The following is a 56856-nucleotide window of genomic DNA, read 5'->3' on the forward strand; positions in this document are numbered from 1 at the left end:
GGTGAGCGAGCGTCAGCCGGAAACACCCCAAAGGTGAGCGAGCGTCAGCCGGAAACACCCCAAAGGTGAGCGAGCGTCAGCCGGAAACACCCCAAAGGTGAGCGAGCGTTCTGGGTGGGAACGGCGCAAAAGTGGGACGGCGGCGCAACGGGACTGCCGCCGTCGGGCGCCAACTAACTTGCGCGGCACATCAACAGGGACGCTCGCTCACATATATGGCCAAACACCGGAACGCTCGCTCACATCTATCGCCAAACAAAGGGACGCTCGCTCACATATATGGCCAAACACCGGAACGCTCGCTCACATCATGTGAGCGAGCGTCCGCCCAAAACCCCACATAGGTGAGCGAGCGTCCGGAAGGGCTAGTTTTGGTTCAACTCGGCCGAGATCGCGAGGGCGGCTTCGCGCAGCAAGGGCACGGCGCGGTCGGCAAAGTGCTGGTCCACGCGGGACACCGGTCCGGAAACGGAAATAGCGGTCGGGGTGGGAGCGTTGGGGACGGCCATCGCGAAGCAACGGACGCCAATCTCCTGCTCTTCCTCGTCGATCGAGTAGCCGCGTTCACGGATCCGGTTCAAATCGGCGAGGAGGGATTCGATGTCCCCGATGCTCTTCGCCGTGGGTGTGGGCATGCCCGTGCGGGCCACGATGCCGCGGACCACCTCATCATCCAGCTGTGCCAGGATGGCCTTCCCGACGCCGGTGTCATGCGTATGGGCGCGGCGGCCCACCTCGGTGAACATGCGCATGGAGTGCAGGGACGGAACCTGGGCAACGTAGATGACCATGTCGGAATCCAGCACGGCCATGTTGGACGTTTCGCCAAGCCGGTCCACGAGGGACTTCAGCTGGGGACGGGCCAGTGCTCCGAGTTGCTTGTTGGCGCCTTCGCCAAGCCGGATGAGCCGGGGGCCCAGAGCGTAGCGACGATTGGGCAGTTGCCGGATGTAGCCGAGGGACACCAAGGTGCGCAGCAGGCGGTGGATGGTAGGGAGCGGCAGGTCCGTCGACGACGACAGTTCGCTCAACGTGACGTCTCCGCCGGCGTCAGTGATGAGTTCCAGCAGTTCGAAGACGCGCTCGACGGACTGCACGCCTCCCGAGGGCTTTTCAGCCATTCCGTTGTCTCCTATGGCTCGGAATCCGACAACTCTTATCCGCATCGTGAAAAGAATTGCTTAGAACACTCAAGATACAGCACGCGACGCCGGAAAGCTCGCCCAGCAACTAGGGCTTGTGTTTCCACTTTGTAGATAATAATATCCATAATACGAAAACATTCGGTTTGAGCGGAGGCCCACTACGGGCCTGTACGAGGAGGAAATTCAATGGCGAACCCGAGCCCCGGAAATTCGATCACCCTGCGCGTCGCCGCGCCGTCGAGCTTCACTGCCACGAGCGAGCTGGCCGCAGCCGTCGCCGCTGCCGGTGCGGCCATCACCGCACTGGATGTGACCGAGTCGCACCACGAGACCCTGGTTGTTGACGTCACCTGCAACACCACGGACGAAGATCACGCCAACCGCGTCAAGGACGCCCTCAACGCGCTCGACGGCGTCACGGTCCAGCACGTCTCGGACCGCACCTTCCTCATGCACCTGGGCGGCAAGCTCGAGGTCGTCCCCAAGGTGGCCCTGCGCAACCGCGACGACCTTTCGCGCGCCTACACTCCCGGCGTCGCACGCGTCTGCCTCGCGATCGCCGAGGACCCTGCCGCGGCCCGCAACCTGACGGTCAAGCGGAACACGATCGCCGTCCTCACCGACGGTTCGGCCGTCCTTGGCCTGGGCAACATCGGCCCGGCCGCAGCCCTGCCTGTCATGGAAGGCAAGGCCGCGCTGTTCAAGCAGTTCGCCAACGTCGACGCCTGGCCGGTCTGCCTGGACACCCAGGACACTGAAGAAATCATCATGATCGCCAAGGCCATGGCTCCGGTCTACGGCGGCATCAACCTTGAAGACATCGCAGCCCCGCGCTGCTTCGAAATCGAGAAGCGGCTCCGCGACGAGCTGGACATCCCCGTCTTCCACGACGACCAGCACGGAACGGCAATTGTCACCCTCGCGGCCCTCGTCAACGCATTGCGCGTGGTGGACAAAAAGCTCAGCGAGGTCAAGATCGTGGTTTCCGGCGTCGGCGCTGCCGGCTCTGCGATCATCCAGCTCCTCAAGGCCCAGGGCGCGCAGCACATCGTAGCCGCAGGCCGCTCCGGCGCCATTCACTCGGGCGAAAAGTACGACGACGAGCACCGTTCCTGGATTGCCGCGAACACCAACGAGGCCGGCTTCTCGGGCACGCTGCACGAAGCCCTCAAGGGTGCCGACGTGTTCATCGGCGTCAGCGCTCCGCACGTGATCGGCGAAGAGCAGGTCGCCTCAATGGCCGAGGACGCGATCGTGTTCGCCATGGCCAATCCCACCCCGGAAATCGACCCGGTAATTGCGTCCAAGCACGCCGCTGTGGTCGCCACCGGTCGGAGCGACTTCCCCAACCAGATCAACAACGTGCTGGCCTTCCCGGGCTTCTTCCGTGGACTGCTCGACGCCGGAGCATCGGACATCATCCCGGAAATGCTCGTGGCCGCCGCAGAGGCTATCGCCAACCGGGTTGCAGATGATGAACTGAATGCGAGCTACATTATCCCCAGCGTCTTCGACCCCCACGTTGCCGCCGACGTCGCCGCAGCCGTAGCAAACGCAGCAAACGCAGCAAACGCAGGCCGCTAACGCTCTCTAGGAAAGGACCATCCCATGGCTCTCCAAGTCACAGACCCCCGGCCGATCGAACGAGCCGAGGAGATCCTGACTCCCAAGGCGTTGGCCTTCGTGGAGGAACTGCACCGCCGTTTCGCGGGCACCCGCACCGAGCTCCTGGCGGCCCGTGTCGCCAAGCGTGAAGACGTGGCCCGCACCGGCCGCCTCGACTTCCTGCCCGAAACGCAGGATATCCGCGACGGCGACTGGAAGGTTGCCGAAGCACCCAAGGCCCTGCAGGACCGCCGGGTCGAGATGACCGGCCCGGCCTCCCCGGCCAAGATGGCCATCAACGCCCTGAACTCCGGCGCCAAGGTATGGCTCGCCGACCTCGAGGACGCCAGCACCCCGACATGGGCGAACGTCATCGACGCCATCCTCAACCTCCGCGACGCCGCCCAGGGCACCCTGAGCTACACCTCCCCGGAGGGCAAGGAATACCGGCTCCGCACGGACGCGCCGCTCGCCGTCGTCGTCGCCCGCCCCCGCGGCTGGCACATGGACGAACGGCACTTACTGCTCGACGGCGAACCCACCGTGGGCGCGCTGGTGGACTTCGGCCTGCACTTCTTCCACGTGGCCAAGCAGCTCCTGCTCAACGGCCACGGCCCGTACTACTACCTGCCCAAGATGGAAAGCCACCTCGAGGCTCGCCTCTGGAACGATATCTTCGTCTTCGCCCAGGACTTCCTCGGCATCCCGCAGGGCAGCATCCGCGCCACCATGCTGATCGAAACCATCCCGGCCGCATTCGAAATGGACGAGTTCCTCTACGAACTGCGGGACCACGCCTCCGGCCTTAACGCGGGCCGTTGGGACTACCTGTTCAGCATCGTGAAGTACTTCCGCGACGCTGGCGAGTCCTTCATCCTGCCGGACCGCGCGTCCGTGGTCATGACGGCCCCGTTCATGCGCGCCTACACGGAACTGCTGGTCAAGACTTGCCACAAGCGCGGTGCCTTCGCCATGGGCGGTATGGCAGCAGTCATCCCGAACCGCCGCGAGCCGGAGGTCACGGCCCAAGCCTTCGAGAAGGTCCGTGCTGACAAGACCCGCGAGGCCAACGACGGTTTCGATGGTTCCTGGGTGGCCCACCCGGACCTCGTCTCCACCTGCCGCGAAGTATTCGACTCGGTCCTGGGCGACAAGCCGAACCAGCTGGACAAGCAGCGCCCGGAGGTCTCCGTGACCGCCGATCAGCTGCTGGACATCTCCTCCGCCGGTGGCCACGTGACCGAGGCCGGGCTTCGCTTGAACCTCTATGTCGCGGTCGCGTACACCGCCGTGTGGCTCTCCGGCAGCGGCGCCGTCGCCATCCACAACCTCATGGAAGACGCCGCCACCGCGGAAATCTCCCGTTCCCAGGTGTGGCAGCAGATCCGCAACAAGTCCGTCCTGGCCGACACCGGCAACACGGTCACCCGCGAACTGGTCACCCGGATCCTGGGCGAAGAGACCGATCGCCTGCGCAGCGAGGTTGACGCCGAGTCCTTCGAGAAGTTCTACGAGCCGGCCAGCCGCCTGATCGCCGACATCTGTCTCTCCGAGGACTACACGGACTTCCTCACCACTCCCGCCTACGAGCTGGTGTAGGGATGGCCGCTTCCTCTTTCTCTGCGGCAGATCTCGCCGCGATCGACTCCCAGCTGGCCGCCACCGACCAGCTCCTGGAGCGCAATTACCCGGGCGACGACGGCACCCGCCAGCCCGTGCACACGGTGTACGTCCCGGCGGACCGTTTCACGCCGTCGCTCTCCGCTGAATGGGGCGCCCAGGCGATCACGACGGCGGAGGCCCACGGCGGTCTCGAAAGGCTCGGCACGTTGCTGGGCCAGGAGCCCGAACTGGCTGCCGCCGTCGCCGCCCGTGTGGCTGCCAAGTTGCGCAGCGAACCGATCGAGGACTTGCGCCTCGACTTCGAGGACGGCTACGGCGATCGCGGCGACGAAGCAGAAGACGTCGCAGCGGTAGCGGCGGCCCAGGCCGTCAGCGAGGCCGTTGCCGCGGGTTCTGCCCCGCCGTTCATCGGCATCCGGTTCAAATGCTTCGAAGCCCCCACCCGGGCACGTGGCCTGAAGACCCTGGACCTGTTCGTCTCCACGTTGGCCTCCGCCGGAGAGCTGCCCGAGGGCCTCATCCTGACCCTGCCGAAGGTCACCACAGTGGCCCAGGTGCAGGCAATGGACTTCGCGGTCTCCCGTTTGGAAGAGATCCACTCCCTTCCGGCGGGCCGGCTCCGCTTCGAAGTCCAAGTGGAAACACCGCAACTGATTCTCGGCCCGGAGGGGACCTCCCCCGTGGCCCAGCTTCCGCACGCAGTTCCGGGCCGCATCAGCGCCCTGCATTACGGCACCTACGACTACTCCGCTTCGCTACAGATCTCCGCGGAGTACCAGTCGATGGAGCACCCGGTGGCGGATTTCGCCAAGGAAGTCATGCAGTTGGCCGTTGCTGGAACGGGCATCCGGCTCTCCGACGGCTCCACCAACATCATCCCGGTGGGCGACAACGTGGAAAACGCGTGGAAGCTGCACGGCCGCTTGGTCCGCCGCTCCCTTGAACGCGGCTACTACCAGGGCTGGGACCTGCACGCCGCCCAGTTGCCCAGCCGGTTTGCGGCAACGTATGCCTTCTACCGCGAAGGCCTGCCTGCAGCCGCGGCCCGCCTCCGCAACTACGTGGAGCGCACCGAAGGCGGCGTCATGGACGAACCCGCCACCGCCCGGGCCCTGGCCGCCTTCGTCCTGCGCGGCGTCCAGTGCGGAGCCGTAGGTTCCGAAGAAGTGCTGGCGCTTGCCGGCGTCGAACTCCCCCGGCTGATCGCACTGGCTCATCCGCGGCTCGCACACACCACCTCCAAGTAAGGATCCAATGATGGGCAAGTACTACTATCCCCAAGGCGGCCTGCCGCCGCAGACCCACCTCACCACCGAACGCGCAATCGTCACGGAGGCCTACACGGTCATCCCCAAGGGTGTGCTGACCGATATCGTGACCAGCAACCTGCCTGGCTTCTCCAACACGCGTTCTTGGATCATCGCCCGCCCGATCTCCGGATTCGCCACCACGTTCTCCCAGTTGATCGTTGAGATCGGCCCGGGTGGCGGCGCTCCCAAGGCCGAGTTCGAGGCAGGCGTTGAAGGCGTCGTCTTCGTCACCAAGGGCAAGGTCAACCTGACCCTCGACGGCGAACTGCACCAGCTCGAGGAGGGTGGCTACGCCTACCTGGCTGCCGGTTCCACCTGGGGCTTGGAGAACGTCTCGGATGACATCGTCTCCTTCCACTGGATCCGCAAGGCCTACGAGCGCCTTGAAGGCTACGAAGCCAAGTCCTTTGTCACGAGTGACGACGAGGTTGAAGCGGGCGAAATGCCGGACGTCAACGGCGTCTGGGCAACCACGCGCTTCGCGGACCCCAATGACCTGGCCCACGACATGCACGTGAACATCGTGACGTTCCAGCCCGGCGGCGTCATCCCGTTCCCGGAAACCCACGTCATGGAACACGGCCTATACGTCCTGGAGGGCAAGGGCATGTACCTGCTCAACAATGACTGGGTCGAAGTGGAAGCAGGCGACTTCATGTGGCTGCGCGCCTTCTGCCCGCAGGCCTGCTACGCCGGCGGCCCGGGTCCGTTCCGGTACCTGCTGTACAAGGACGTCAACCGTCAGGTCAAGCTGACCTAAGCTCCCCCTTCCGGCTATCCCAACTGACTCGCAGTAGTTGTCGTTATGAGCGCTCATAACGACAACTACTGCGAGTCAGTTGGGTTTGGGCCACACCCGCGTTCTCAGCGTTGACCCCCTCGCTTCCGAAGAGGACGATCGAAACTACGGGGGCAACAGCGCCCAGCCGTTGCCCTGCAGCGTAGCTTCAGGAGGCAGCCATGGAGGCTGCGCGGGCTTCTCAGACTTCCCGCGTATCCCAGACTTCCCGGCGAGCGCGGGTTTCCCGGGCACGGACCACCGCACCGATGGCGGGATTCCGGGTGGCCGTAGTCCTGGCTTTGATCCTGGCTTCCGGCGCTTGCACCTACCCCCTGACAAGTGAACCCCCAGCAGGTTCCTCGCCGTCCGATTCGCAAACGGCACTTCCGCAATCCCCGATTGCGGATTTCTTCGCGCATGAAATGCTCAACCGGGGCGCGCCGGCCGTCGTCGTCCAGATCAAAGTCCGGGGACAGGAATGGTCCCAGGCCTACGGCAGCCAAGACGTTGAGACCGGCGAGCCGGTAGCCGTGACGGACCGGATCCAGGCCGGCGGCATCACGCAGTCTATGGTGGCGGTCTCGGTGCTCAAGCTGGTCCAGGAAGGAAAGCTGGGCCTTGAGGACCCCGTCACGGAATACTTCCCGGAATTCCAGCAGCTCGTCAACCCGCCTGGCCCCATCACGGTCCGGTCCCTGTTGAACCACAGCTCCGGCCTGCCCGATGCACCGGAAGCCATCTTGAAGGCCATGCCGCCTAAGCAAGCCATCGACACGAGGTTCACCATCGAGGATTATCTCCGGATGGCCGGGACCGTGCCGTGGGCGCACGCAAACTTCCAGCTCTTCCGCTACTCGGATGCCAACTACTTCGCCTTGGCCGCGATCGTCCAGAAGCTCCGCGGCCGGCCGATCGGCGATGTCCTGAATTCAGATATCTTCGTGCCGCTGGGAATGAGCCACACCTCGCTGGCAGCCGAGCCGGACCGGGATGCGCGCGACATGATCCAGAGCTATGAATTCATCGACGGCGAACGCATCAACGCCTCGCAGCCGGAGTATCTCGTCGGTTCTCCCGCAGAGGGAGTCATCTCCACCGTCGGCGATATCAACACGTTCTATGCAGCGCTCATGCAGGGCCGGCTACTCACGGCGAACACCCTCCACGAAATGCAAACCCTGTGGCAGGAGAACTACGGACTCGGGCTGCAGCGCTGGAATGACGAATGCACCAACGGTTTCTACTACGGCTACGGCGGCAGCACCTGGTTCGCGAGCATTTCGTTGTCCACGAGCGACGGGAGCCGCCAGATAACCCTGAGCTTCGCCTATCCATCCGACACGAACAAGCACATTGAATCAACGGACGGCAGCGGCCAGCCGGAGTTCGAGCAACTCCGGGAGGTGGCCATCGCGACGATGAACGGGCTCTGCTGAGTCGCGACGCCCAGCCGGGTTTCGCGGCGCTTAGCCCGCCGTTCCACCGCCCGCAAGCCGGTACGACTCTTGCAACAGCTCAGCCAGCTCCTCGACGTCGATCCGCTCCAAGCGGGCCAGCACAAGCTTCGGGGACCGTTCGTGGTGCGGCGTCCAGAAGTACGTGCCGGGATCGGTTCCGGCCAGCGCTTCCCGTTCCTCTGTTTTGACGGTGAGGACGCCGTCTTCCCAGATCCGAGCCATCAAGGTCTTGCCGAACCAAGCTGGCCGGCCCCAACTGGGCCGCTCGCTTACGCCTGGCAATCCACGGCAGATCTGCCGGACATCTTCCTCTGTGGCCATGGTTCACTGTGGCATCCGAGCCCTGACCAAGCAATGGCTCTCCTGCTAGGGTCTGACCATGGATGAAAAATTGGGGAAATTCATCGAAGACTTCGCAATACTGACTCGGCTGGCCCAGTCCGGATTGGACCATGCCGACGACGGCGAGCAGCTTCTACAGGCGTTGACCGGACACCTTGGCGTGCCCGCACACGAACTATCCGTGGTGGCGGAGGAGATCCCGGCGCACCGCCTGGTGGATGTGGACATCGTCATGGAAGGGCTTGCCGGCCGGGATCCGGACTACCGGCTGGTGGGCATCGGAGGCGGTGACCAACGCCACCGCATGTCCTTCAGCGACATGCTCCAGCAGTCCCGCAGCTACCCGCGCTTTCCCCTCGCCCAGCCGGACTACACCAACCTAGCCACGGGCCCGGAGCAGCAGCGCCAGGCCGTGGCACTGGGACTCTGGCTTTTCAACTATTACGGCTCGCCCGTGGCAGTCCTCCAGCGCGGAGCCAAGATCGACCGTGGCCGGCAGACTGCCTCGCTCGAAGTTCTGGCCACCCGCCCTGCCGTCGCTTCCGGGCTCCTGGCCGACGTGCGGCGCGACATTGAGCACCAGAGCGTTTTCAAGGGCCAGATCATTGCCCTCGCTGTCAGCGATTACGGGCCGAGCATCAGTGGGGTGACCTTCATCAGGCGCCCGGAACTCGCGAGCAGCGATGTGGTCCTTCCGGATGGGCTCCTCGACAAAGTGGAGGGCCACACCCTGGGCATTGCCCGGCAAGCGGACGTCCTGGCGGCGCACGGACAGCATCTCAAGCGCGGCCTGCTTCTCTATGGGCCGCCGGGCACCGGCAAGACACACACGGTCCGGTACCTGCTGAGCCAAAGCGAGGGTACGACGGCGGTACTCCTCTCCGGCGGTTCGCTCGCCAGGATTGCCGAGGCAGCCAAGATTGCCCGGGCTTTGGCGCCGTCCATCGTGGTCCTGGAGGATTGCGATCTGATCGCCGAGGACCGCAGCTTCGGCCATGGGCCCAAACCGTTGCTTTTCGAGGTGCTCGACGCAATGGATGGGCTGGACAACGACGCCGACGTCGCGTTCGTGCTGACGACCAACCGCGTGGACCTTTTGGAGCGGGCACTCTCCCAGCGGCCGGGAAGAGTGGACCTGGCGGTGGAGGTCCCCCTTCCGTCCAAACACGAACGGGTAGAACTCTTGAGGCTATATTCGAACGGACTCCCGTTCTCCTCTTCGGCGATCGAAGGCGCGGCGGCCCACACAGCCGGCACCACGGCGTCGTTCGCTAAAGAACTGATCCGACGCTCAGTGGTCGCAGCCGCGCTGGCGGGCGAGACCCCCGGCGATTCGCACTTGAGCGACGCGGTGGGAACACTCATGGCCGACGGTGAAGCCCTGACGCGGAGCCTTCTCGGAAGCAACGGCCGGGAGCCCATCGCGAAGGATTAGCCGCGACTCCAGCTCAAGCTCGGCACGCCAAGGACGCACTCAGTCTGCAGTTCCGTCCTGTTCGGACTCTTGGTCCGCGGGCGTCCACGTGAGCTTGACCGTGGCCCCGCCGTTGTTCTCGTCGATCCTCATGCGCAGTTCCTCGCCATAGAGGAACTCGTGTTCAAAATGCCGTCCGTCAATGCGAGCCGCATCCAGGAGCTTCGTCATCGCCGTTGCCATCGCCCGGCCCCAGTCATGCGGATTCTTGCTGGACGCTTCTTCAAGGGCTGAATAGCTGACCATAGATCAATTGTTCTCCGGCGCGCTAAGTTCTGCCAGACCCCCGCCTATTGCGGGAAGCAGCGCCCGACGGCGGCCGACCGCGCCGTCGTCGGGCTCCTGGAGTAGCCATCCGTCGGCGATCAGCAGCTCCCGGAGCATTGGCCTGTTGAGTGGTTCCGGCCCGGTCCTGGCCTTACGGCGCACCGAGTTCAGAAGCTTCTTCACCCCATCGACCCCGATACCCATACTGACAGCCACATCCGCCATCGTCCCGCCCGAACTTCCCAGATACAACGAGACCGCCTCGTGTTCGCGCTGGGTGAGGCGGATTTGCGGCCCCGGGGCCGCGAGGACGTGGGCGAGCTCGGGCAAGACGAACCTCTCACCGCGCGCTGCCGCACGCACAGCCATCGTCAACCCATCTGCCCCGACCGTCTTGGGCATGAACGCCAGGGCGCCCGCGTCGAACGCCTGGCGGATAACCATCGGCGTTGAAACGGAGCTGAACACGACCACCTGCGAACCGGTGGAGAGAATGGCTTGGACCTTGGACCGCAACGGAATCCGGTCGCCAAGCAGGACGTCCAGCAGGACAACATCAGACAGCTCGCCCAGTGAAGCCGCCACCTCCGCCCAGGAACCATACCTGCCCACCACGTCCAACCCGGCGGCGTTGGCATCCAGCCATGAAGCCAGTCCCTCGCGGAGCACCGCGTGGTCTTCAACGATGTCCACCTGAATCCGCGGCATCGCGGCCTTGAAATGTCGCCGAACCCACATTGGCCCAGCACTCCTCTCGATAAACGGATGCCCTCGCGGTCCCCCGGCGACAAGAACAGCGGCGGTGTTTGCGGTTCCTATCCCTTGCGCAGCGTCACGTACGGTTCGTGGTGGGGAAAGGCATCCCCGCCGTTCACGGCGTTCACGGCGCTCAGCGCAAGAATCCGTGCGCCATCAAGGGAGCCTCCCTCGGGAGTGCGGAGTTCCGCATCGGGACGGAGTCTCTTGAACTCTTGCCGGAACGGCTCCAGCAAGAGTTCCCCCGCGTCGAAAAGACCGCCGGTGTAGGTGCCGATAGGCGGGAGCCCTGGCCGAAGGGCAGTTGAGAGCGTATTCGCAAGGTGGATGCCGGCGAGCTGCCAGATCAGAAGCGATGCCGGGTCACCTTCGTGGGCGGCAGCAGCGACTTCTTTGCTGAAGGTTGCCAAAATGCCTGCCCGGTCCGATCGGGTGTAGATCTGTCGGGGCAGTTCCTCCGGTTCTCCGATCCAATGGCGAAGCCGGTCCAGCAGGACGTGGGAGCCGTGGGGCCGGCCATCGAGCGCTGCAAGGGCCGCCTGGAGTGCCTGAATGCCGATCCAACTGCCGCTGCCTAGATCGCCAAGCACGTGGCCCCAGCCATCGACCCGTTTCCACCGGGAGGAAAAGTCAGTTCCCAGACCCACCACCCCGGTGCCCGCCGCCACGACCGCGCCTCCCCGCAAGCCCAAGCCTCCGACCAACGAGGTCACGGAGTCGGAAGCCAGGACCCGGGTGATCGGGCCGAAGTGGGATCGGAGCAGGCGGTCGATGTCCTCTCTCCCGTTTGCGAGTCCGAGGAGGCCGCTCATCCCGACAGCCACGGCGACAATCGTGCCGCCGCCACCAGCATCGACTGCACGCTTCGCTTCGGGGACCAGCGACTCCAGAATGGGGTGCAGGTCGATTCCGGATGGTGTGACGGATATCCTGCTGCCGCGAATCGGGACTGGGGTGCCACCCGTACCGGATGAAACTTCGTTGAGGACTGCCCTGCTGCCGCTGCCGCCGACGTCAACGGCGAGGGTCCATTCTTTCAAGTCAACTTCCAATCTGTTGTCCTGACATGAAGGTAGGCCCTTGGAACATTCATGTCAAGAACTTACCTAGATCTATCGAAGTAGGTAATATACATACATCAGCCTTTCGGTGTTTGTATGTACCGCATCAATGGTGGAAGCTGGGAGGACCCCGAACCAAGGAGCCGCAGTGGACAAGGCAGGAAACGGCGAGTCGTCAAGGACCGTTCTTCTCAGGATCCGTTCGGCACTGCCGACGCTCCGGCCATCGGAGCGCACGGTAGCCGAAGCAGTCCTTGCAGATCCGGCCCACGTCGCCGAGATGCCCATCGGCGAGCTCGCCGAAAAGTGCGGAACGTCCACCACGTCGGTGGTGCGCTTCTACAAAAAGATCGGCTACAACGGATACTCCGACCTTCGCCTCGACCTGGCACGTGAAAGCACACGCGAAAGCCTTGTCAACAACATCCCTGCGGAACTCTACGAGGACATCGACAGGGCCGACTCCATCCAGGACGTCGTAGCCAAAATCGCCATCAACGAGACGGCCTCCATCGCCGACACAGCTCAAGCGCTCGACATTGAAAAGCTGATGGAGGCCATCACGGCCATTTCAGCGGCCAAGAGAATTGATGTCTTCGGTATTGGCGCCGCGGCCCTGGTTGCCCGCGACTTTCAACAGAAACTGCACCGCATTGGCAAGATCGCCTTCAGTTGGTCAGATGCCGACGCGGCCTGGACATCAGCGGCCCTCACGGATTCCAACAACGTGTCAGTGGCAATCTCCCATTCCGGTACGACATTCGACACCGTCGAATTCGTCAAGATCGCAAAGGAGAACGGGGCAACCACCGTCGCCGTCACGAATCATCCCGATTCCCCGCTGGGACGAGCGGCCGACATTGTGCTGAGCACCGCAGCACGGGAGTCGCCCTTCCGCCCCGGGGCGATGGGCAGCCGCATCGCCCAGATGATGTTGATCGATTGCCTGTTTGTTGGCATCGCGCAACGTTCATACGAGGGGTCAATCACGGCTTTGCGCAAAACACGCGCGGCCGTCCAAGTTCGGCGGATGCATCCGGACTCCCCCTAAAGACCACGCAAAACCCGGCGCTCCACGACGGTCGATTGCAGGGATGTAGGCAGGATCGGGGTCGACGGGTCAGCTGGCAGGGTCCGGGGGCAGGCGAAGTCCCGCCGCGGCCATGTCCGCCGCCAGCACGCCACCGAGCTTGGCATGTCCGGCAGCGTTCAGGTGCACGCCGTCCACCAAGTCTCCCGCGACCTGGTACTTGCTGATCCAGTCGCCAACGCTGAAGAACGGAGCCCCGGCCTTGGCCGCGATATTGCCCAGCAGTGTGTCAACCTGCGTACGGCGGCCCCCACCGGCGTTGGCACCCCTGGCAAGGGTTCCAATCATCGCGATCTTCGACAGTGGATACCTCTTTTTGAGAGTTGCGAGGAGCCTGTTGGCGTTTGCCGTGATCTCCGCATCGCTGGCGTTGCGGGAGGCGTCGTTGCCTCCACCCTCGAGCACGATCAGCGGCGGCGTCTCATACGGCAGGACCCAGTCTCCCCGTTGCAGCGCATCGATGTAGTTGCCGCTGGCTTTCGTTGCGGCCGCGTATCCTGTACCGCCCCGGGCCACGGAATACACCTTGTAACCAAGCGAGCCCAAAGCCACCCGCGGCCAGGAGCCCATTGGCACAGACTGCGAGTCGCCAATGAGGACGGCGGTGTGCCGGATATCCTCGAGGATGATTTCGTTCCGGTTGTTGCCGGGGTTCTTGTACAAGGACCCCACGGGAAGCTTTGACGGAACCGGCCCGGAATCAGCTTTCTTGGGACCTTGGCCCGCTGCCGCTGGACTCCCGGAGGGCGCAACAGGCGCCGCTGTCTGCTTCCCGCTGACTGACTGGGTCGGCTCTGTCGGCGCCTGGGCACAGCCAGCCAGGACCACGCCAGCGACGACAACGGAGACGGCGAAGCGGAATATGCGAGGTTTGTCCATCGTCCTGTCCCGAGCGTGCTTTCTCTTCGTTAAAGCGTCGTAGAAGCAACTTTCCATTGCCCTGTTGACCGGTGTCGGAACGAACCGACAGCCTGCCTACGTCGGAGTCTATTGGATCCGGACGGGGAAGGTTACCGCGACGTGGGAACTACCCTCGTTGGACGGCCTGTGTGGAAGAATTTCATTTCGCACCCCCATCCTTCCGACGCACAGATAGGAACCCAGTGCACACACCGGCGCCCGAGCCGGGAACCCCGCCTGTCCCCGACGTCCGCTTGCGACGATCATGGACGGGAAGACTGCGCTCAGCGCAGCTCACGTTGGGTTTTGTCATCGTTTTCTGGGCGTTGGGAGCACTGACCTCAAGTCTCGCCACGGGACCGGACGCGCAATTGCGGCTCAACGTCGCACTGACGCCTCGCTCCATACCTGATCACTGGTGGGCCGCTGTGGCTTCCGCCGTCTGGGCCAGGGACCTGCCGGACTACGTGCTGGGAACTGCGTTGGTGCTGCTGCTCGGCGTGCCCCTGGAACGGCGAATGGGACGGCGGGCGTACGCAATCGCTGCCGTCTCCAGCCAGGTTCTGGGCGTTGGCATTGCCCTTGGATTCCTGGCCTTGGCCCAAGGCTTGCTGGGTAGCTGGACGGAGGAGATAGGCAGCCACCTGTTCCTGGGTCCGAGTGCGTTCATCATAGGTACCGCCATGGCCGGAACTGCGTCCATGGCAACCCTGTGGAGGCGCCGGATCCGGCTGGTCGTCTTCGCCTTGTTGCTCCTCCTGGCCCTGTACAGCGGAGGGTTTGCGGATCTGGTCAGGCTCGGAGCCGCAGGGGCAGGCACGGTTCTCGGGCCACTGCTGATGGGCCGTCGGCCGCGGTTTGGGCGCCCGGTCAGTTCCCGGCACGAGGGCCGCGTGCTACTTTCGCTGCTCATTGCTGCATCGGCGATCGGTCCGGTAGTCGCCGGCCTTATCCCGCACGCGGTGGGGCCGTTGTCCATCCTGCGCTTCCTGTTTACCAACATCCAGCCCGTCGATCCCCAAACACTCCAGGGCCTCTGCTCGGATCCGGCGCAAGCGAAGGACTGTGCCGTCGCACAGCTGCAGTTGCGCGCCGGCGCCGGCGGGATCTTCATGGCCATACTTCCGTCCTTCCTCCTGTTGTTGCTTGCGGAGGGCCTCCGCCGAGGACGGCGCTTTGCCTGGGTGGGGACCCTTTTGATCCAGGTGGGTCTTTCCGTCCTCGCCGGAATTGCCCTTGCCGGAGTCTTGCAGCCGACTACTTCGGATACCGGTGCGAGCGAGGGGATTGTCGCAATCGAAGGATCGGCTTCCTCGCAGCCGTTCACCCTTGCCCTGCCGCTGCTTCTGCCCCTTGCGCTGACCATCATTCTGCTCGCGACCCGGCGGCTGTTTCATGTCCAGGCGCCGAAAGGGACCTACCGGCGCCTAGCTGTCCGGGTACTTGCGATGGCGGCTGTGCTTAGTGTCGTCTATGTCGGCGCCGGGTTCTTCCTCGCCCGGGAGTTCTCCCCTGTTCCGGGGCTGCCGGATCTACTGGCGGATGTCCCTGACCGCTTCCTTCCGCTGGGCTTCGTCCTGGACGTGCCCCCGGCCATCTTCCCCCAAGGCACGGCCGCTGTTCTCGTGTACGAAGGCGTCGGCGTCGTCTTTTGGGCCGTTGCGGGTGTCCTGATCTTCAGGACTTTCCTCCACCAAACCCACACCCGGCACGACGCCAGTACGGAGCGTGCCCGGAAAGTCATCAAGACGTGGGAGGGAAGCTCGCTGTCCTGGATGACCACTTGGCCGGGAAACATGTACTGGTTCTCCGCTTCCGGGCAGTCCTTTGTCGCGTACCGGGTCAGCACGGGGGTTGCCCTCACGCTCGGCGGCCCGGTGGGACCCAAATCCGAGATGAACGCCGCCTTCACGGAATTTGCCCGCTATTGCAGGGGCAATGGGTGGACACCGTGTTTCTACTCCGTACCCCAGGAATTGCGCGACCACGCTGATTCCTCCGGATGGAGCTCGGCACAAGTAGCCCAGGAAACGGTCCTGCCATTGCATTCGGTCTCCTTCAAGGGAAAAAAATTCCAGGACATCCGCACGGCGTTGAACAATGCCGCGAAGGCGGGCATCCGCTACGAATGGACGAGTTACGCCTCGGCTCCTTTCTCCGTCCAGGTCCAGATCGAGGAAATCTCCGAAGAATGGGTAGCAGACAGGAACATGCCCGAAATGGGCTTCACCTTGGGCAGCCTTGACGAGCTCGACGACCCCGAGGTGCGCTGCCTGCTTGCGATCGACCAGCGCCACACAGTTCACGCAGTCACGTCTTGGTTGCCCGTATACCGCAACGGGCACATCGTGGGCTGGACCCTGGATTTCATGCGGCGCCGTAGCGGTGGCTTCCGTGCCAGCATCGAATTCCTCATCGCTTCCGCTGCCCTCAGCCTCAAGGATGAAGGATGCGAATTCGTGAGCCTTTCCGGAGCACCCCTGGCGCGGGCCGAAGAGGATCCTTCCGAGATGCCACGCCCAAGGCCACGATCCCGGCCTCCCGGTAACCTCGACCGCTTGCTCGACTGGTTGGGGGCGACTTTGGAACCGGTGTACGGGTTCAGGTCCCTCTTGGCGTTCAAAGCAAAATTCCGGCCCCGGTACGAGCCCCTCTACATGCTCTACCCCGATGCCGCTTCCTTGCCTGCCGTGGGAACCGCGGTGGCACGTGCCTACCTGCCAATGCTCAACTTCGGAGCCGGGCTGGCCTTGGCAGGCCGGATCTTCCGCTGGCCCAAGCGCTCCGGAACGTCAGGTCAAAGCCGTCCCTGAGGCCGCCGACGACGCATGTGACGACTCTGTCGAGGAGCCCGACGGCGGGATCCCGCCGATCAGGACATTGCTGTGGTGCGCTTTGCCGTGGTGAAGTTGCAAGGCACTGAGCACCAAGCCGAAATGGCTGAAGGCCTGGGGCATATTGCCAAGTTGGCGGCCCGCATGTGCGTCCCATTCTTCGCTCAGCAGGCCCACGTCATTGCGCAAGGCCAGAAGCCTCTCGAAGAGGGCTGTCGCCTCCGCGCGGCGCCCGGCGCCCAATAGTGCGTCCACCATCCAGAAGGAACACGCAAGGAAGACGCCCTCCCCACCCGGCAGTCCGTCGTCGCTGTCTTGCGGACGGTAGCGCAGCACAAAGCCGTCTTCCGTCAGCTCACGCTGGATGGCGTCAATGGTGCCGATCACACGCGGATCGTCGTGCGGCAGGAAGCCCACTTTGGGGATCAGGAGGAGGCTCGCGTCCAACTCCTTGCTCCCGTAGGACTGGACGAAAGTGTTGCGGTCGGCGTCGAATCCGTGGGTCATGACTTCGTCGTGGATGGTGTCCCGCAAAGCCTCCCAGCGATCTACCGGGCCGGGCATCCCGGATTCACGGATTCCCCGGACCATCCGGTCAACTGCAACCCATGCCATCACTTTCGAGTGCACGAAGTGGCGCCGCGGGCCCCGTACTTCCCAAAGTCCGTTGTCGGGCTGGTCCCAGGTGCCCTCAAGGTGGCGCATCAGGGCGGTCTGGATAGCCCAGGACTCATCGCCCACGGTCATCAGCGATGCGCGGGTCAGGGACAAGCAGTCCAGGACTTCTCCCCAGACGTCCAGCTGAAGCTGCTCCGCTGCCGCATTCCCGATTCGCACCGGCGTCGAACCCTGGTATCCCGAAAGCCACGTCAGCTCCGTCTCGGGCAATCTCCGGTGACCGTGCAAGCTGTACATGATCTGGAGGTCGGCCGGGTCGCCGGCTACTGCGCGGAGCAGCCAATCCCGCCATGCGGTGGCCTCCTCGGTATAGCCGGCGGCGAGGAAGGCTTGAAGGGTCAACGTGGCATCACGCAGCCAGCAATAGCGGTAGTCCCAATTCCGCGGCCCGCCGATCTGTTCGGGGAGCGAGGTGGTGGCGGCGGCAACAATGCCCCCGGTAGGCGCATAGGTGAGGGCCTTCAGCGTGATCAAGGAACGCTGAACGGCTTTCCGGTAAGGCCCCCGGACGGTGCAACGCTTGGACCAATCGGTCCAGAATGCTGCCGTGTCGTCGAGGGCGATATCTGCCTCGACGGTGCGCGGCCGCCGTTCGTGGCTGGGCGCCCAGGTCAGGACGAAGGGGACGTGGTCGCCGGCGTTCACCGTGAACTCGCTGACCGTGGTGAAGTCCTTGCCTTTCAACGGCGCCGGGGTCTTGAGGTAGACGGAGTCCGGGCCGGCAACCGCGCGGAGGCCGTGCCTGTCGCGGCGCACCCAGGGCACTACGTGTCCATAGTCGAACCTCAGGATCAGCTCACCGCGCATCTTGACCGTCCCGCGGATCCCTTCAACCACCCGCACGATGTCCGCGACGCCGTCGCGCGGCGGCATGAAGTCGATGACCCGGACGTGCCCTTCTTCGGTTTCCCAGTCCGTTTCCAGGATGAGGGTGCCGTCCCGGTACTGGCGGCGCGTGCAAATGCCCCCGGATTCGGGTGCCAAGAGCCAGCGCCCGGCTTGGGGGGAATCCAGGAGGGCGGCGAAGCACGCGGGCGAATCGAAACGCGGGAGGCACAGCCAGTCTATGGAGCCTGCCGTGCTGACCAGGGCCGCGGTGTGCAGGTCCCCGATCATTGCATAGTCTTCGATTCTTTGGCCGGTAGGCGCTTGACCGTTCACAGTCCCATTCCTAGTGCTGATTCAATGGCCGCTATGGCCTTGGCCGTGATTTCTTCCCGCTGGCCGGAACCATCCACGGCGAGCACGATTCCGCGCTCGGAGTATCGCTCAACCACGGCCTGTGTCTCGGTGCGGTAGAGCTCCAGGCGACGCCGGATCACCGGCGCCGTGTCATCGCTGCGGCCCTGCTCCTGCGCCCTGCGGAGCATTCGTGCCACGAGCTCGTCGTCGTCGACCGTCAGTTCGACGACGGCATCGAGCTCCTGCCGCTTGCCGGCGAGAATGCCGTCCAATGCCTCGATCTGTGCCGTCGTGCGGGGATATCCGTCCAGGAGGAATCCTGCCAGGACATCGGCATTGCCAAGCCGCTGCCGGATCATGGCATTGGTGACGTGATCCGGCACGAACTCGCCGCTGTCCATGTACTTGCCGGCTTCGGCTCCGAGTTCCGTCTTTCCTCCGACGTGCGCGCGGAAGATGTCTCCGGTGGAAATGGCAGGTATGCCGAAATGCCCGGCGATGTGCTCAGCCTGGGTACCCTTGCCCGAGCCAGGAGGGCCCATGATGATCAATCGCAAATGTCACCCTCCGTTCGTGAAGCGGTTTTGCGTGCCCCGGCATTGTGGCTAGAGCTTAGCAACTGCGGAGCGCTCGCGGCAGGGCCACGGCAGGCTGCTTCAGACCGTGGCGGGGTCGGTGTTGGCACCGCAGAGGATCACGGCCACGCGTTCCCCTTCTGCCGGAACATACGCTCCGGAGTTCACGGCCGCGAAAGCGGCGGCTGCGCCATGTTCCACGACTATCCGGTACTGCTCCCAGAGCAGCGTGCGTGCCGCGGCGATGTCGTCGTCGGACACCAGGACGGTCCGGACGCCCGTGCGGACGGCCACCTCGAAACCGATCCGGCCGATCTGCCGGGCACCCAGGGAATCTGCGGCGATCCCGGAGACGGCTACGTCAACGGGTGCCCCCGCAGCGAGGGCGGAATACAGGGTGGGAGCATTGTCCGGCTCGACGCCAACAACCCGGGCATGACCTTCGACGGCGGCCGCGATTCCCGCCATGAGCCCGCCGCCTCCAACAGCCACCACGACGGTGTCTATCCCGCCCAGCTGTTCCAGGAGCTCCGAGCCTACGGTGCCGGCGCCGGCGGCAATTTCGGCCTGGTCGTAGGCGTGGCAGTAGACTGCGCCGGTTTCCGCGGCGTAGTCGAGGGCGGCCTCAAACGCTTCGGCGTACTCGGTTCCGCGCTGGACCACCGTGGCTCCGCTGGCCTTGAGCTTCTTGACCTTCACGGCTGGCGCGGTCTCGGGGACAAAAACGGTTGCAGGCACACCGAGTTGCGCCGCGGCATAGGCATTCGCCAGCCCCGCGTTGCCTCCCGAAGCGACCACGATTCCGACATCGTCCTTCAGCTCGCCGCGTTCCCGGGCGGCCAGCACGCGGTTGAAGGCACCCCTCGCCTTGAACGTCCCCGTGTGCTGCATGAACTCGCATTTGAACCACAACTGCCCCGGCACCGTCCCGGCGTCCGCCTCGAAAACGGGTGTGCGGCGGATCTTCCCCGCAATCCGGGCGGCAGCTTCATCGACGTCGACGCGTGTGATCATGGGAAGTCCTCGTTCCGTGCGGTCCGATCATGGGCAGGCGCTAAGCCTCAGGCTATCGCGTGCCGCGTTTAGAAGGACTCGACGTCGGCCGTTCCGAGCTGCTGCCGGCGAGCCTGGCGGTTCCGCCACCAACGGCGGGCGAGGTCCACTGCGGCCCAGATTCCGGCGAGGGGAGACAGCACAACCACGCCGTAGATGAAGATCATCCACGTCAGGATGGCCAAGGGCGGCTGCCCTCCGCTCAACCAGGACAACCCGCCGAGCAAGCCGATTGTCCAGAACAAAACCACGCCCACGAGTACGGCTCCCGCCGGAAAATACTCGCTCCTCACAACAGCCATCAGTGTCTCCACCGGCTGCCACCTGCCTTCCATCACCGCACCCGAATAACTTCAGTATGCATCCGAAAAAACGCCGGACACGGTCAGCGCGCGGGCGAAGTGACGAACATAACCGCGGAGGGCGTGTCGCCACGGATTTTGGGGCCTATGTGACGGGTGGAACGGCGGCGTAGTCTGTAAACACGCACGGTTGATAGCTGGAAAAATGGCTCCGAAGAACAACCCGAAAAGTGGTTTGGCCAGGGTCCTGCGAAGGGTCTTCGGATTCTTCGTGGTGAGTGCGGTTTGTGGCGTATTGGCCGCCGGGCTAGTAGTCCCCGGTGTGGCGTCGGCCGGGATGGCCGTGAGCGGTTCGATCGAGTACTTCGACAACCTGCCGGGTGATCTGGTGGTCAACGCGCCGTCACAGTCCACCAAAGTGCTCAGTGCGGACGGAAAGACAATCGCCACCTTCTATGCGGAGAACCGGGTGAGGGTCAGCCTGGACCAGATGTCGCCCTACATCAAGGATGCGATCGTCGCCGTCGAGGACAACCGCTTCTATGCGCACGGCGGCATCGACCCCCAAGGCATTCTCAGGGCGTTAGCGTCCAACTTCACCAGGGGCACCAACGAGGGTGCGTCGACCCTGACCCAGCAGTACGTGACCAACGTACTCAACGAGTCCCGTTTGGCGGCGGGCCAGACCGGACAGGTGGTGCTGAGCGGTCAGAAAACCCTGGGTGACAAGGTGCGCGAAATGAAACTCGCCGTCGAACTCGAGAAGAAATTCACGAAGGGCCAGATCCTGGAGGGCTACCTCAATATCGTGTTCTTCAACCGGGACGCGTACGGCATCGAAGCCGCGGCGCGGCACTTCTTCAGCGTGTCCGCGAAGGACCTGAGCCTGCCACAGGCGGCCCTGCTCGCCGGCCTGGTCAACAGTCCCAGCTACTACGACCCATCCGTCCATCCGGACAACTCCATCAAACGGCGCAACCTGGTATTGGCCGACATGCTCGCCCAGCACAAGATCCAGCAGGCAGCCTACGCGGCCGCCGTCGCTACTCCCCTCAAGCTCAACATCACACCGGGGAAGCAGGGCTGCGCCGCCGCGGACATGGCCGTGTACTTCTGCGACTACATCTCGCACCTCGTCCTCAACGATCCCGCGTACGGTGCCAGCGTCACGGACCGGGAACAGCTTCTGTACCGCGGCGGCTTGACGATCACCACCACCTTGGACAGCCGCTTGCAGTCAGTGGCACAGCCGCAGGTCGATGCCACGGCAGGGGCGAATCCGGACAAATGGGGCGCCTCCTTGGTCTCAGTGCAGCCCGGCACTGGCAAGATCCTGGCCATGGCACAGAACACGGTGTTTCTTGCCGAGCCCGGCAAATTCGATACCCAACTCAACTTCAACGTTGATGCCGTGGACGCCAACGGCAATGACCTCAACGGAGCCGGAGGCTTCCAGCCAGGTTCCGCCATGAAGCCGTTCACTTTCACGGAGTGGCTCAACGAGGGCAAGTCCATGACCACAGTGGTGGACGCGTCGCGGAGAGTCTATCCACTCGGATTCCCTTGGAGGGACAGCTGCGGGAGGGTACTGGGCGGATACAGCACAGCCCAGGAAATCGCGGGCCTTGGCACAGCTGACGATCTCCGAAACAACGACGAGGGATACTACCGCCCGATGCCCGTCAACTACGGGCTCTACAACTCCATCAACACCGCAACCTTTGCGGAGGCGACCCAACTGGACTTCTGCGGCATCCAGAAAGTGGTGGATGCGGTGGGTCTCCACAGCGGAGTGGACAACGCACCCGTGAACATGCACCAATTGGGCAACCTCCTCGGCGGCACCGAAATATCGCCGCTGGTGATGGCCGACGCCTTTGCCACATTCGCCAACGACGGCACGTACTGCGCGCCGATCGCGATTGTGGGCATCACGGATCCATCCGGCGGGAAGCTGCCCGCCCAAGCCAGTTCATGCCACCCGGCCATCAAGCCCGATGTTGCCCGCGGCGTCAGCTCCGTGCTCCAGGACGTCCTGAAACGGGGATCCGGCATCTACATCCAACCGAAGGTTCAGGACCTGTTCCCCACCGCTGCGAAAACGGGAACAAACAACAGCAACGGCTCCACCTGGGTGGTCGGATACACCACCGGGCTCGCCACGGCGTCCTTCTTCGGCGACACCATGGCAGGACAGAGCCGGGCCGGACAGAACGTCACCATCAACGGCAAGTTCTACACCGCCGTCGACGGTTACATGCTGGCCGGGCCGCAGTGGGCCAACTACATGACGCAAGTGGCCGGACTCTACCCGACGGCCGCCTTCCCGGCGCCGCCCGCGTCGATGGAGGGGACGCCGACGCCGCGTCCTTCCCGGTGAGCTTCAGAACTCCTGTCCGGTAGCACGGATCATTACTTCGGAGACGTCGACGCCGGGTGGCTGGGCGAGTGCCCAGAGCATGGTTCCTGCCACAGACTCAGGCGCGATGGCGGCGTCGGGAGCGTCCTTCCACAAGGGAGTGTCCACATGGCCGGGGGCGATGTGCAGCACCCGGACACCTGTTCCCACGAGCTGCTGACGGAGTGATTCGGCGTAGCCGGTCACTGCCCATTTGGTGGCCGTGTAGAGGTTTCCGGGGTACACCTTGCGCCCGGCCGTGCTGCCCATGAGCACCATGTGCCCCGGTTGGCCTTGAGCTGCGGCAGGGCGGCCTTGGCCAGTATCGCGGGGCCATAGACATTGGTCAGCACCATGTCCCGCCATCGTTCGGGGTCGCCGTCGGCAAGGTCCCCAGGGGCGGAGAAACCGGCGTTGGCCACCGCGACGTCAATTCCGCCCAGGAAGTCCACTGCCGCAGCGACCGCGCCACGGGTCCGTTCCCAGTCCCCGGCGTCCGCCACCATCCCGCCCACGTGCCCCAGCCCGGAGCACGACTCAAGGAACGCTGCCAGCCGCCCTGCGTCGCGCCCGGTGGTGAAAACGGAGTGGCCGGCGCGGAGAGATTCCCGGACCAGGGCGGCACCGATCCCGCTGGTGCCGCCCGTCACGATGATGCGCACTATGCTCGCGTTCCCATCAGGAAGGATCCGCGATCCCGATGTAGCGGGTTTCCAAGTATTCCTCGATGCCTTCGGTGCCACCTTCGCGGCCCAGGCCGGACTGCTTGACGCCTCCGAACGGGGCCGCGGGGTTGGACACGATGCCGGTATTCAACCCGAACATGCCCACGTCGACCTTCTCGGAGAGCCGGATGCCGCGGTTAAGGTCCCGCGTGTAGGCGTAGGCCACCAGCCCGAATTCGGTGTCGTTTGCCAGGGCGATCGCCTCGGCCTCTGTGCTGAAGCTGACCACGGGCGCCACCGGTCCGAAGACTTCTTCCTGCAGGATCCGCGCGGTGGACGGCACGTTCTTCAGCACCGTGGGCGGGTAGAAGTAGCCCTCACCATCCGACGGCGCGCCCCCGGTAAGTGCCGTGGCTCCCCCGGCGACGGCGTCCTGCACCAGTTCATCCACCTTGGCACGGCTCTTGGCGTCGATGAGAGGCCCAATGTTGGTGCCCTCGGCCGAGCCGCGGCCGAGCCTGAGGGAACCCATACGGTCCGCGAGGCCCTGGCTGAATTGAAGGGCCAGCGACTCGTGGACAATAAAGCGGTTGGCCGCCGTGCAGGCCTCGCCCATATTCCGCAGCTTGGCCAGCATGGCTCCGTCCAACGCCGCATCCAGGTCCGCGTCCTCGAACACCAGGAAGGGTGCGTTGCCGCCCAGTTCCATGGAGGTCCGTAGCACCTGGTGGGCGGAGTCGGCGATGAGCTGCCGGCCCACTCCGGTGGAGCCCGTAAAGGACAATTTCCGCAGCCGGCTATCCCGGATCAACGGTCCGGTCACATCGCCGGGGCGCGTGGTGGGGATGACATTCAGGACCCCGGCAGGCAGGCCGGCTTCCTGGAACACCTCGGTGAGCAGCAGGGCCGTCAGCGGCGTCAGGTTGGCCGGTTTAAGCACCATGGTGCAGCCTGCGGCCACGGCCGGCGCGATCTTGCGGGTGGCCATGGCCAGTGGGAAGTTCCACGGCGTGATGAACAGGCACGGACCCACCGGTCGCTTGGTCACCAGAAGCCGGGACTTACCATCCGGCGCCGTGGAATAGCGGCCCGAGATACGCACGGCTTCCTCGGAAAACCATCGTAGGAACTCGGCGCCATAGGCCACTTCACCCCGCGATTCTGCCAGTGGTTTGCCCATTTCCAGGGTCATGGCCAGGGCAAAATCGTCGGCACGCTCGGTGACCAGCTCGAAGGCGCGACGCAGGATCTCGCCGCGTTCGCGCGGCGGCGTCGCAGCCCAGCTGTCCTGGACCCGGGCTGCGGCGGCCAGTGCGCGCTCGCCGTCGGACGGTGAAGCGTCCGCGATCCAAGCCAGCGTGGCGCCCGTGGAGGGGTCCTCGACGGCGGAGGTGGCGCCGTCGGACGCGTCGATCCATTCGCCGTCGATGAACAGCTGCTTCGGCAGTGTTGCGATGAACGCGACTTCCGAGTCCGTCACGGTCGGGTAGCTCGCGGTAGGGGCAAGGGTGTTTTCCACTTACAGTGCTTTCTCGAGGATCGTGCGGATTTCGACGGCGGTGGGCGGCACCGGCGTGTTGTTGATAACGGCATCGGCCAGGGTGTCTTCCACGAGCGAATCCAGATCCGCCGGGGTGACGCCGAAGTCAGTCAATCGAGCCGTCATCCCGACTTCCCGGGCCAGGGCAGCGACCGCGGAGACGGCAGACTCGGCGTTGGCCTCGACGGTGGCGGCCGTGTCCCCTACGCCCAGCGCGAAGGCCAGGCGGGCAGTCCGGTCCAGGCGGTTGCGGAGGTTCAGCCGGAGCACGTCCTCGATCACCAGGCACAGCGCCAGGCCGTGCGGGATGTTGAAGCGGCCGCCCAGCGGGTGCGCAATGGCGTGGACCAAGCCGAGGCCCGTGTGCGAGAAGCCGACCCCTGCGATGTGCGAAGCCAGGAGCAGCTGCGATCGGGCCTCAAGGTCCGATCCGTCAGCCACTGCGCGGGGCAGGAACTCGGCCACCATGGACACCACTTGGAGGGCGATACCGTCCGAATAAGGGTTCCGGCGGATGGAGGAGTACGACTCGATCGCGTGGGTGAGCGCATCCATTCCGGTGGCGGCGGTCGCCTTTGGCGGCAGTCCGAGCGTCAGCTCGGGGTCGAGGACGGCGGCCTTGGGCAACGCGGATTCGTGGCCCACGTAGAACTTCCGGTGGGCCTCGACGTCGGTGACCACACCGAAGGCGTTGACCTCGGCGCCGGTGCCGGCCGTGGTCGGAACAGCCACGATGGGCAGCGCCGGGTTGGCGAAGTGGTTGCTGTAGTCCAGGCCTGCACCGCGGGCCGGGTTCACGGCTCCCAGGGAGATCCCCTTGGCCGCGTCCATGGACGAGCCGCCGCCCACGGCGACGAGGACGTCCACTCCGGAGGACGCTGCCAGGTCCGAGCCCGCATCGACGCAGGTGGTGGTCGGGTTGGGGGTGACGCCGTCGAATACGGTGACGCCCAGTCCGGCCGCCTCAAGCGAGGCGCGGACGGCAGCCACGACGTCGGTGGTGGCGAGGAACGGGTCCGTGACGATCAGCGCCGACTTGGCACCGATCGCGGCCACGATCCTGCCCACCTCGGTGACCTTGCCCCGGCCGAAGTAGGCCGTCGGTTTCGGGTCCAGGGTCAGTTCCGTGGAGGCCAGCTCCGCGTGGACCTGCATCCGGGTATGCATCTCAGGCTCCTTCTGCTGCGGCACCGGAGCCGGTCCGCAGCTGCACGCCGATGGCGTCTTCGTAGAGTTTTACGGGGGTCATTTCTCCGGCTTTGTCGCCGTAGAGGGCCTTGGCCCGGCGGTAAAGCTGCTCCACGAGGGAAGACAGTTCCACGGGGACCCCCACGGAACGGGCGAGGTCCACGGAGAGGCCGAGATCCTTGCAGGCCAGGGCGATCGCGAAGCCTTCGTCGTAGTCGCCGTGGTTCAGTATGGACAGGACATCGTTCTGGACGAAGTTCGAATTGGCCGGGCTTGCAATGAGGGCCTGCCGTAGGACTTCCAGGTCCACGCCTGCTTTCACTCCGGTGCTCAGGACCTCTGCGGTGGCTACGAGGTGGGAGAACCACAGCTGATTGATCATGAGCTTCACGGCGTAGCCTGCTCCGTGGCCGCCCACGTGCAGGATCCGCTCGGGATCGCCCATTGCCTCGAACACCGGGCGGAGGCGCTCGACGTCGGCGGCCTCGCCGCCGACGAAGATCTGCAGCATGCCGTTCGCTGCGCCCACGGACATCCCGCTCACGGGCGCGTCCAGGACGCGGAGGCCGCGGGCCTCGCCTGCTTCGCGGACCCGGTTCGCCACCTCCGGAACAGAAGTGGACATGTCCACCCATGTCCCGCCGTCGGGCAGTCCTTCAAGGATGCCTCCCAGGCCCATGGCGACGGATTCAACGTGCTTTGGTGTCGGGAGCATAGTGATCACGACGTCGGAGCCGGCGGCGACTGCCGCTGCGGTGTCCGCCCACTCGGCGCCATTGGCGAGGAGTTCGGCGGCGGATTCCTTGCGGACGTCGTTGACAACCAGATGGAAGCCGGCGGCCTGGAGGTTTCGGGTCATGCCGGAGCCCATGTTGCCGAGCCCGATGAAACCGATGCGGGCGGTTCCAGGGGTGAAGGGCGATTCGGGTGAAGCCGCCCCTGCGGCAGGGGCGTGGGTTGTTGCTGTCATCTCAAGTCTCGATTCCGGAAGTCAGGCGTCATCCAGGGCTGCGTCGCCCAGGTTGATCCACGTGGTTTTCAGGGCGGAGTAGGCGTCCAGGGCGTGCAGGGAACGGTCCCTGCCGAAGCCGGACTCCTTGAAGCCGCCGAAGGGCGTGATGATGTCTGCGACGTCGAAGGTATTCACCCAAACTGTGCCGGCGCGCAATTCGCGGGCCACGGTGTGTGCCTTCGTGATGTCCTGCGTCCAGACGCTTGCGGCGAGCCCATACTTGCTGTCGTTGGCCATCCGGACGCCCTCCGCGGCGCCGCGGAAAGTGCTGACAGCCAGGACCGGCCCGAAGATTTCCTCTTGCCCGATGCGTCCGGAGTTGTTGACCCTGTCCAGGACCGTGGGCTCCAGGTAGTAGCCGTTTTCGACGTCGGGCGGACGGATCCGGGTACCTCCGCTGGCAACGGTGATGCCCTCGGATTCAGCGATGCGGTAGTAGCCCAGGATGCTCTCCAGCTGCCGGTCGTCGACGATTGCGCCGATCTGCGTTGCAGGGTCCAGCGGGTCGCCGAGTTGCAGGGAACGGCCCACCTTGATGACTTCTTCGAGGAGTTCGTCGTGCACACGCTCGTCCACGAGGAGGCGGGAGCCGCCGTGGCAGGTCTGGCCGGCGTTGTAGAAAATGCCCCATGCGACGGCGGACGCGCACGCTGCGATGTCGCCGACGTCGTGCAGCACCACTTGAGGCGACTTTCCGCCCAGTTCCAACGCCACCTGCTTACCGTTGGATTCGGAAGCGTAACGCTGGAAATACTTGCCCACCTCCGGGGAACCGGTGAAGGTGATTTTGTCCACCAACGGATGGCGGCCAAGGGCGGCTCCGGCCACATGTCCCAGTCCGGGAACCACATTGAAGACACCGTCCGGGACACCGGCCTCGGTGGCCAGCTCGGCCAAGCGCAGGGCGCTGAGGCTCGTCTGTTCGGAAGGCTTAAGGACCACGGAGTTGCCGGCCGCCAATGCCGGGGCCACTTTCCAGGCGGAGATGATCAGCGGGTAGTTCCACGGAACGACGGCGCCTATCACGCCGAGCGGTTCTCGCGAGATGATGGCGAGCGCGTTGCGTGGGGTGGGCGCGACGTCGTCGTACACCTTGTCGAGGGCTTCCGCGTACCAACGGAAGGTCCGGGCACAGCTTGGGACGTCGACGGCGAGCGCATCGCTGATCGGGTGGCCGCTGTCCGTGGACTCCAGGAGGGCGAGTTCCTCGAGGTTCTCCAGGATGAGTTCGGAGAGCCGGGTGAGGACCTGTTGGCGGTGGCGCCGGTCGGTCTTGGACCACACGCCGGACTCGAAGGAGCGGTGGGCGCCGACGACGGCGTCGTCAACGTCCTGCTCCCCCGCTGCCGCTACGCGGGCGGTGACCGAGCCGTCGCGGGGCGAGACCGTGGGGAACGTTTCGCCGCTACGGGCGTCGCGGAAGCCGCCGTCGATGTACAAACCGGTTGATGGGCGCTGGGCGCCCGCCCGCTGGATCCAATCATTCTTTGTTGCTGTCATTGCAGGTTCCTTAGACCGAATACTTCTTGACGGCGTCGTAGTCGATGACGGCGCCCAGGCCCGGAAGGTCGGGCACGCGGAGCGCACCGTCGGCGTCGATGTCCAGCGGCTCCATGAAGAAGTCGCGGCGTTCGGGAGTCCAGCCCGGCGGGTCGTAGGGGAATTCCAAGTATGGCCCCGCGTCCACACCGGCGGCTACGTGCAGATTGGCCAGCAGGCCCAGGCCATTGCTCCACGTGTGCGGGGTGAAGAAGCGGTGCTTGAGGTTGGCTGTCTCAGCTACTTGCCGGGCCCGGTACATGCCCACGGCCAGGGCAACGTCCGGCTGGTAGATGTCGTAGGCATCGGCCTCAATGAGGGCCATCATCTCGGGCATGCTGCGGACCATTTCGCCGCCCGAAACCTGGATGCCGGTCTGCTCGCGGACGCGCTGGGCACCCTTGATGTCAGCCTGCGGGAGCGGCTCCTCGAGCCAGCGGACACCCAGTTCGGCCAATTGCGTTGCCAGCTTGTGGACCTTTGCCAGCTCCAGCGCCGGTTCGATGTCCCCGCTCATACGCCACATCTGGTTGAGGTCCACCATGAGGTCGAAATCGCTGCCCACGGCTTCACGGGCCGCACGGACGGATTCCACGCCTTCCTCAAGGTGGTCCCGGGCGATCCTGATTTTCATCGCTTTGAAGCCCCGGTCCTTGGCGGCGAGCGCGGATTCGGCCCGGGCTGCGGGTGCCTTCAGTTCGCCGGAAGAGGCGTAGGCCAGCAGTTTGTTGCGCGCTCCCCCGAAGAGTATGGCCACGGGCAGCTCGGCTACCTTGCCGATGATGTCCCAGAGCGCCGCCTCCAAAGGCCAGTAGCGGCCGCCATGGAAGTTGATGGTTTCGATGCGGCGGACCTGGTTGAGGATAGCCAGCGGATCCGTGCCGATGAACAGGTGCTCGTAGGCCTCGAAGCCGTCCATGGTGTCGCCCGAGCCGACGCCGGTGATTCCTTCGTCTGTTTCCACTTCCACCAGCGTGGCCGGGAACGTGGTGCGCGGTACGGGGTCCCACGCGGCGTTGAAGGGCGGGTCGAGGGGCAGAACCATGCGGGTCAGCCGGATGGCGGTGATCTTCATTGTTGTCAGCCTCGCGGAGTGAAGAAGGGATTGGACGGGACGTTGCGTGCCTCGATGACGGCCGCCGTTGAGGGCAACTGTTGCGCCCCGTTTTCCAGGGCGGTGCGGGCGGACTCGCGGTTGTTTCGGTAGACGGCGTCTTCGTCGTCCGCGCCGGGGTTGACCCAGACGGCGGCGATCACCACGTGGGAATCGGCCTGCTCTGCCGTGACGGTACCGTTCGCCAAGGCATCCGCGACGCCGGCCGCGATGCCTGCCTGTGCGGCGCCCCAAATGAGATTGCCGTGCCGCTCATTGGCGGGAGCCGCTTTGGTGACGAACAAGGTCAACGGCTTGACCGGAAGGGAAGGCCGGAGAACGGCGACGAAGGGGACATGTCCGGCGCTGGGCGTTGCCAAGGCCGTGGCCCAGGCCGTGCCCGCCGGGCCGTCCCTGTGGCCGAGGACCGTGTTCACATGGGCAGCGTTGGGGCCGTCGCCGATGAACGATTCGCCGATCTGCAGGTTCCGTGCTTCTGCCATTACTAGATCAGTCCTTCCGACTTCAGCCAGTCGCTGGCGATCTTGTCAGGATCGTCGCCATCGACGTCGGCCTTGGCATTGAGCTTCTGCATGACCTCGGTGGTGAGTTTCGGGGAAACCTTTGCCATGATGTCCGCGATGGCCGGGTACTTGGCGAGCATGTCCGCCTTGATGGTGAGGGCGCCCTGGTAGATCGGGAAGAACTGCTTGTCGTCCTGCATGACCTGGAGCTTCAGCGCCGAGATGCGGCCGTCCGTTTCGAAGACTTCACCGAAATTGCAGTCCTGGCCCTTCTGGGTGGCGGTGTAGATGACGCCAGTGTCCAGCATGGAGACCCTCGCGTCGGGGCTGAGGCCGTATGCCTTCTTCAGCCCGGGCCAGCCGTCGTCGCGGGTGGAAAATTCACTTTCCATGCAGAAGGTCTGCTCCTTGGCCGGGAGTTTCGCGATGTCGGAAAGGGACTTGATGTTCAGCTCTTTGGCCTTGTCCTCGCGGATGGCGAAAGCATACGTGTTGTTCAGGGGCGCCGGGTCCAACCACGCGATGCCCTTCTTGGCATCGGCGGCCTTTACGGCGTCGAACATTGCCTTCTTGTCCTTGATCGGCGTGGTCTGCTTGTTGTAGGTGATCCAGGATGTGCCCGTGTATTCCCAGTAGCCCGCGAACTGGCCGGTTTCAAAGGCCGTACGGACGTTGGCAGAGCCGACCACCTTGGTGTTGGTGGTGGTCTTGGCGCCGTGGGCGTTGAGTACCTGGCTGGTGATGTTTGAAAGGATGAACTGCTCGGAGAAGTCCTTGGCGCCAATGACGCCGGTCAGCCCGTCAAGCTCGTTGCCTTTGGCCGCGTCTGCGGACGAGCTAGCGGAGCCGCCACATCCGGTGAGGCTCAGGGCGGCGACGACGCCGGTGGCCAGGAGTGCGAGAACTGGTTTCTTCATGTTGGGTCCTTTGCTGGAGTGGGCATGCGCCACTGAGGGAAGTCTTGGAAGGTTCGATGCTTGGGGTTTTGGTTCAGGAGGGTTCTTGATCCCTGGTGTTCAGAGACGGGGAGACTCAGAGGCCCTTGGGTTTGAGCAGGTCTTCGGCCAGCCCCGCGATCCAGTCGATCGTCAGGGCGATGCAGGAGACCACCACGGCACCGGTGATGAGCACGGGCCAACGCTGAAGTTTGAGGCCGTTGACGATCATGTCGCCGAGGCCCCCGGCGTTGATGAAGGTGGCCACCGTGGCCACGCCGACGCAGAACACCAGGGCGGTGCGTAGGCCGGCCACGATCACCGGGATTGCAAGAGGAAGTTCGATCCGGGTGAGGACTTGGAGGGGGTGCATGCCCATTCCCCGGGCTGCTTCTGTGAGGCTCGAGTCCACTTGTTCCAGGCCCACCAGGGTGTTCCGCAGGACCGGCAGGACGGAGTAGGCCACCAATCCGACGAGGGCCACTTCGAATCCGAGTTTCCAGACAATGGCCAACAGGATCACCAGGCCGATTGCCGGAGTGGACTGGCCAACGTTGGCGATGCCGAACACCACCGCGTGGACGGTCCTTGAGCGGATACGACTCAGCGCGATGCCGGCCGGGATGGCAATGACGGCAACGATCGCTGACGCGACAACCGTCAACCGCAGGTGTTCGAAGGTGCGGTCCTGAAGGTATTGCCAGTTCAGGGTCCGTTGTTCGATTGAGTCCAAGGAAAGCGACCCGAGCCACAAGAACAGTGCGAGCAACGCGAGGACGATGACAAGCGGTGTGCCCCAGCGCTTGACGGAGAAGTACTTCCCGCGCCGGTTGGATGCTGTTCCGAAGGCAGTTGCAAGATCCAAGGTGGCTTGGGCTGTCACGGCCGGGCTCCGCTCAACGTTCCGCCGGCCAACGCGTCCGGAAGGACTTCGGCCCCCAGGACGGCGGAGATCTTCTGGATGTCGATGGAGCCGACGGCCCGGCCTTCCCCGTTGACTACGGCCACCGGGGTCCCGCCGGAGAGGACCAGAGCATCCAGCGCGTCACGGAGCGAGTCGGTGAGGCTGACCTCGATGGCACCGCGGATGGCGACAGTGGGGCCGAGCGTGGCTTGGTTCACCGGGATCAGTCCCAGCCGTTTGAGGGCTGCGCCGTGTCCGACAAACTGCGAGACATAGTCGTTGGCGGGATTTGCCAGGATGTTTGCCGGGGTGTCGAATTGCTCAATCTGCGAGCGCTCGGAAAGGACGGCGATGCGATCGCCGAGCCGGACCGCTTCATCGAAGTCGTGGGTGACGAAGACAATTGTCTTGCTCAGCTTTTCCTGCAGGCGGAGGAATTCGCTCTGCAGCTTTTCGCGGGTGATGGGGTCCGTTGCACCAAAAGGCTCGTCCATGAGCATGACGGGTGGATCCGCAGCCAGGGCCCGCGCCACGCCTACCCGCTGTTGCTGGCCTCCGGATAGCTGGCGCGGGTAACGGGAGGCGAACACCTTGGGGTCAAGTTCGACGACGGAGAGCAGCTCTTCGACGCGGGCTTGGGTTTTGTTCTTGTCCCAACCGAGCAGCTTGGGGACCACGGAGATGTTCTCGGCGATGGTCATGTGCGGGAAGAGGCCGATTTGCTGGATCACGTAGCCGATCCGTCGGCGGAGCTCGTTGGGGTTCAGGGAAAGGATGTCTTCGCCGTCGATAGTGATCGATCCCGACGTCGGCTCAATGATTCGGTTGATCATCTTCATGGTGGTGGTCTTGCCGCAGCCCGAGGGGCCGACGAACATGATCAGCTCGCCGGGGGCGATGTCCATGGAGAAGGAATCGACGGCAGGTCCGGCCTGGCCGGGGTAGGTCTTGGTGACGTCTTTGAGGACGATCCGGGCGCCGGCAGCCGGACGCGAGATTGTTTCAGACACGAAGTCCCCTTGAGGTAGTGAGGCGGCGGATGGCGACGAACGCTGCATCCAGCAACAGGGCGAGAACAATGACGCCGACGGTTCCAACGACGGCGAAGTTGAGGGCATTCTTTGAACCAAGGCTGGACAGGCCTTTGAAGATCATTCCGCCCAGGCCCGGTCCGCCCACATAGGCGGCAATGGCGGCGATTCCCATGGAGAGCTGCGCGGAGACCCGCACGCCGGTGAGTACCACGGGCCACGCCATGGGCAGCTGCACCTGGAACAGCGTCTTTACTGTTCCCATCCCCATTCCGAGGGCGGATTCGGAGACGGCGGGTGGGACCTCGCGCAGTCCAACAACGGTGTTGCGGATGATGGGCAGCAGCGCGTAAAAGGCGAGCCCCACGATGGTGGGGGTCCAACCCAGGCCCAACACCGGAATGAGCAGCGCCAAGAGGGCCATGGAAGGGATAGTCAGGCCGACGCCTGCGCCGGCAATGGCGACCGAGCGGCTAATCGGTTTGTTCCAGACAAGCACTCCGATGCCGACGCCGACTACCGTGGCGATCAGCAGGGAAACCAAAACAACCACAAGATGCTGGGTGGCGGATTCGGCGATATCTGCCGATCTCTTTGTGAGGAACAAACCGAAGTCCGAGAAGAACGAGTCGTTCAACGTGATCCTCCTTTTCACTTCGTCGGGTCAAGGATGAGGACTCACAACTGCGTGAGCCATGCCACAACCGTATGAGGCGAGTTCCCTTTTGCGCAATGCAAGTTGTTGATATGTCAACTAGACATTGCTATGGTCGTTTTGTGAGTGACTCAAATGCTTCCGCCGCCACCCGTCCTGCGCGGCGCAATTCATCAGGCCTGCGGCGCGATCTGGAGCTCCTGGAAATCCTGGGATCCCCGGAGTCGGTTGCCGCCTCTGGACTAGGCGTGAGCAAGGTCGCCGAAATTGCAGGCCGCGACAAGGCCCAGGTATCCCGGACGCTTGCCACCCTTGCAGAGGCCGGCCTGGTCGACAGGGACCCGGATAGCCTGCTGTACAGCCTCGGATACGGGCTTTACGCCTTGGCCGCGCGGACCGCCGAGGCCAGGATGGTCAGCGTCTCCACCCCGTTCCTCAAGCGCGTCTCCGCAGCCACCCACGAAACCACGCACCTCTGCGTGCTGCGTGGCGGCACGGTGCTGACCCTGAAGAGCGAGATGTCCAACCACACATACAGGGCACTTGGCTGGGAAGGCGTCAGCGTGGACGCCTGGGGCACATCCTCCGGGCGGGTGCTGGTCAGCGACTGGGATGCCACAGCCCTACGCGATTGGTATGACACCAACGCCGCCAAAGCCTCGGAATTGCAGGATCTCTCCCCCTTGGCGTTGGAAGCAGGGCAAGGCCAACCCGGTCACCGGCCCAACAAGATCCAGAGCTTCGAGGACCTTCGCACCGAAATTTCCCTGATTCGCCGACGCGGTTATGCAGTAGTTGACGAAGAGTTCGAACTCGGGGTGGTGGGCGTTTCAGCCCCCGTCTACGACTTCAAGAAGCGGATCGTGGCGGCATTCAATGTCAGCGCCCCGAAACAGCGCTTCGGCCGCCACCTGGAGCAGGCCGGGGCTCTGGCGGCGAAAGTGGCGATGGAGTTCTCGGTGTCATTGGGGGCGCCGGTTGCGTAGGCGGTATTACTGATCGAGTAGGGCGTCCCTGTCGACGCCCAGAAGGGCCGAGGCGAGGCTGGCGATCAAGTCAAGCACGTCGTCGCTGCTCGCGATCCCGGCAAGGACGTCCATGACCAGGCCGTCCTCCTGGGCGACGAGGGCACGGGCGATCTTCGCCGGGGCAAGTACCGGAAAGAACTCACCGGCCCGCACACCCTCGTCAATGACCCTTTCGTAGATCAGTTGTTGGGCGCTGGTGAGTTCCTCCTGAATCCGCCGGTGCTCCGGGTCCCTGAGTGAGTGGGGCCAGTATTCGTAGGGTATCCGGGAGACATCATCGTCCAGCCCCGCGGTGGTTCCTGCCCGGATAACCGCGGCGAGGCGGACAGTCGGGCTCATGTCGGCGCTTACCGCCTCCGACAGTTTTGCAAGAAGGCGGTCGGAGGAGGCCTTGACTGCAGCGGCCGTGATGTCGGCAAGGCTCCCGTAGTAGTACAGGACGGCATTGGCGGCCATACCTGCCTCCGCCGCAATTGCACGAAGCGTCGCGCCTTCCGCGCCGTCACGAGCGGCCACAGCCTGCGCCGCTGCAACGATCTCCCGGCGGCGTACTTCCCTTTTGCTGAGACCTGCCATTGCCATCCCCCTGCTTCGATGCCTATTGACAACCAGCCTAATCGAGTATTGAATGTCATTCAAATTTGAATGTGATTCAAATAACTTTTGATTCAATGAAGGAGTCACCATGCCACATCCCCTTCCACCGCCCACCGCGCCACCCCTCGCCCTTCCCGCCGTTACTGCGGGCAAAGGACTGAAGGCCGGATCGATCGGCATCGGCCCCACAGTGGCATTGGGACTTGCCGCAGTGGCACCGGCCTACAGCCTTGCCGTAACCCTCGGTTTCGTTGTCCTGGCAGTGGGGACGAGCACGCCCGCCGCGTTCCTTCTAGGGTTCCTGCCCATCTTGTTCACGGCTTTCGCGTTCCGGGACCTCAACCGGGAAATGCCCGACTGCGGCGGGGTTTTCGTGTGGATCTCTCGAGTGTTCGGGCCGTGGGCCGGATGGTTTTTCGGTGGCTGGGTACCCCAGATCGCCACCTTCATCGCCAGCGCGGCCCTGGCCCAGGTTGCCACAACGTACCTCCTGACCTTTCTGGGGCTGGGCTGGGCGGCCTCCCAACCGGTAATCGTCGTCGCCATTGCATGCGGGCTGATCGCCCTCAGTGCTGTTGTGGCAGCCCGGGGAATCGAACTATCCGCATGGCTCCAGTACGCCCTGATTGCCCTGCAGCTGGTTGCCCTGGGCGGGTTCTGCATTGGAGCCTTTATCGCCATGGGCGCCGGCAGTTCAGTAGCCGGTGCGGAGACACCGGTCCTGGACTGGTTCAATCCCTTTGCCTCCGGCGATCTCTCCAGGCTGGTCCACGGCGTCATTCTGTGCCTCTTCATCTATTGGGGCTGGGACGCGCTTATAGCCGTGAATGAAGAAACTACAGACCGCAAAGGCACCCCCGGGCGGGCCGTGGTCATCACCACGGTAATCCTGCTGCTCTTCTACGTCGTGACCGCAACAGCTGCCGTCGGATTTGCCGGGACCAAAGGCATCACGGATCCTACAACCGTCTCAGACGTCCTGTCAGTCCTTGGCCCCCAAGCTACGGGTGGCCTCTTCGGCCAGGTCATCATCCTCGCCGTTGGCCTCTCGGCATTGGCGGCCCTGATGACGGTCGCGATCAGCAATCCCCGGTCCTGGCTCAGCATGGGCACCTACGGCGCGCTGCCCGCAGCAACGACAAAGATGCACACGTCCAGGGGGACCCCAACTAAGTCAATCACCTGGTGGGCCGTCCTGAGCATTGGCGTGACAGTGGTGCTGGCATCGATCAGTGCCGACTTCATCGGCCTGGCCATCCTTTCAGTCGGCCTGATGATCGCCGCATACTACGCCGCGACGGCCCTGGCCTGTGTTGTGTACTTTGCTCCCCAGATGCGCACCTCGGCGTCCGCCCTTTTACTCAAGGGCATCCTGCCTGGCCTTGGAGCGCTCTTGATGATGGGGGCTTTTTTATACAGCGCCATCGACATGTTGTCCCCCGAATACGCCGGGCTTTCCTGGCTCGGCATCGGAACGGTGTTCTGGATCGGAATCGGCGCCATGGCCCTGGGGGTTCTGGTCATTGCCATCATCTGTCCCAGGCTCCGTGCGTACTTTTCCGGGCAAACGATCCCCCGGGGAACCTTCTCCACCCGAAACGAATTGCAATCCATCCTGAGCAGCGAAACCGAGGCATAAATGCGAGTCCTATCCATAGCGGCAATCCAAACGAAGCCCGTTCCCTACGACGTCGAAGCAACCTGGGAACGGTTCGCCGCCCAGGCCGAAACCGCCAAAAGCCTAGGTCCCGAAGTCGACGTCATCGTCGCACCCGAACTGCTGCTCGCAGCACCCGGGGAATTCCTGATCCCGGACCCGGACGGCGAGACCCGTTCCGCCGGACCCATCCCAAGCGGGCTCACCAACCGCATTTCCGAACTGGCCCGCCGTCTGGGGGTCTGGCTCGTGCCCGGATCGCTCCTGGAGACCGACGGTGGAAACACCTACAACACCGCAATCGCGGTTTCCCCCGAAGGCGAGATCGTGGCCCGATACCGGAAGCTCTTCCCGTGGCGCCCGTTCGAATCCACCACGCCCGGCGACTCGTTCGTGACTTTCGACATCCCTGACCGCGGACGGGTGGGCCTCGCCATCTGCTTCGATGGGAGCTTTCCGGAAGTATCGCGGCAACTGGCATGGCTTGGAGCAGAAGTCATCATCCAGCCCACCCTGACCACAACCCGGGACAGGGAAATGGAAATCGTGATGTCACGGGCCAACGCCTTCGCAAACCAGGTGTACGTGGTCAATGTCAACGGCGCGGACCCATCTGCAGTGGGCGAAAGTGTCATCGTGGACCCGGAGGGCACCATCATGCAGCAAGCGAGGGGAGGCGAAGAAATCCTCTACGCCGTCCTTGACCTCGACCGGGTTACGCAGGTCCGGCGCTACGGCACACTCGGCATCAACAGGCCGTGGGCCCAACTCCAGGACCAACAAGGAATCCTGTCCTACCCCATGTTCGGCGGAGCGCATTTCCAACCCCCGGCGTGGAGCGCAGCGGACCTGGACAATTCACGCGCGAACCAATTCAGCGCACCGTCTCTCTAGGGACCATACCGATTACAGAAGCCCGCGCGCCCCCGCCCACCCGGGGGTACGCGGATTTCCTGTGAGTTTCGGAAGAGTTCGGCTACCCGCAATTGAACCTGTCGTGAACGTTTCCGCGGTGAGGCCCAATCGGCAAGACGAGGACCCTCCCCACAACAAGAATCATCCGGGGACGCATTTTCGATCGATAAGAACGCAATAGCGAAGGGTCTTACATTGATGAAGACAGCCAAGAAAAACAGGCTTGCCACAGCAGCGGTCCTGGGGGCCGTGCTGATGGCCGGATCCGCGGTGGCGCCGGCGATGGCCGACGACGCTTCACGCGGCGGCCAGGACGTCCAGGGCCAGCCGGGATCAGACAGCAGCAAGGGCCAGGGTGGCCAGGGCGAAACATCGAAGCATGTCCTGCTGCTTTCGGTGGACGGCCTCCACCAGAAGGACCTGGATTCGTACGTCAAGAACCACCCGACGTCGGCACTGGCGTCGCTGGTCAACCACGGCACCAGCTACACGCATGCCCAGACTCCCGTGCCTTCGGATTCCTTCCCCGGCATGGTGGGCCAGTTGACGGGCGGCAATCCCGGGACCACCGGCGTCTACTATGACGACACCTTCAACAGGGCACTCCTGCCCGCGGGCACAACGGATTGCAAGAACACCGCGCCCGGCGCCGAAGTGGCCTTCACCGAAGCCGCAGACAAGAACCAGAACTCCCTCGACGCCGGCCAGGGCCTGCCCGGGCTTCCGGGCAGCATCCTGAACATGACGGGACAGCCCGGCTCACTCCTTGACCCGGCCGCCCTCCCGGTTGACCCGGCAAGCTGCAAGCCGGTCTACCCGCACCAGTACTTGAAGGTAAACACGGTCTTCGAAGTGGCGAAGAGCGCCGGCCTGACCACGGCGTGGTCGGACAAACACCCGGCCTACGAAATCCTGAACGGCCCTTCTGGCAAGGGCCTGGATGACCTGTTCACCCCGGAAATCAACAGCAAGGCCGCCGCTCCCTTCACTGGCGACTGGACGCAGGACAACGCCGCAACCCAGCAGTACGACGGCTACAAGGTCCAGGCCGTCCTGAACGAAATCGATGGCAAGGACCACTCCGGCACCAAGACAGCCGCAGTACCGGGCATCTTCGGGATGAACTTCCAGGCCGTCTCGACGGCACAGAAGCTCCCGACGTCGGACGGCCTCACCGGCGGCTACCTTCAGGGCGGCACCGTTCCCGGCCCGCTCTTGAGCAAAGCCCTGGACTTCGTCAACGCTTCTGTGGGGAAGTTCGAGTCCGCACTGGCCGCTTCCGGCCACGCCAAGGACACCACAGTGATCCTTTCTGCAAAGCACGGACAGTCCCCGATGGACTCTTCGACGCTGACGAGGGTCCCTGACAGCGCAATCATCGACGGCCTGAACGCGGCATGGAAGTCGACCCACCAGGGCTCCGCAGACCTCGTGGCGTTCTCCACCGACGACGACATCATGCAGCTGTGGCTTTCGGACCACTCGCAGGCGGCAGCCCAGTTCGCCAAGGACTACCTGGCAGCGCACTCGGCCGCCGGTAACGACGTCAGCGGTGCTGCCAAGACCGTGACAACCTCGGGGTTGAGCAAGGTCTACGCGGGCAGCGAAGTTGCAAACTACTTCGGCACCAAAACCAGCGACGAACGTTACCCGGACATCCTGGGCATCGCCCAGACCGGCGTGGTTTACACCGGTGGCAAGGCTAAGATCGCCGAACACGGCGGAGCCAGCGCGGACGACCGCGATGTGCCGCTCGTGATCTCCGGCGCGAACGACGAACACGCCCGGACGGTGACCAGCGCTGTCGAGACGACGCAGATTGCGCCGACCATCCTGAAGACCCTTGGCCTGGATCCGAACAAGCTGCAAGCCGTGCAGATCGAGGGGACCAAGGCCCTCCCCCAGCGCTGATCCAGCGCGCTTCAAACACTGGAGGGGTTCCGCGGCCGGGCGGCCGAGGGGCCCCTCCCTTGTGATCATCCGACCTTGGGCTGCACGAAATGGACCGTTCCGCTGGCTAAGCCTGCATTGGGCGCCACGCCACGTCTGCTTACAATCAAACGTCAGCAACTACTGAGGGAACCATGAAGAAAATCACCACAACCCTGCTCGCGGCCGGGCTCCTCCTCTCCGCTTCAGCCTGCTCCGCACCGCAGCAGCTGAGCACCGCGGACACTTGCAGCCGGGTCAAGACCGTCATCTCGAACCCCACGAACACCACGGACAAAACCGGAACCATCCGGGTAGCCAACCAGCTCCGCCCGATCGAAACCGTTTCCTCGGATGAGCTGAAGCCCACCCTGAAGACGATTGTGGACTACCTGGACGAGTCCGCGAAGGACAGCCCGGATACCGCGAAGCTCAATGCCCTGAAGAACGATTACCAGAACGCGGGCACCAACTACAGCAAGTACTGCGGCGGCTAAAGGCAGTTTGCATTCCATACCCGAGGACTGGCCATGGGCGCCCAGTCCTCGGGTGGCCGGCATCGGCACGGGTGTCCGCTTTGTCGGCTTCAGCCTGCCCGTGAACGGACGCTGAAACCCCATGGATAGTTCGAACCCGCGGGACGTCTTCCGGATTCCCGGCTACCTGGCGTTCTGGTCGGCCTACACGGTGTCGGGTTTTGGAACCTACATCACCACCTTGGCTCTGCAGGTCCTGGTGCTGGATACGCTTCAAGGCACCGCAACCGACGTCGGCCTGCTGAACGCGGCCCGGTGGCTCCCCTATCTCGTTTTCGGATTAGTCGCCGGTGCCCTCGTCGACCGACGGCCACGGAAACCCGTGCTCGTGGGAACAGATCTCGCGCGGGGCGTCCTCCTGCTGGCCATTCCGATCCTCTACGCGATGGGACGGCTGAACCTCGTTGTCCTCATCGTCTTCGTTGCCTTCTTCGGCGTCTTCTCCCTCTTCGGCGACGCCGCGTCCCAGTCGTTTCTCCCGCGGATCGTGGCCAAGCGGGACTTGCTGGCTGCACACGCGAGGGCCGACCAAAGCGATGCTGTCGCCCAGACTTCCGGTCCACTCGTTGCCGGCGGCTTGGTCACGCTCCTGGGAGCTCCCTTCGCCGTCCTCGCCGACGCCGTGTCCTACCTCTTCTCCGCACTGGCGATCTCCCGCGTGCGCGTTGTGGAGCCACGGGAGATATCCGGTACGTCCCTGCGGGGTCTCCGCGCGGAGATCGCCGAGGGACTCCGCTGGGTCTACCGGCACCGCGTCCTTGCACCAATGGCCGTCGGATCCCACGTGTGGTTCCTCTCCAACAGCATGCTCGGAACAGTCTTCGTATCTTTCGTCTTGCTTGAACTGAGGTTGTCTCCGTTCGAACTTGGCATCACCCTGGCGGCCGCTGGCGTCGCCGGGTTGCTCGGAAGCAGCTTCTCGACCAGGTTCGGGATGAGATGGGGAGCCGGACACGCGGTGATCATCTGCAATGGCCTCATGTCGATCGCTTGGGCGATCATCGCCGTCGTGCCTACCGGCAGCGGACAGAAGTGGTTCGTGATTCTCTTGCTGGCCGCGGGGCAGGCCCTCTACGGACTCGCCCTAGGACTGAGCAACGCGAACGAGATGGGTTACCGCCAAGCGGTAACCCCGGACCACCTGCAAGGACGAATGAACACCACAATACGGTCTGCGAACCGGGCGATGATTGTGGTCGGCGCGCCCACCGGCGGTCTGCTCGCGGTATCAATCGGGTACCAGCCGACGCTGTGGATCGCTATCGCGGGATTCGTGGCGGCTGCCGTGTTCCTTGCGGCGTCGCCGTTCCGCTCGGCACGGCACGGAGACGCTGCCCAGGGCAGCCTTCAATAGGGGCTGCGGCTCCGCGGCCCGCAGCCCGGCGCACGTTATAGCGCGGTGTGCTTCCCGAACGGATGGTGGCCCGTGGCCGGCTGTCCATGGCTGCCCAGCCACTCGGACAGGGCCTCGCGCAATATCTCGCTGGCCGTGAGGCTGAGCGTTTGTGAAGCCGACTCCAGGGCACGGTCCAGTTCATCAGGGATCTGGAAATCCAGGGGCGAGGGACGGCTGTCTTCCTGCAGCTCGGAAGGCACGCCATCGCCGCGCAACAGCTTGCCGACGGCTGGCTTCATGTCGTTTTCCGTCCACGCCGAAAGGCGCTCGAAATGGCTCACGTCTCGTGTCATGTTTTTCCCTCCCATCAATCAAGCATCCTCCGTTGTCGCGTTGCCGTCACCCTCTACGAGTAATTACTCTCTAACCATCGCGAATTGCGTCGAGCGGGGAGAGCCGACGGGGTCAAGTTCCGCTGCGGCGGCCTGCCAGTCGCTGGATCATCGCCACGATTTTCGGCGGACCGGGCTGCTTGACGACGCCAAGCTGGAGCATCGCTGTGAGGTCATCACGAGTGGCCCAATGCTCAGCCAGCTTGCCGTCCTCGATCCTGAACCAGTGCGATTGACGCGCGGACATGCGTTTTCCGGTGGCAGGACCCCGTCCGCTAAGGCGCCCGAGGTTGGTGCCTTCCGATAAAACGCGGACGGCTACCGTATCGCCGTCGGCGGCAATCGCCTCGATCGTCATGGTGATGTCGGGAAACTGGGCAAGCAGCCACTGCACGGTTTCGCGCATCGCTTGGGGTCCGACGACGGCCCCTGGCTCGGTAGTCCCGAAAGGAGCCTGGGCGTGTTCCACGTATGAATCGGCCATGATTTGCTCACAAACGTCCAGTCGCCTCTGGTTCCAGATTTCCTGGAAGTGGCGCCGCACCAGTTCCTTGTTGGCTTCACTCATGGCAAGGCCTCCTCTGGCCCGGTAGTCCCCGTGGAGGTCGACCGGGCCCGTTCGGAGACCCAGGAGTCGCGGAACGGACCCGGCGCTCACACTTAAGGGTGAGACCGCGACGGACATCGATCAGCGCAGGGCTGGTGCCGTCAGAGTGATCTTAGGGCTTGGGCCGATTCCGGTCTAGGGAATCGAAGGACCGGGGTTGTAAAAAGTTCATCGGCGCAAGAGGTAGTCGGCAACTCCAGCCGGATTCGACAGCCCAATGAGATGCCCACCGGGCAGGACATCCGGCTCAAGTCCGAGGCGATCCCGTGCGACCCTGCGCTGGAACTCGAGCGGGAAGAACCGGTCCCCCTCACCGCTGAGTACTCTGACGGGCACGGCCGGCCACTCCACGAATTCGCAGCTCGACGCGAAGACTGCATTTGCTTCGGGCCGCTGGTACGGTTCCCCCTCGGCCGCAAGCTCTGGTGGAACGTCATGCAGGAAGTACTCGTTCACATCGAACTCTGCGCTGTAACCACCGGCCGCGGCAGCATGCTTGCGCGCGCCCTCCCAGCCTGTGTTATCCCACCACGCACCGGGGGTCTCACCTGGGTTGGGAATCATCGCGTTGACGAAGACGATCTCTGCGACGCCGGTCCGGGCGCCCGCCATGGGCGCCGTGAAACCGCCAAGCGATTGCGCAACCAGCACGACGTCGTTCCGTCCACTGATTGCCGCCTCAACCAAGCGCGCGTACTCGGGCAGGCCAGCATTTTCGTCGTCGCCGGGCAGCTCGACGGCAACGGCATCGTGGCCTGCCTCCTGCAAGTGGCGGACGACGCGGCTCCAATACCAGGCTGAGCCGCCCGCCCCTGGCACTAGCACAAACGAAGTCATGCCCACATTCTCTCCCGGATCGCTGCGCCTGCAAGGGACCCGCTGCAGATGCTTTGGCCCGGTCTTTCCCTGCTGAAGGCCTGGTGGGAGGATGCCTATAGGTGCGGCCAGCTACGAGAAGGGCGGAAGCGACATGTCGACCCAGGAATCCGTGGAAACAGAACGCAAGTACGACGCTGACTTGGAAACGCCCCTTCCGGCGTTCGAGGACATCACCGGCGTCGAGCAGGTCGCTGACCCTGCAGATCATCAACTTGAGGCCGTCTACTTCGACACGGAAGGCCTGATCCTTGCCAAGCACCGCATCACCTTGCGGCGCCGCACCGGCGGCACCGATTCAGGTTGGCATCTGAAACTGCCGGCAGACCGGGACACCCGGGTGGAGATCCAGGCGCCGCTGGGGCAGCCCGAGATCGTTCCTGAGGAGCTAGCGGAGAGGCTTCTGGTGTTCACCCGCGGCGAAGAGCTCAGGCCCGTGGCCCGGATCCATACCCGCCGCACTTTGCATCGCCTGCACGGAAGCGAAGACGTCACTCTAGCCGATTTCGTGGATGACCACGTGACGGCCGAGACCTTGCACCCAACGCAATTGGAGAGGCGATGGCGGGAATGGGAAATCGAACTGGTCCACGGCGATGAAGCCCTGTTTGAGAGTGCGGAGCGCGTCTTGTCAGGGGCCGGCGCAACCCCTTCGGAGCATGCTTCCAAGCTGGCCCGCGCGTTCGGAACAGCCTGGCCAGCCGCCGTGCCCGCACCGCCAAAAGCCCGTCCGAAGGGTTCTGCGGGAGACGCGGTAGTTGCCTACATAGCCGCACAGATCGCTGAAATCACCGCACTGGACTCCGGGGTCCGGCAAGGCGCCGACGACGCCGTTCACCGCATGCGCTCGGCCACCCGCAGGCTCCGCTCGACTTTGTCCGCTTACGGCCAGCTCTTCGACGCCGACGCCGGGGATCAGCTCAAGGCCGAACTGAAATGGCTGACCAAGGTCCTGGGCAAGGCCCGGGATGCCGAGGTGCTGCGCGACCGGATCGGGGAGCTGCTGAACGAGCAACCCGACGGCTTGGTGCCCGCTCCAGCTGCCACCAAGATCAATGACGAACTCGAGGCCGCCTTCAACTCCGGGTATCGAGAGATGCTCCGCTCCTTGGGAACGAAACGATATTTCCGGCTCCTGGACGCGCTTGAGGAATTCCGCGACAAGCCTCCCGCAAGGCCTAGTGCAGGGAAGAAGGCCCGTCCCGCCACGGCCAAGCTGGCCGACAAAGTGATCAAGCGGTTGCGTCGGTCCCAGAAGGCGGCGGCCCAGCAAACCGGCGTCGAAAGCGACACGGCATTGCACCAGGTCCGCAAAGACGCCAAACGGCTGCGCCATGCAGCCGAAGCGCTGCAGGACGTTCACGGGAAGGCCGCTGTGCGGTTGGCCCGTGACGCCCGTGAGCTCCAGAAAATCCTAGGAGAGCACCAGGACAGCGTTGTAAGCCGCTCGGTGCTGCTCCGCATCGCAAACGATACCGGCGGATCGGTGGAGGACAACTCGCCTTATGGCCCCCTGCTCGCTGCCGAAGAGCAGCGAGCCGCGGATTCCAAGGCCCGCTATGAAAAGGTCGCCAAGAAGAAGCGCTTGAATCCCCTGTGAGGGACGAGGTTGCGCCTCAGCGGCTCAGCCTTCGCACTCTACGCAGTAGGCGTGGCCGTTCTTTTCACGGGCAATCTGGGAGCGGTGACGGACGAGGAAACACGAGTAGCACGTGAACTCATCTTCCTTCTGGGGAACGACCGCAATGACCAGTTCCTCGGCGACGAATTCGCCGCCTGGTACCTCGTTGCCTTCAAAAGCATCGGCTTCGTCCAGCTCCCGGACAACGCTGCGCGCGTCCGGAGCATTGGCAGACTGCAGGGCCTGAAGTGACGTGCTTTGGGATTCCGCGACGTCGGAGCGGAGTTCGTCGTAATCGGTTGCCACCTGGGGTTATCTCTTCTCTTGTATATTTGCTGGCGAATGTGCAACATACACCATGCGGCTGCTATTCCCCACAATGTGGCAAAAATCAGCGCCTGTGCGTCATTGCCTCCGCGGTGCGCATTGCCCTGACCATCCGCTCCACTGTGGCCGGATGCGTCACCGAGCGTATCCCATCCCCGCCGCCCGGCCCGGACGGAGCGGAATCGACCGTGAGCTTACGGCCCGACAAGTGTATTGCACGGATTCCCGTGGCCAAAAGCCCGGGTACGGCCTCCTCAGTGACGCCGCCGCCGGCCATGACGGAAACTTCGGCGGGGAGGGCCGCAACCATGCGCTTGAGCATGTCGATTCCGTCGCCCGCGGCCCGGGCCGCCCCCGAGGTGAGAATGCGCTGCGCACCCAGCCTGGCGGCGTCGTCCACTGCTTGAAGCGGATCCCGGGCCGCATCCACCGCGCGGTGGAACGTGACGAAAGTCCCTCCCGCCGCATCGATCAGCGCCTCGGCGCCGGCGGCGTCGACATCGCCTGAAGCGGTCAGCAGCCCGACGACAACCCCGTCGGCGCCGGCAGCAAGCAGATGCCGGATATCTCGCTGCATGACGTCAATCTCACACTGTGAATAGACAAAGCCGCCCGGCCGCGGGCGGATGAGCACGTGGACGAAATCCTGGCGACCGGCGTCGCGCGCGAGCTCCGCCGCTGCCTCAACGAGGCCGGCGCTCGGGGTGAGGCCGCCGGTCTCAAGCGCTGAACAGAGCTCGACGCGGTCCGCACCGGCGTCGATGGCACAGCGAACCCCGTCCAGGTCCTGGACGCATATTTCAATCTTCATGGTTCCCCCGTTGGATGGGCCGAATGTTCACGACGCAAGCACCGTGCGCAGGCATAGCTGCCCGGCGCCGAGAAGGCCGGCCTGCGAACCGGCGAGCGACGCTTCGATGACGATGTTCTTGGTGGCGAGCGGATGGCAGCTTTCGTAAAGCTGCGAGCGCACGGCGGCAACATAGGGCTCCAATTGCGAAAGTCCGCCGCCCAGCACCACCACATCCGGGTTCACGAAATTAACCACAATGCTGAGGGTCTGCCCCAGAATCCGGCCGGCGGTACGGACTCGCGTTGTGGTGTGCGGGTCGCCGTTGTTGACCTGCAGGACGACGTCGTTGACGTCCGCTGCATCGATCCCGACGGCGGCCAGGTCGCGGATGATGGCGGACCCGCTGGCGACCGTCTCCAGGCAGCCGCGGTTGCCGCAGGAGCATGGAGCATCGCCCGCGGCCGGGATCTGCACGTGGGCGATATCTCCGGCGGCACCGGTGGCGCCGCGGTAGGCCTGTCCGTCAATGATGAGCCCGCAGCCGATCGCGGCCCCTGCTTTGAGGAACAGCGTGTTCTGCCGGACCTTGGAATCGGGTGATTCCCGCTGGCGCAGCGTGTGCTCGCCCAAAGCCATCATGTTGGCGTCGTTGTCCACAACCGCCAAAGTCCCGAATTCCTCGGCAAGCCAGTTCCGGACCTTGAATTCGTGCCAGCCGCGCATTCTGGACGGCGAGTCGAGCGCGCCCTGGGCAAAGTTGACCGGTCCGGGCAAGGACATCCCTACGCCGCGCAGCGGAGGATCGACGGCCGGATCGGTCAGGGCACGCATCATGGCGGCGGCCTGGGGCAGAACCACTCCGGGGCCGTCGTTGATGTCGATGGCCCTGATTTCGGAGGCAAGCAGATTGCCGGAGAGGTTCAGCCTGCCGACCCACAAATGATGGGCGCCCAAGTCCGCCGCCAGGATGAAGCCCGCGTCCGGGACCAGTTCCAGGAGCATGGGCCTCCGGCCTCCAGTCGCGGAACCTGAACCGCTTTCGCTGATAAGTCCGGCTTCCATCAGCTCGTTCACCTTGATGGTGATGGTGGATGGGGCAAGGTTCAGGGTGCGCGCGAGGTCGGCGCGCGACCTCGCCCTGCCACTGGCGATCATGGACAGGATGCTGGAGGAGTATTCGGTCAGCGCGATGTCCCGGGGACCGGTTCTTTTCACGGTCTTGGCGTAGGAAGGCTTGTAACCCAAAGTCAGTCTCTCCAGGGGCTCGGTGTCTGCCGCCCGCCATTGGGCCGCTCTTTGCAGAGTAGCTCACGGGCTTGCACGGCGCCGCCGAGAAGCCCTGCCGAAGAGCCGAACTGCGCAGGCAGGAGCAGGGGCCTGCGGTGGAAACTCAGAATGGACTCCAACCGGGCCGCCACCGGGAGAAGGAGCGCGTCCCCGGCATTGGACAGGCCACCGCCGAAGATGACGGCTTGCGGTGCCAGAAGTGCGACGCTTTGCGCGATCGCCAGCGCGAGCCCGTCATATGCCCGGTTCAGGACCCCGACGGCGGCCTGGTCACCCGCTGCTGCGGCCTCCATCACTTCCTTCGCGCCAACCGCGGGCGCGCCGGACACGGCTGAATAGTTGCGTGCGATGGCGGACGCCGAGGACACCGTCTGCAGGCATCCTGAAGCGCCGCAGGTACACGGGATGGCCACGGTGCTCGTGAGTGGCTCCATGCGTGCGTGGCCGATTTCTCCGGCGTACCCGTCGCCGTCGTACACTTCGCCGTCCAGGATGACCGCGCTGGCGATCCCCGTGCCGATGACCATCACCAAGGCGTTCCGCAGCCCCTTCGCGGCCCCCAGGCGGTGCTCTGCCAAACCGGCCACCTGCACATCGTTGCCGAGCACCACAGGAAGTCCGACGCGCGCTTGCAGAGCCGAGGAGAGCGCGAAGTTGCGCCAGCCTAGATTCACGGCGGAGACCACGATGCCTTTGCCCGCATCCACTATGCCCGGCGCGTTGACGGCAATTGCCTGCGGCCGTTGTTCGGGGGGCCCACCTTGGTAGGTGGCGACGAGGCCGGACAGTTGGTCCAGGAACTCGTCCTGCGAACCAATGGCCGTCGGCGTGGATCCCTGGTGTGCGAAGCGGCCGGCGGCGTCCACGACACCGTATTTGAGGTCGGTTCCGCCGACGTCGAAAACCATCACGGGAGCGCCCGGGCCCAGAATCAACGACGTCGGAGGGGAACCGGCGGTTTGTACGCTCAACTGCATGTCAGCCTTTCACCGCGCCAGCAACCAGGCCCTGGGCCATCTTCTTCTGCACGATGACGAAGAGGATGATCACGGGTAGCGCCATGAGGGTGGAACCGGCCATGATCCCACCCCAGTCCGTTGCCTGGTTCTGGCCGCTGAAGCCTTGGATCCACAGCGGGAGGGTCTTGCTGTTATCGCTGCTCAGCAGTACCAATGCCAAGGTGTATTCGTTCCACGCGGCCAGGAAGGCGAAGATCCCGGAGGCCACGAGTCCGGAGCCCAGGAGCGGAAAGGTCACCCGGAAGAATGCGCCCATTCGGGAGCAACCGTCGATCATGGCAGACTCTTCGAGCTCCACGGGGACCCCGTCAACGAAGCCCTTGAGCATCCAGATGGTGAAAGGCACGGATGCCCCGATATACAGCAGGCTCAGGCCGAGCACGGAGTTGAGCAGGTGCCAGCTGTCGATCATTTTGTATTGGGATATGAACATGGCTTCAGCGGGGATCATCTGGATCACGAGCACCGAGATGATGACGATCTTGCGGCCTTTGAACCGAAAGCGGCTGAGCGCCATGCTCGCGAAGAAGGCGAAAAGCAGTGCGGCCACCACCACAATCAAGGCCACCCCGAAGCTCATCCGCAGGGCGGACCAGAAGCGGCCGTCGTGGAGTACTGTCTCGTAGTGCGCCCAGGTAAAGTCGAGCGGCAGGAACGACGGCGTGCGGGACTGCAAGGCATCGTCCGTGACGAGCGAATTGTTGACCAACCAGTAGACCGGGAAAATCCACAGCAGACCGAAGACCAGGCCGGTGATGTTGGCCGCCGAGCGGCGGACGGGGCTGGGTTTGAGGGCCATTCAGACTTCTCCCTGCTTCAGGAATTGGGTGACATAACGCCAGGTCAGGAGCAACGTGATCAGCAGCATGATCAGGGCGGTCGCGGAAGCCACACCATAGTCTCCGCCGGACAAGCCCACTTGGTAGACGTAGGTGCCAAGGACGTTGGTCTGCTCAGTGATACCGCCGTTTTTCTGCAGGATGAAGATCTGCGTAAATACCCGCAGGTCCCAGATGATTTCAAGGATCGTGACCAGCAGGAGAACCGGGGCGATGGTGGGAACGGTGATTTCGCGGAATTGCTTCCAGCCGTTGGCGCCGTCGAGCGTTGAGGCCTCCAGCATGGACTCATCGATCTGGGTGACCGATGCGTAGACCATGAAGACCACCAGCGGCACGCTCATCCAGATGACCAGGATGGCCGCCACTGCGAAGAAGGTCAGGGGGTTGGAAAACCAGTTGTAGCCAGCCATCCCTTGCAATCCGAGTCCGGCCAGTGTCCAGTCGACCACCCCGGACCTGGAATCGAAGATCCACTGGAACACCTGGAGCGAGGACAACACGGGCATTGCCCACGCCAGCAGCATGGCGGCCTGGACGAAAACGGAAACCGGGCGCGAGAGTTTGGTGAGCAGAAGCGCCCCTCCGATCCCGATGGCCATGGTCAGTGCGGCACACACAAGGCAGAAGGCAAGGGATCTTCCCAGGGTGAGCCAGAATGCCGAATCGCCGAGCACCCGGGTGAAGTTGTCGAGCCCGGCGAATTCGGCGGGTTTGCCGAACTGTTGCTCAAGGGAGAAGTGCTGGAACGCCATGGTGATTTGGCGGAGCAGCGGGTAGCCCATGTCCACCAGGAGAATGAGCACCGCGGGAAGCAGAAGGAGGTACGGCAGGGGGTTGCGCCTGCGTTTCCTGGGGGCCGCTGGTCCAGTCCGGTCAGGCAGGGTCCCTTCCGGCTTCGCACGCGTACTGGTTACGGTCATGGCTTCGGTCCTTTCTGCTTCCCGCCGGGCCTATTTGCTGTTGAGGATTTCGGTCATTTTGGCGTCGGCCGTCTTGGCCAGCCCAACGGGATCCTTCAGTGCGCCCATGGCCACGAAGAAGTCGTCAACCACCTTGGCGCTCTCCACCAATGCCCAGTTCTTGGCTGCCGGGGTGCCCACGGAATTCCTGACGGCCTCGATGGTGACCTTGGACAATTCGTCCCGCCCGAGGGCCGCTGCGTAGTTCAGGTTTCCGGGGACCCAGCCTCCCTCGGTCGCGAAGAACTCCTGGAACGGCTTGCTGAAGATGAGTTTGAGTGCTTCCTTGGCGAGCCCCCGTGCCTTGCTGTTGTTCGAGATGGCCACATTGGAGCCGCCGGCAAAAGGGTTGCCCACGGAGTCACCCTTAGGCGAAGGGAAGTTGAAGTACCCCACCTTGCCGGCGTCCAGGAGTTCCTTCTTGATCTTTTTCAGATGGAAGTTGAAGCCGAAGAACATTCCCGCCTCGCCCGTGTTGAAGGCGGTGTACGGCTGGGAGCCGATGGTGGAGTCGGTGATGGTTCCGGTGGTGGAGCCCGTCTTCCACAGTTCCTGGAGCTGGGCGATGGCTTTCTGGCTTTCCGGCGAGGACAAGCTGCCTTCCCATTTCCCGTCCTTCTGCACGGCCAGTCGTCCGCCATTGCTGAAGACCCAAGCGAACGCGGATTGTGATGAAATCCCGGGCAGGAACATCCCGGAAAAGTGTGCGTTCTTCTCGGGGTTGCCGGTCTGGATCTTCGTTGCGACGGCGGTCAGCTCATCAATGGTCTTCGGTATCGCGAGCCCTAGCTGCTGGAACATGTCCTTCCGGTAGAACACGATCCGGCTTCCCGCGTAGAAGGGTGCGGCGTACATCTTGTTCTCGAAGCTGCCGAGTTCCACGAGCGATTTGGTCAGATTTGCACCGCCGAGCTCTTCCTTCATGCCGCTCAGATCGGCCAGCGCTCCCACCGCACAGAACGTGGGCGCCTGGGTGTTGCCAAGTTCGATGATGTCCGGCGTCGATTCGGGGCTGGCCAGGGCGGTCTGGAGCTTCGGGACGATGCCATCCCACTCCTGCTGCTCGATGGTGAGGGTGGATCCCTGGAACTTGTTTTCGAACTCCTGCTTCAGCCACGCCTGGGCCTTGTCCGACACGGAGTCCTTCATGAACCAGACCCGCAGCTTTGCCGGAGTGGAGAGGCTGTCCGAAGAAGCGGAGCCCGAGGCCTCACCACATGCAGACAGCAAGGCTGCGGCACCCAGGGCTCCGCCCAGACCGAGCAAACCACGTCGACTAAGTTCTTTCATCGCTTCCTCCACTTTGAACTCACAGGGTCAATTGACCATGCAGGAAACGAAATCACGGAGGATTGATGCTTCGGAAGGGGCTCTAACTTAGTTCGGAATCGAAGTTAGTTGCGGTTCGATTTTGGCGCCCGGGACGCATGCGGCCCGCCCCTCAGCGCTCGACGCCGGCCGGCTGGTTTGATGCCGGTACCAACCGTGCGGCCAGGTCAGGCGCCGCACTGCCGTCGTCGAACGGGAACATGGGCCGCGCTATCCTCTGGTGGCCCAGCCGGTGCAGGTCCTGGTCCACGCCACCCGGGGTGAGCGCCAGCATCCAGTCCGCGGCCATGTCGAAGAGCTCTGGCTCGAGGTAGCCGATCTTGACCACCACAACGTCGGCTGCCCGGGCATCCAAGCCGTTCCGCAGGAAGTCCGATTCCAGGTGATAGGGCTTGCGGCGCCGGGTCACGATGACGCGTAGCCCGCCAACACGGATGACGGCCTCGTCAAGGGCCACAGGGTCGCCATGGGCCAGATGCTCCACAATGCCGTCCAGCCGCGCCGGACCGGACTGTGTGCCGTCCACGCGAGCGCCTACGTCCACAGAGACGGATCCACCGACACCGGCCCCAATGCAGGCGTCCAAGGCGGCGGCATCCGGGATCGAGGCATAGATGGCCTGCAGCGTTCCGGCCGCGACGGGTGGGTGCTCAAGGAGTTTGTGCAGGGTCCAGGTGACGTCTCCGGCTCCTCCGGCCGTGGGGTTGTCCCCGGAATCGCTGATGAAATACGGGCGCTTCGTGCTTGCCTCCGCTGCCGCGAGGCATTCAGCCAGCGGCGCCGAGGGCGCCACGAAACGGAACTCGTCCCGCCTGTTCCACATCTCGACGGCGAGCCCGCCCGCATGGCGCGCGACGGCGTCGGCGTCGTCACCGGTGACCATCACCACGGCACGGTTGCGCGGCTCGTCGGCCCAGGCGTAACCGATCCACAGCGCGGCGTCGAGCACGCCGGGCTGCCCGGCGATCACGGCAACCTCCTCGTACAGCGACTTGGCCGGTTCCAATCGGGTGCTGGTCTTTTCGCCGGGCAGCAGGATGGGGACCGGAACCCAGGCCTTGAGAGGGCGGCGGGTGGCCTCCGGCAGTGCCAGACGCTCCAGCAGGTTCGCGGCTGCGCGTTCCTTGGTTTCCAGCCAGTCCTCGTGCGGGGCCATGCGGTAGCAACTGGGGATGTCCAGTTGGTGCGCCAACGTCCAGGAAACGTTGCCGTGCAGGTCCATGCCGCTGGATACCAGCACGTCCGGGCCGAGCAGACCGCGTAGGGCAAGGAGCAAATCGCCCTCCGGATCATCTGTGCCATCGACGCTCATGGCACCGTGGATGTCGAAGTAGAGCCCGTCCACCGGGCCCTCGTCCAAGGCATCCGCCGCAGCGGAAAGAATCGTCCGCTTCATCTCGGCGTAATCCGCGGAAGGGACGGCCCCGCCCGGGATGGCGCGGAAATGGACAAGCGGCAGCCAGTCCGCCGCCTCGCGCACCGGATGGCCCGGTGCGAAAAAGGGGTACTGGTCCAGGATCTCCTGGCCATCCCGCCGGACAAAGTCCTGCATGCGGGTCCGGGCAGGGGAATAGGTGCTGGCCTCGAGGGCGATTCCGGTAATGAGGATCCGGGGCTTCTTTTCCATCATGCCTGCCACCATATTGAGGTTCGCTGCGGGACCGGGGCGCGGCCGCGAAAGTTCAATGCCGAATGAAGTTCAACCAGCCCTTTTCGCCCGGAATCCTGCCTAACGTGGGCTCGCAAGTGACGGCAAGCGGAATCCACGGAAGAGGATCGAACAATGCAGATTGGGCTGAGTACGTACAGTTTGGCGGGAGCCTTGGCCGACGGACGAGTGGGCCTTTTGGAGCTGCCGGGCTGGGCGGCTTCCCATCAGGCCGGCCATCTCGAAGTGGCCGAGGCGGGACTGGGCGTGGACCTTTCCGCAGACCAGGCGGCGGCCGAAGGATTGCGCGAGCGTGCCGAGGAGTCCGGGATCGCCCTGGTCAACTATGTGGTGGGTGCGGATTTCCTCGGCACCGACCCGGCGGCTGAGATCGCCCGGGTGAAGACGCACTTGGACACGGCCCACCGGATGGGGATCAGCCGCTTCCGCCACGACGTTGTGCCGTGGGCGTGGCGCCCCACCTCATACGCCGAATATCGCGATGCCCTGGAGAAGGTGGTCCCGGCGTCCCGGGAACTCGCCGACCACGCGGCAACCCTGGGAATAACCACCAGCGTGGAAAACCACGGCATGGCCTTCAACGCCAGCGAACGGTTGCTGCAGTTGGTGCACGCCGTGGACCGCGAAAATTTCAAGATCACCTTGGACATCGGCAACTTCCTGTGCGTCGATGAGCTGCCGGAGTCGGCCGTCGCCAAGCTTCTCCCCTACGCGTCTGTGGTGCATCTGAAGGATTTCTACCGCCGGAAGCGAAGCCCCGGTGGCGGCTGGCTGCAAACGCTGGCAGGGGACCATATCCAGGGTTCCGTATTCGGCCTCGGGGACATGGACCTGCCGCGTGTCCTTCGCCTGATCAAGGACTTCGGCTTCAGTGGACCATGTTCCGTGGAATATGAGGGCCGCGAGGACTGCCTCACGGCTGCGCCCGAATCGCTGCGCAATGCCGCCGCACTGTGGGAGGGCTGCTGACATGGGGGCGCTGAACGTTGGAGTCATCGGTCTGGGGACCATCTCGGACATGCATTTGGACGCTTACCGTGATTCGCCGTCGGCGCACTTGGTGGCTGTCTGCGACATCGACGCTGCGCGGGCCGGGAGCCGGGCCGCGGAATATGGAGCAGTCAAAGTCTTCACGGACTACAAGGAGCTCCTGGCCGATCCCGGGATCGACGCCGTCAGCATCTGCACGCGCAATGACACGCACGCCGAAATCGTGATTGCGGCGCTCGAAGCCGGCAAGCATGTGCTGATCGAGAAGCCCATGACGGCCTCCGTGGAGGAGGCTTTGGCCGTTGATGCTGCCGCCCGGCGGAGTGCCGCCGTTTTGCAGGTAGCGTATGTCCGCCGTTTCTCGCCCAACGCCGAGGTACTCAAGCGCTTTATCGACGCCGGTGACCTGGGGCAGATCTACTATGCCAAGGCGACTTGCCTGCGCCGGGTAGGCAATCCCGGCGGTTGGTTCGCCGACAAAGCGTTGTCAGGCGGAGGGCCGCTCATCGATCTGGGCGTCCATTTCATCGACATTTGCTGGTGGCTCATGGGTTGTCCCTCCGTGGCCTCGGTCTCCGGAACCGTGTTCCACAAGATCGGTGCACGGAACAATATCTCCAACGTCAGCCGGTACCTATCCGCCGATTTCGATCCGGCACGACAACCGGCGGACCCCGTCGAAGACCTTGCCACAGCACTGATCAAGTTCAGCAACGGCGCAGTGATGCATTTCGACACCAGTTACTCGATGCACGGCGCGGATGAAACCAAGGTCCAAATCTTCGGAGACAAAGGTGGCGCACAGCTGGAGCCGGCTTTGGAAATCTTCACCGAACAGCACGACACGTTGCTGGATATTTCGCCGGTGCTGGATTCGCCGACTTTTAGCGCTGTGGCCTACCGCAACGAGGTGGAGCAGTTCCTGGCCACGGCTAGGGGCGATGCCGCCGAGGCCGCTCCGGCCACCCACGGCCTTGAGCTGATCAAGATCATCTCCGCGATCTACGAGTCCAGCAGGACGGGCCGCGAAGTGGTGCTGTAGCCGCTCAGGCCTGACGTCGGCCGTCGCGGCCGGCGCCAGGCCCGCCGTCGCGTCCGACATCGCGGTGGAGGTCCCTGTCCAGCCCGTGGCCGGTGGCGAGCTGCGCGAGCAACACGTCAAGTTGAGCAATCTGCTCCGTTGTCAGCGGGGCCAGAAGCTCCGCTTCATGTTGTTCGGCAATCCCGCGCAGTTCCTGCAGCACGTGCTTGCCCGAGTCAGTAAGGTGGAGTTCATAGTTCCGCCGGTCCGTGCTGCTGCGCACCCTCTCCACGAGGCCGCGGTCCTGAAGCGAGTCGATGAGTGAAACCACTCGGCTGGGAACGGCACCGAGCCTGTCCGCGAGGGAGCGCTGGCTCAACCCGGGGGCGCGTCCGAGCAGGCGGATGACGCCGGCGTCGCTGGGCGTGAGGCCGATCTCCCGTGTGCGGTCGGCAAAGCGGGACGACGCCACGGCACCAAGCTGCGACAAGAGAAAAGCGGTCCGTTTCGGCCGGCCCGGTGTGGCTAACTCCATGGATCCAGAATACATGCTTGACAGAACAATTCTAGAGGTGAACTATTTCAATAGTGATGCAATTACGAAAGTTCAGCCACTACTAGAAAGGTTCAGCCATGAGTAGTCGTTCGATTTCCGATGAAGGCCGTCCAGCCCGGTCAGGCGGCCCACACCCCGGAGTTCTTGCCCTCGTCAGCCTGGGCATTTTCCTCGCCAGCCTCATCACGTCCGCAATCCTGACAGGCGGGAAAACGTTCGTCTCGCCCTTTGCCCCGACGGATCAGGTGGCCGCATTCTTCGAGCAAAACGTCGCCGCGATGAGGGTCGGCGGCATGCTCCAATTCGGTTCCGCAGTGCCATTGGGTATCTATGCGGCCACCGTCTATGCCCGGCAGCTCCGGCTCGGCGTGCGCGTTCCCGGACCGGCCATTAGCTTCTTTGGCGGCGTCAGCGCAGCCATCTTCCTGATGTTTTCGGGTTCCGTGACCTGGTTGCTGAGCCGGCCCGAAATCACTACGGATGTGACGCTCACCCACGCGCTCGCGTTCCTCGCGTTCATCACGGGAGGGGTCGGCTTCGTCGTCGGAATCGGCCTCCTCATGGCAGGCATGGCGGTCCCGGCCCTGATCTTGGGCTTCATGCCCCGTTGGCTGGCTTGGACCGGCCTGGTCATTGCCGCACTGTCCGAGT

The 56856-nt window shown here is 64.0% G+C and carries 52 protein-coding genes and 1 pseudogene (1 of these 53 running past the window's edge); 19 read left to right on the forward strand and 34 right to left on the reverse strand.

Translation table 11 applies throughout. The features are described 5' to 3' along the window. Window positions 1–365 precede the first annotated feature (365 nt). A complete protein-coding gene (locus NFJ07_RS15805; protein WP_184741615.1) occupies window positions 366–1121 on the reverse strand; it encodes an IclR family transcriptional regulator in 756 nt (251 codons plus the stop codon). A gap of 210 nt (window positions 1122–1331) precedes the next feature. Between NFJ07_RS15805 and NFJ07_RS15810 the strand changes: the two genes are divergently transcribed. From NFJ07_RS15810 to NFJ07_RS15830, 5 genes are all read left to right on the forward strand, one after another. Further along, entirely contained in the window at window positions 1332–2729 is a 1398-nt protein-coding gene (locus NFJ07_RS15810; protein ID WP_269995750.1) for an NAD-dependent malic enzyme, read from the forward strand. A 24-nt stretch (window positions 2730–2753) separates the two neighbouring features. Further along, entirely contained in the window at window positions 2754–4349 is a 1596-nt protein-coding gene (aceB, locus tag NFJ07_RS15815) for a malate synthase A (RefSeq protein ID WP_269995752.1), read from the forward strand. A gap of 2 nt (window positions 4350–4351) precedes the next feature. Then, window positions 4352–5620: a DUF6986 family protein gene (locus NFJ07_RS15820; protein WP_269995753.1), complete on the forward strand. Its 1269-nt coding sequence runs from the start codon at window positions 4352–4354 to the stop codon at window positions 5618–5620. Between the two features lie 10 nt (window positions 5621–5630). Next, complete coding sequence (locus tag NFJ07_RS15825) at window positions 5631–6443, forward strand: bifunctional allantoicase/(S)-ureidoglycine aminohydrolase (RefSeq protein ID WP_269995755.1); 813 nt, start codon at window positions 5631–5633, stop codon at window positions 6441–6443. Window positions 6444–6643: 200 nt separating this feature from the next. Next, window positions 6644–7900 (forward strand): serine hydrolase domain-containing protein, encoded by a 1257-nt coding sequence (locus NFJ07_RS15830; RefSeq protein ID WP_269995757.1) that lies wholly within the window; start codon window positions 6644–6646, stop codon window positions 7898–7900. 30 nt (window positions 7901–7930) lie between these two features. On the opposite strand, the gene NFJ07_RS15835 is transcribed toward NFJ07_RS15830, so the two are convergent. Further along, window positions 7931–8242, reverse strand: a complete 312-nt coding sequence (locus tag NFJ07_RS15835; RefSeq protein WP_269995759.1) for an MmcQ/YjbR family DNA-binding protein — start codon at window positions 8240–8242, stop codon at window positions 7931–7933. A gap of 58 nt (window positions 8243–8300) precedes the next feature. Between NFJ07_RS15835 and NFJ07_RS15840 the strand changes: the two genes are divergently transcribed. Further along, window positions 8301–9698 carry an ATP-binding protein gene (locus tag NFJ07_RS15840; RefSeq protein WP_269995760.1) on the forward strand — a complete coding sequence of 466 codons (1398 nt, stop codon included), beginning with the start codon at window positions 8301–8303 and terminating at the stop codon, window positions 9696–9698. A 39-nt stretch (window positions 9699–9737) separates the two neighbouring features. Here NFJ07_RS15840 and NFJ07_RS15845 read toward each other — a convergent pair whose 3' ends face one another. The 3 genes from NFJ07_RS15845 to NFJ07_RS15855 form a co-directional block, all read right to left on the reverse strand. Further along, the gene (locus NFJ07_RS15845) at window positions 9738–9983 is read right to left on the reverse strand and encodes a hypothetical protein (protein ID WP_269995761.1); all 246 of its coding nucleotides are present in this window, start codon (window positions 9981–9983) and stop codon (window positions 9738–9740) included. Between the two features lie 3 nt (window positions 9984–9986). Next, window positions 9987–10742, reverse strand: a complete 756-nt coding sequence (locus NFJ07_RS15850) for a hypothetical protein (protein WP_269995762.1) — start codon at window positions 10740–10742, stop codon at window positions 9987–9989. Window positions 10743–10819: 77 nt separating this feature from the next. Beyond that, window positions 10820–11800 carry an N-acetylglucosamine kinase gene (locus tag NFJ07_RS15855; protein WP_269995763.1) on the reverse strand — a complete coding sequence of 327 codons (981 nt, stop codon included), beginning with the start codon at window positions 11798–11800 and terminating at the stop codon, window positions 10820–10822. Between the two features lie 169 nt (window positions 11801–11969). Between NFJ07_RS15855 and NFJ07_RS15860 the strand changes: the two genes are divergently transcribed. Next, window positions 11970–12872: a MurR/RpiR family transcriptional regulator gene (locus tag NFJ07_RS15860; protein WP_269995765.1), complete on the forward strand. Its 903-nt coding sequence runs from the start codon at window positions 11970–11972 to the stop codon at window positions 12870–12872. A gap of 69 nt (window positions 12873–12941) precedes the next feature. Here NFJ07_RS15860 and NFJ07_RS15865 read toward each other — a convergent pair whose 3' ends face one another. Next, window positions 12942–13790, reverse strand: a complete 849-nt coding sequence (locus tag NFJ07_RS15865; RefSeq protein ID WP_269995767.1) for an SGNH/GDSL hydrolase family protein — start codon at window positions 13788–13790, stop codon at window positions 12942–12944. A 224-nt stretch (window positions 13791–14014) separates the two neighbouring features. Between NFJ07_RS15865 and NFJ07_RS15870 the strand changes: the two genes are divergently transcribed. Next, window positions 14015–16624 (forward strand): bifunctional lysylphosphatidylglycerol flippase/synthetase MprF, encoded by a 2610-nt coding sequence (locus NFJ07_RS15870; protein WP_269995769.1) that lies wholly within the window; start codon window positions 14015–14017, stop codon window positions 16622–16624. Here NFJ07_RS15870 and NFJ07_RS15875 read toward each other — a convergent pair. From NFJ07_RS15875 to NFJ07_RS15890, 4 genes are all read right to left on the reverse strand, one after another. Further along, window positions 16604–18439 carry a glycoside hydrolase family 15 protein gene (locus NFJ07_RS15875; RefSeq protein WP_442865359.1) on the reverse strand — a complete coding sequence of 612 codons (1836 nt, stop codon included), beginning with the start codon at window positions 18437–18439 and terminating at the stop codon, window positions 16604–16606. The two genes, NFJ07_RS15870 and NFJ07_RS15875, sit on opposite strands and share 21 nt — an antisense overlap. Before the next feature lie 41 nt (window positions 18440–18480). After that, on the reverse strand, window positions 18481–19056 hold the full coding sequence (locus NFJ07_RS15880; RefSeq protein ID WP_269995870.1) for an adenylate kinase: 576 nt from the start codon (window positions 19054–19056) through the stop codon (window positions 18481–18483). A gap of 105 nt (window positions 19057–19161) precedes the next feature. Continuing rightward, window positions 19162–20094, reverse strand: coding sequence for a threonine/serine dehydratase (locus NFJ07_RS15885; RefSeq protein WP_269995771.1), 933 nt, complete (start codon window positions 20092–20094; stop codon window positions 19162–19164). A gap of 68 nt (window positions 20095–20162) precedes the next feature. After that, window positions 20163–20435 carry a hypothetical protein gene (locus tag NFJ07_RS15890; protein ID WP_269995773.1) on the reverse strand — a complete coding sequence of 91 codons (273 nt, stop codon included), beginning with the start codon at window positions 20433–20435 and terminating at the stop codon, window positions 20163–20165. A 205-nt stretch (window positions 20436–20640) separates the two neighbouring features. Between NFJ07_RS15890 and NFJ07_RS15895 the strand changes: the two genes are divergently transcribed. Continuing rightward, window positions 20641–22815: a transglycosylase domain-containing protein gene (locus NFJ07_RS15895; RefSeq protein WP_269995774.1), complete on the forward strand. Its 2175-nt coding sequence runs from the start codon at window positions 20641–20643 to the stop codon at window positions 22813–22815. Between the two features lie 3 nt (window positions 22816–22818). Here NFJ07_RS15895 and NFJ07_RS26060 read toward each other — a convergent pair. From NFJ07_RS26060 to NFJ07_RS15955, 11 genes and pseudogenes are all read right to left on the reverse strand, one after another. Beyond that, window positions 22819–23576, reverse strand: a pseudogene (locus tag NFJ07_RS26060) (SDR family oxidoreductase). After that, window positions 23512–25017 (reverse strand): NAD-dependent succinate-semialdehyde dehydrogenase, encoded by a 1506-nt coding sequence (locus tag NFJ07_RS15910; RefSeq protein WP_269995778.1) that lies wholly within the window; start codon window positions 25015–25017, stop codon window positions 23512–23514. Before NFJ07_RS15910 ends, NFJ07_RS26060 begins: the two are co-directional and overlap by 65 nt. Continuing rightward, window positions 25018–26205, reverse strand: coding sequence for an iron-containing alcohol dehydrogenase family protein (locus tag NFJ07_RS15915; protein WP_269995780.1), 1188 nt, complete (start codon window positions 26203–26205; stop codon window positions 25018–25020). A gap of 1 nt (window position 26206) precedes the next feature. Then, the gene (locus NFJ07_RS15920) at window positions 26207–27196 is read right to left on the reverse strand and encodes an NAD(P)-dependent oxidoreductase (RefSeq protein ID WP_269995782.1); all 990 of its coding nucleotides are present in this window, start codon (window positions 27194–27196) and stop codon (window positions 26207–26209) included. 21 nt (window positions 27197–27217) lie between these two features. Next, window positions 27218–28738: an aldehyde dehydrogenase gene (locus NFJ07_RS15925; RefSeq protein ID WP_269995784.1), complete on the reverse strand. Its 1521-nt coding sequence runs from the start codon at window positions 28736–28738 to the stop codon at window positions 27218–27220. A 10-nt stretch (window positions 28739–28748) separates the two neighbouring features. Next, complete coding sequence (locus tag NFJ07_RS15930) at window positions 28749–29852, reverse strand: mandelate racemase/muconate lactonizing enzyme family protein (RefSeq protein ID WP_269995786.1); 1104 nt, start codon at window positions 29850–29852, stop codon at window positions 28749–28751. A 5-nt stretch (window positions 29853–29857) separates the two neighbouring features. Then, window positions 29858–30373: a formaldehyde-activating enzyme gene (fae, locus tag NFJ07_RS15935; protein ID WP_269995787.1), complete on the reverse strand. Its 516-nt coding sequence runs from the start codon at window positions 30371–30373 to the stop codon at window positions 29858–29860. Window positions 30374–30375: 2 nt separating this feature from the next. Beyond that, window positions 30376–31311 (reverse strand): glycine betaine ABC transporter substrate-binding protein, encoded by a 936-nt coding sequence (locus NFJ07_RS15940; RefSeq protein ID WP_269995789.1) that lies wholly within the window; start codon window positions 31309–31311, stop codon window positions 30376–30378. 115 nt (window positions 31312–31426) lie between these two features. Continuing rightward, window positions 31427–32212, reverse strand: coding sequence for an ABC transporter permease (locus NFJ07_RS15945; protein WP_269995790.1), 786 nt, complete (start codon window positions 32210–32212; stop codon window positions 31427–31429). Continuing rightward, window positions 32209–33243, reverse strand: coding sequence for an ABC transporter ATP-binding protein (locus NFJ07_RS15950; RefSeq protein ID WP_269995791.1), 1035 nt, complete (start codon window positions 33241–33243; stop codon window positions 32209–32211). Before NFJ07_RS15950 ends, NFJ07_RS15945 begins: the two co-directional genes overlap by 4 nt. Continuing rightward, window positions 33236–33901 carry an ABC transporter permease gene (locus tag NFJ07_RS15955; protein WP_269995793.1) on the reverse strand — a complete coding sequence of 222 codons (666 nt, stop codon included), beginning with the start codon at window positions 33899–33901 and terminating at the stop codon, window positions 33236–33238. The genes NFJ07_RS15950 and NFJ07_RS15955 overlap by 8 nt, the downstream gene beginning before the upstream one ends. Window positions 33902–34041: 140 nt before the next feature. Between NFJ07_RS15955 and NFJ07_RS15960 the strand changes: the two genes are divergently transcribed. Next, window positions 34042–34905, forward strand: a complete 864-nt coding sequence (locus NFJ07_RS15960) for an IclR family transcriptional regulator (protein ID WP_269995794.1) — start codon at window positions 34042–34044, stop codon at window positions 34903–34905. Between the two features lie 6 nt (window positions 34906–34911). Here the strand turns inward: NFJ07_RS15960 and NFJ07_RS15965 are convergent, their stop codons facing one another. Next, window positions 34912–35523: a TetR family transcriptional regulator C-terminal domain-containing protein gene (locus NFJ07_RS15965; protein WP_269995795.1), complete on the reverse strand. Its 612-nt coding sequence runs from the start codon at window positions 35521–35523 to the stop codon at window positions 34912–34914. A 109-nt stretch (window positions 35524–35632) separates the two neighbouring features. On the opposite strand from NFJ07_RS15965, the gene NFJ07_RS15970 reads away from it, so the two are divergent. The 5 genes from NFJ07_RS15970 to NFJ07_RS15990 all read left to right on the forward strand — a co-directional run bounded on the left by NFJ07_RS15970 (window position 35633) and on the right by NFJ07_RS15990 (window position 41935). Continuing rightward, a complete protein-coding gene (locus NFJ07_RS15970; protein ID WP_269995796.1) occupies window positions 35633–37183 on the forward strand; it encodes an APC family permease in 1551 nt (516 codons plus the stop codon). Then, window positions 37184–38095 (forward strand): carbon-nitrogen hydrolase family protein, encoded by a 912-nt coding sequence (locus NFJ07_RS15975; protein ID WP_269995797.1) that lies wholly within the window; start codon window positions 37184–37186, stop codon window positions 38093–38095. Window positions 38096–38314: 219 nt separating this feature from the next. Further along, window positions 38315–40027, forward strand: a complete 1713-nt coding sequence (locus NFJ07_RS15980; protein ID WP_269995798.1) for an alkaline phosphatase family protein — start codon at window positions 38315–38317, stop codon at window positions 40025–40027. 173 nt (window positions 40028–40200) lie between these two features. Beyond that, on the forward strand, window positions 40201–40542 hold the full coding sequence (locus NFJ07_RS15985) for a hypothetical protein (protein WP_269995800.1): 342 nt from the start codon (window positions 40201–40203) through the stop codon (window positions 40540–40542). 121 nt (window positions 40543–40663) lie between these two features. Beyond that, on the forward strand, window positions 40664–41935 hold the full coding sequence (locus tag NFJ07_RS15990; RefSeq protein WP_269995801.1) for an MFS transporter: 1272 nt from the start codon (window positions 40664–40666) through the stop codon (window positions 41933–41935). A gap of 35 nt (window positions 41936–41970) precedes the next feature. On the opposite strand, the gene NFJ07_RS15995 is transcribed toward NFJ07_RS15990, so the two are convergent. From NFJ07_RS15995 to NFJ07_RS16005, 3 genes are all read right to left on the reverse strand, one after another. Continuing rightward, window positions 41971–42270: a hypothetical protein gene (locus NFJ07_RS15995; RefSeq protein ID WP_269995803.1), complete on the reverse strand. Its 300-nt coding sequence runs from the start codon at window positions 42268–42270 to the stop codon at window positions 41971–41973. A 112-nt stretch (window positions 42271–42382) separates the two neighbouring features. Beyond that, window positions 42383–42877 carry an ester cyclase gene (locus tag NFJ07_RS16000; protein ID WP_269995805.1) on the reverse strand — a complete coding sequence of 165 codons (495 nt, stop codon included), beginning with the start codon at window positions 42875–42877 and terminating at the stop codon, window positions 42383–42385. Between the two features lie 207 nt (window positions 42878–43084). Beyond that, entirely contained in the window at window positions 43085–43753 is a 669-nt protein-coding gene (locus tag NFJ07_RS16005) for an alpha/beta fold hydrolase (protein WP_269995806.1), read from the reverse strand. Between the two features lie 91 nt (window positions 43754–43844). On the opposite strand from NFJ07_RS16005, the gene NFJ07_RS16010 reads away from it, so the two are divergent. Next, window positions 43845–45392, forward strand: coding sequence for a CYTH and CHAD domain-containing protein (locus NFJ07_RS16010; protein ID WP_269995807.1), 1548 nt, complete (start codon window positions 43845–43847; stop codon window positions 45390–45392). A gap of 24 nt (window positions 45393–45416) precedes the next feature. On the opposite strand, the gene NFJ07_RS16015 is transcribed toward NFJ07_RS16010, so the two are convergent. The 8 genes from NFJ07_RS16015 to NFJ07_RS16050 form a co-directional block, all read right to left on the reverse strand. Continuing rightward, a complete protein-coding gene (locus NFJ07_RS16015; protein ID WP_269995808.1) occupies window positions 45417–45719 on the reverse strand; it encodes a DUF4193 domain-containing protein in 303 nt (100 codons plus the stop codon). 85 nt (window positions 45720–45804) lie between these two features. Continuing rightward, window positions 45805–46551 carry a copper homeostasis protein CutC gene (locus NFJ07_RS16020; RefSeq protein ID WP_269995809.1) on the reverse strand — a complete coding sequence of 249 codons (747 nt, stop codon included), beginning with the start codon at window positions 46549–46551 and terminating at the stop codon, window positions 45805–45807. 27 nt (window positions 46552–46578) lie between these two features. Then, window positions 46579–47748, reverse strand: coding sequence for an ROK family transcriptional regulator (locus tag NFJ07_RS16025; protein ID WP_269995810.1), 1170 nt, complete (start codon window positions 47746–47748; stop codon window positions 46579–46581). A gap of 32 nt (window positions 47749–47780) precedes the next feature. Beyond that, window positions 47781–48791, reverse strand: a complete 1011-nt coding sequence (locus NFJ07_RS16030; protein WP_269995812.1) for an ROK family protein — start codon at window positions 48789–48791, stop codon at window positions 47781–47783. A gap of 7 nt (window positions 48792–48798) precedes the next feature. Continuing rightward, window positions 48799–49638 (reverse strand): carbohydrate ABC transporter permease, encoded by an 840-nt coding sequence (locus tag NFJ07_RS16035; RefSeq protein ID WP_269995814.1) that lies wholly within the window; start codon window positions 49636–49638, stop codon window positions 48799–48801. Continuing rightward, entirely contained in the window at window positions 49639–50601 is a 963-nt protein-coding gene (locus NFJ07_RS16040) for a carbohydrate ABC transporter permease (RefSeq protein WP_269995815.1), read from the reverse strand. A gap of 30 nt (window positions 50602–50631) precedes the next feature. Beyond that, on the reverse strand, window positions 50632–51930 hold the full coding sequence (locus NFJ07_RS16045; RefSeq protein ID WP_269995817.1) for an extracellular solute-binding protein: 1299 nt from the start codon (window positions 51928–51930) through the stop codon (window positions 50632–50634). 151 nt (window positions 51931–52081) lie between these two features. Next, entirely contained in the window at window positions 52082–53599 is a 1518-nt protein-coding gene (locus tag NFJ07_RS16050; RefSeq protein ID WP_269995818.1) for a M81 family metallopeptidase, read from the reverse strand. A 153-nt stretch (window positions 53600–53752) separates the two neighbouring features. Here NFJ07_RS16050 and NFJ07_RS16055 point away from each other — a divergent pair, with 153 nt between their 5' ends. Both NFJ07_RS16055 and NFJ07_RS16060 read left to right on the forward strand, forming a co-directional pair. Beyond that, window positions 53753–54607, forward strand: a complete 855-nt coding sequence (locus NFJ07_RS16055) for a sugar phosphate isomerase/epimerase family protein (protein WP_269995819.1) — start codon at window positions 53753–53755, stop codon at window positions 54605–54607. A gap of 1 nt (window position 54608) precedes the next feature. Further along, on the forward strand, window positions 54609–55670 hold the full coding sequence (locus NFJ07_RS16060) for a Gfo/Idh/MocA family protein (protein ID WP_269995820.1): 1062 nt from the start codon (window positions 54609–54611) through the stop codon (window positions 55668–55670). A 4-nt stretch (window positions 55671–55674) separates the two neighbouring features. Here NFJ07_RS16060 and NFJ07_RS16065 read toward each other — a convergent pair whose 3' ends face one another. Next, complete coding sequence (locus tag NFJ07_RS16065; RefSeq protein ID WP_269995821.1) at window positions 55675–56184, reverse strand: MarR family winged helix-turn-helix transcriptional regulator; 510 nt, start codon at window positions 56182–56184, stop codon at window positions 55675–55677. Between the two features lie 98 nt (window positions 56185–56282). Here NFJ07_RS16065 and NFJ07_RS16070 point away from each other — a divergent pair, with 98 nt between their 5' ends. Beyond that, window positions 56283–56856: the 5' portion of a hypothetical protein gene (locus NFJ07_RS16070; RefSeq protein ID WP_269995823.1), read on the forward strand. It continues 206 nt past the right edge of the window; only the first 574 of its 780 coding nucleotides appear in the window; the start codon lies at window positions 56283–56285; the stop codon falls past the right edge of the window.

It is taken from the genome of Arthrobacter sp. B2a2-09 (genome assembly GCF_027587375.1).
Lineage (GTDB): Bacteria > Actinomycetota > Actinomycetes > Actinomycetales > Micrococcaceae > Arthrobacter.

What these genes read in the sequence shown, in the direction of transcription:
- NFJ07_RS15930 (WP_269995786.1), bottom strand. Translation starts at nt 29,852, where the DNA reads ATGAAGATCACCGCCATCCGGCTGACCCGCATGGTTCTGCCCCTCGAC.
- NFJ07_RS15985 (WP_269995800.1), top strand. Translation starts at nt 40,201, where the DNA reads ATGAAGAAAATCACCACAACCCTGCTCGCGGCCGGGCTCCTCCTCTCC.
- aceB (WP_269995752.1), top strand. Translation starts at nt 2,754, where the DNA reads ATGGCTCTCCAAGTCACAGACCCCCGGCCGATCGAACGAGCCGAGGAG.
- fae (WP_269995787.1), bottom strand. Translation starts at nt 30,373, where the DNA reads ATGGCAGAAGCACGGAACCTGCAGATCGGCGAATCGTTCATCGGCGAC.
- NFJ07_RS15840 (WP_269995760.1), top strand. Translation starts at nt 8,301, where the DNA reads ATGGATGAAAAATTGGGGAAATTCATCGAAGACTTCGCAATACTGACT.
- NFJ07_RS16005 (WP_269995806.1), bottom strand. Translation starts at nt 43,753, where the DNA reads ATGACTTCGTTTGTGCTAGTGCCAGGGGCGGGCGGCTCAGCCTGGTAT.
- NFJ07_RS15920 (WP_269995782.1), bottom strand. Translation starts at nt 27,196, where the DNA reads ATGACAGCAACAACCCACGCCCCTGCCGCAGGGGCGGCTTCACCCGAA.
- NFJ07_RS16020 (WP_269995809.1), bottom strand. Translation starts at nt 46,551, where the DNA reads ATGAAGATTGAAATATGCGTCCAGGACCTGGACGGGGTTCGCTGTGCC.
- NFJ07_RS15990 (WP_269995801.1), top strand. Translation starts at nt 40,664, where the DNA reads ATGGATAGTTCGAACCCGCGGGACGTCTTCCGGATTCCCGGCTACCTG.
- NFJ07_RS15875 (WP_442865359.1), bottom strand. Translation starts at nt 18,439, where the DNA reads ATGATCGGGGACCTGCACACCGCGGCCCTGGTCAGCACGGCAGGCTCC.
- NFJ07_RS16055 (WP_269995819.1), top strand. Translation starts at nt 53,753, where the DNA reads ATGCAGATTGGGCTGAGTACGTACAGTTTGGCGGGAGCCTTGGCCGAC.
- NFJ07_RS15865 (WP_269995767.1), bottom strand. Translation starts at nt 13,790, where the DNA reads ATGGACAAACCTCGCATATTCCGCTTCGCCGTCTCCGTTGTCGTCGCT.
- NFJ07_RS15850 (WP_269995762.1), bottom strand. Translation starts at nt 10,742, where the DNA reads ATGTGGGTTCGGCGACATTTCAAGGCCGCGATGCCGCGGATTCAGGTG.
- NFJ07_RS15980 (WP_269995798.1), top strand. Translation starts at nt 38,315, where the DNA reads ATGAAGACAGCCAAGAAAAACAGGCTTGCCACAGCAGCGGTCCTGGGG.
- NFJ07_RS15820 (WP_269995753.1), top strand. Translation starts at nt 4,352, where the DNA reads ATGGCCGCTTCCTCTTTCTCTGCGGCAGATCTCGCCGCGATCGACTCC.
- NFJ07_RS16010 (WP_269995807.1), top strand. Translation starts at nt 43,845, where the DNA reads ATGCCTATAGGTGCGGCCAGCTACGAGAAGGGCGGAAGCGACATGTCG.
- NFJ07_RS16060 (WP_269995820.1), top strand. Translation starts at nt 54,609, where the DNA reads ATGGGGGCGCTGAACGTTGGAGTCATCGGTCTGGGGACCATCTCGGAC.
- NFJ07_RS15970 (WP_269995796.1), top strand. Translation starts at nt 35,633, where the DNA reads ATGCCACATCCCCTTCCACCGCCCACCGCGCCACCCCTCGCCCTTCCC.
- NFJ07_RS15965 (WP_269995795.1), bottom strand. Translation starts at nt 35,523, where the DNA reads ATGGCAGGTCTCAGCAAAAGGGAAGTACGCCGCCGGGAGATCGTTGCA.
- NFJ07_RS16000 (WP_269995805.1), bottom strand. Translation starts at nt 42,877, where the DNA reads ATGAGTGAAGCCAACAAGGAACTGGTGCGGCGCCACTTCCAGGAAATC.
- NFJ07_RS16065 (WP_269995821.1), bottom strand. Translation starts at nt 56,184, where the DNA reads ATGGAGTTAGCCACACCGGGCCGGCCGAAACGGACCGCTTTTCTCTTG.
- NFJ07_RS16050 (WP_269995818.1), bottom strand. Translation starts at nt 53,599, where the DNA reads ATGATGGAAAAGAAGCCCCGGATCCTCATTACCGGAATCGCCCTCGAG.
- NFJ07_RS16040 (WP_269995815.1), bottom strand. Translation starts at nt 50,601, where the DNA reads ATGACCGTAACCAGTACGCGTGCGAAGCCGGAAGGGACCCTGCCTGAC.
- NFJ07_RS15890 (WP_269995773.1), bottom strand. Translation starts at nt 20,435, where the DNA reads ATGGCTGTTGTGAGGAGCGAGTATTTTCCGGCGGGAGCCGTACTCGTG.
- NFJ07_RS15825 (WP_269995755.1), top strand. Translation starts at nt 5,631, where the DNA reads ATGGGCAAGTACTACTATCCCCAAGGCGGCCTGCCGCCGCAGACCCAC.
- NFJ07_RS15915 (WP_269995780.1), bottom strand. Translation starts at nt 26,205, where the DNA reads ATGCATACCCGGATGCAGGTCCACGCGGAGCTGGCCTCCACGGAACTG.
- NFJ07_RS15830 (WP_269995757.1), top strand. Translation starts at nt 6,644, where the DNA reads ATGGAGGCTGCGCGGGCTTCTCAGACTTCCCGCGTATCCCAGACTTCC.
- NFJ07_RS15925 (WP_269995784.1), bottom strand. Translation starts at nt 28,738, where the DNA reads ATGACAGCAACAAAGAATGATTGGATCCAGCGGGCGGGCGCCCAGCGC.
- NFJ07_RS15805 (WP_184741615.1), bottom strand. Translation starts at nt 1,121, where the DNA reads ATGGCTGAAAAGCCCTCGGGAGGCGTGCAGTCCGTCGAGCGCGTCTTC.
- NFJ07_RS15975 (WP_269995797.1), top strand. Translation starts at nt 37,184, where the DNA reads ATGCGAGTCCTATCCATAGCGGCAATCCAAACGAAGCCCGTTCCCTAC.
- NFJ07_RS15885 (WP_269995771.1), bottom strand. Translation starts at nt 20,094, where the DNA reads ATGATCACACGCGTCGACGTCGATGAAGCTGCCGCCCGGATTGCGGGG.
- NFJ07_RS15940 (WP_269995789.1), bottom strand. Translation starts at nt 31,311, where the DNA reads ATGAAGAAACCAGTTCTCGCACTCCTGGCCACCGGCGTCGTCGCCGCC.
- NFJ07_RS15995 (WP_269995803.1), bottom strand. Translation starts at nt 42,270, where the DNA reads ATGACACGAGACGTGAGCCATTTCGAGCGCCTTTCGGCGTGGACGGAA.
- NFJ07_RS15845 (WP_269995761.1), bottom strand. Translation starts at nt 9,983, where the DNA reads ATGGTCAGCTATTCAGCCCTTGAAGAAGCGTCCAGCAAGAATCCGCAT.
- NFJ07_RS15835 (WP_269995759.1), bottom strand. Translation starts at nt 8,242, where the DNA reads ATGGCCACAGAGGAAGATGTCCGGCAGATCTGCCGTGGATTGCCAGGC.
- NFJ07_RS15895 (WP_269995774.1), top strand. Translation starts at nt 20,641, where the DNA reads ATGGCTCCGAAGAACAACCCGAAAAGTGGTTTGGCCAGGGTCCTGCGA.
- NFJ07_RS16045 (WP_269995817.1), bottom strand. Translation starts at nt 51,930, where the DNA reads ATGAAAGAACTTAGTCGACGTGGTTTGCTCGGTCTGGGCGGAGCCCTG.
- NFJ07_RS15810 (WP_269995750.1), top strand. Translation starts at nt 1,332, where the DNA reads ATGGCGAACCCGAGCCCCGGAAATTCGATCACCCTGCGCGTCGCCGCG.
- NFJ07_RS16035 (WP_269995814.1), bottom strand. Translation starts at nt 49,638, where the DNA reads ATGGCCCTCAAACCCAGCCCCGTCCGCCGCTCGGCGGCCAACATCACC.